This window comes from Pantoea sp. y20, assembly GCF_054903455.1.
Genome location: NZ_CM142816.1, coordinates 3,740,661 through 3,793,768, shown reverse-complemented (window position 1 = coordinate 3,793,768; position 53,108 = coordinate 3,740,661). Strand labels below are relative to the sequence as shown.

Below are 53,108 nucleotides of genomic sequence, written 5' to 3'. Positions count from 1 at the left end.
ACTGCTGCGCGACCATCAAATCGTTGTATTCCAACATCCACTTTATACCTACAGCTGCCCGGCGCTCCTGAAGGAGTGGCTGGATCGTGTGCTGTCGCGCGGCTTTGCCAGCGGACCGGATGGTAATGCGCTGGAAGGCAAATACTGGCGCAGCGTGGTCACCACCGGCGAACCGGAAGCGGCTTATCACCCTAGCGGCCTGAATCGCTATCCGATGAGTGACATTATGCGTCCGTTTGAGCTGACGGCGCAGATGTGTCGCATGCACTGGATGACGCCGATGGTGATTTATTGGGCGCGTCGACAAACGCCGGACGTGATGCGTAATTTTGCGCGCGCATACGGCGACTGGCTGGCTTCACCGCTGCCGCAGGGAGGAGTGTGATGGAAGGCGAAACGTTACTGACGGCGGGCGTGATTTATCTGGTCGCGGCGGTGCTGATTGTGCCGATTGCAGCGCGTCTTGGCATTGGCGCGGTGCTGGGCTATCTGCTGGCCGGTATCGCGATTGGTCCGTGGGGTTTGGGGTTCATCAGCGACGTCGAGGAGATTTTGCACTTCTCGGAACTCGGCGTGGTGTTCCTGATGTTCATCATCGGGCTTGAACTGAACCCCTCGAAACTGTGGGCGCTGCGCCGTTCGATATTTGGCGTTGGTGCGGCTCAGGTGCTGATTTCCGCCGCCATTCTCGGCGGATTGCTGTGGCTGACCGATTTTAGCTGGCAGGCGGCGGTGATTGGCGGCATTGGTCTGGCAATGTCATCCACGGCGATGGCGCTGCAGCTGATGCGCGATAAAGGCATGAACCGCAGTGAATCGGGACAGCTCGGCTTCTCAGTGTTGCTGTTCCAGGATCTAGCGGTGATTCCCGCGTTGGCGCTGGTGCCGCTGCTGGCGGGCGGCGACAGCGGTCATGTTGACTGGTTGAAAGTTGGGATGAAAGTGCTGGCGTTCGGCGGGATGCTGATTGGTGGTCGTTATCTGCTGCGCCCGATTCTGCGCTTCATTGCCGCATCCGGCGTGCGCGAAGTGTTTACTGCCGCCTCACTGCTGCTGGTGCTGGGTTCGGCACTATTTATGGATGCGCTCGGCCTGTCGATGGCGCTCGGTACTTTCATCGCCGGTATTCTGTTGGCGGAAAGCGAGTATCGCCACGAGCTGGAAGTGGCCATCGAACCGTTCAAAGGTTTGTTGCTGGGCTTGTTCTTTATTTCGGTTGGCATGGCGCTGAATCTCGGCGTGCTTTATACCCACATCACTGAAATTTTGTTGGGCGTGCTGATTCTGGTGACGGTGAAAACGCTGGTGCTGTATGTGCTGGGGCGCATTTATGGCCTGCGCAGTTCGGAGCGCCAGCAGTTTGCCGGTGTGTTAAGCCAGGGCGGCGAGTTTGCCTTTGTGCTGTTCTCGGCGGCGTCGTCAGCCAAAATGTTCAGCGGCGACCAAATGCCGCTGCTGCTGGTGACGGTGACGTTATCCATGATGACCACGCCGCTGCTGATGAACGGCATCGATCGTCTGCTGGCGCACCGCTTTAATGAGCCCGATGAAAATGCCGAGAAGCACTTTGTTGAGGACGATCAGCCGCAGGTGATTGTGGTGGGCTTTGGTCGTTTTGGTCAGGTTGTTGGCCGTTTGCTGATGGCGAACAACAAGCGCATTACCGTGCTGGAGCGTGATATCTCCGCGGTGAGCCTGATGCGTAAATATGGCTATAAGGTTTACTATGGCGACGCCACCGAGCTGGAGCTGCTGCGTGCGGCGGGCGCGGAGAATGCGCAATCCATCGTCATTACCTGTAACGATCCGGAAGATTCGATGACCATCGTGCAACTGTGTCAGCAGCATTTCCCGCAGCTGGAAATCCTGGCGCGTGCGCGTGGACGTGTTGAGGCGCACGAACTGTTGCAGGCGGGTGTTACGCTGTTCTCGCGTGAGACGTTCTCCAGTGCGCTGGAGCTGGGTCGTAAAACGCTGATCTCGCTGGGCATGCATCCGCATCAGGCGCAGCGCGCGCAGCAACATTTCCGTCGTCTGGATATGCGTATGCTGCGTGAGCTGGTGCCCAGCCACGATGACAGCGCGCAGGTTTCGCGTGTGCGCGAGGCGCGGCGCGAGCTGGAGGATATCTTCCAGCGCGAAATGCAGCACGAGAAACGTCAGTTTGACGGCTGGGATGACGAGTAGAACTATACTTACTTAATCCGTTCACTAACGACGGCAGGAAACAGTATGCGTAAACAATTTATTGCCGGTGCGGTTTGCCCGCACTGCCAGGAAAAAGACACGTTGGCATTGTGGCGTGAGAACAATGTTGATGTGGTGGAGTGCGTCGAGTGCGGTCATCAAATGCGGGAAGCGGATAAGCAGGTGCGCGATCAGGTTCGCAGCAATGAGCAAGTGATCGGCATTTTTCATCCTGAGTAGCGCAATGGCTCAGCTTTTTTTAAGCTTGAACTTACAGCGGGATTGAATTCCGTTACAATCGGCGCCATTAACGCTGAGCAGTATGCAACAACACATTTGTTGGCATCCTCAGTCTTGAACCTTTCTGGTTGGTTATTGCACGCAAAATTGACCAATGGGACGGGATCTTAGTTCTCAACGGTTAGGAGATATCATGAAAGTAGCAAAAGACCTGGTGGTGAGCCTGGCGTATCAGGTTCGTACCGAAGACGGTGTGTTGGTTGACGAGTCACCGGTGAGTGCGCCGTTGGACTATCTGCACGGTCATGGTTCCCTGATTTCTGGTCTGGAAAAAGCGCTGGAAAATCATGATGTAGGCGATAAGTTTGACGTGCATATTCCGGCGAACGACGCTTACGGTCAATACGATGACAACCTCGTACAGCGCGTGCCAAAAGACGTGTTTATGGGCGTTGACGAACTGCAGGTTGGCATGCGCTTCCTGGCAGAAACCGATCAGGGTCCAGTTCCGGTTGAAATCACCGAAGTTGAAGATGAGCACGTAGTGGTTGATGGTAACCACATGCTGGCGGGTCAGAACCTGAACTTCAACGTGGAAGTTGTGGCGATTCGCGCAGCGACCGAAGAAGAGCTGGCGCACGGCCACGTGCATGGCGCGGATGGTCATCATCACGATCATGACCACGACCATGGTCACGATCACGGCCAGGGCGGTTGTGGCACTGGCGGTTGCGGCTGCAGCCACTAATCAGTGTTACGCTGGCGAGGCCACCTTCGGGTGGCCTTTTCTTTTTAGTAATGTGGCGGCGGGGTTTCTTCAGATTGCGAGGCAATTATCGACGGCGCGCTATCTTTCACTTTATCGATTAACAGACGGACCTGCTCACGCAGTCTGATCATCTCCAGCTCATGCTGAACCACCGTTTGATTGAGCTGATCGATGGTGTATTCCTGAAAAGCCAGCTTGCTCTCCAGCGCCTCAAGGCGTTGTTCCCATTCTGTTGGTTGCATGATCTTTCCTCATCTTGCGGTGCTGCACGTTAGTCTGTTTCGGGCCTGATTCTACGGCCTTTCGCTTCAGAATCACCTGATATTTTACCTTTCCGCGCCATGCTGCATTGAAACGCCGCATAACGCCTATATCTCTGATGAAACTTCCTGAAGCAAAAAAGGTCGGAGGTTGGACGGGTAATTACATTGTGGGAGTGTTCGCCGCTGCCACGTAAAGTTATAGTGTGGGCCTCAGTCCGCAATGATTCCCGAGGTTAGAGGCTTCGGTTTTGGAGAAAGGATGAATTCACTGTTTAAAGTCACATTGTTAGCTACCACCATGGCCTTCGCGCTGAATGCACCGCTGGCAATGGCAGCAGAAACCGCCGCTGCTCCAGCAGACGCCGCTCAGGCTGCGCCGCAAGCACCGAAAAATGCTGCCTTCAAAAACGAAGACCAGCAATCAGCTTATGCACTTGGCGCGTCCCTGGGTCGCTACATGGACAACTCTCTGAAGGAACAAGAGAAGCTGGGCATCAAACTGGATAAAGATCAGTTGATCGCGGGTGTTCAGGACGCCTTTGGCGGCAAGAGCAAACTCTCTGATCAAGAGATCGAGCAAACCCTGCAGGCCTTTGAAGGCCGCGTAAAAGGTGCTGCTCAGGCGAAGATGGAAAAAGACGCGAAAGAGAACTCCGATAAGGGTTCCGCTTACGCTGACAAATTCGCCAAAGAAAAAGGCGTGAAGAAAACCGAATCTGGCCTGCTGTATCAGGTAGAGAAAGAAGGTACCGGTAGCGCGCCGAAAGACAGCGACACTGTGGTTGTGAACTACAAAGGGACGCTGATCGACGGTACTGAGTTCGATAACTCTTATACCCGCGGTGAGCCGCTGTCGTTCCGTCTGGACGGTGTGATTCCGGGCTGGACCGAAGGTCTGAAGCACGTGAAGAAAGGCGGTAAAATCAAGCTGGTGATCCCACCGAACCTGGCTTACGGCAAAAATGGCGTTCCGGGTATTCCGGCGAACTCCACGCTGGTGTTCGATGTTGAACTGCTCGACATCAAACCCGCGCCGAAAGCGGACGAAAAAGCGCAGGCTCCAGTCGCTGCCGATCAGAAAGCACAGTAATCTTAACTTTCTGCATCACGCCGCCCTCGGGCGGCGTTTTTATTGCGGAGAAGAGAGTAAAGGTCTGGCTAAAGACCAGCACATTTGCCAGACTAGCGCCTGCACAATTATCACAATATGAGTCTGCCCCAATGCTGTCGAGACAGGCTCCAGCCATTTAGGGTAATGTCTTCGATGTCTAATCCATTCAATCCCGGTGAACTGACTGACTTCGATTTACTGGAGCAACGTCCGTTCGAGCAAGCAGATTACGATATCCTCAAATCCTACGAAGCCGTTGTCGATGGCCTGGCGATGCTGATTGGCTCGCACTGCGAAATCGTGCTGCACTCGCTGGAAGATTTGAAGTGTTCTGCGGTGCGTATCGCCAACGGTGAACATACCGGGCGTAAAGTGGGTTCGCCGATTACCGATTTGGCGCTGCGTATGCTGCACGATATGCATGGCGCCGACAGCAATGTCTCGAGAGCCTACTTTACGCGCGCGAAAAGCGGTGTGCTGATGAAATCGGTCACGATCGCGATTCGTAATCGCCAGCAGCGCGTTATTGGCCTGCTGTGCATCAACATGAACCTCGACGTTCCGTTCTCGCAGATTATGTCGACCTTTATGCCGCCGGAGATGCAGCAGGTGGATTCCAACGTCAACTTTGCCAGCTCGGTGGAAGATCTGGTGATGCAGACGCTTGAGTTCGCGATTGAAGAAGTGAGCGCTGACCGTAACGTTTCGAATAATGCCAAGAATCGCCAGATCGTGCTCAATATGTATGAGAAGGGTATCTTCGACATTAAAGATGCGATTAACCAGGTCGCCGATCGCCTCAATATCTCCAAGCACACGGTTTACCTCTACATTCGCCAGTTTAAAAGCGGTGATTTTCAGGGGCAGGATCGCTAATGCGTTACACCTTGCTGGTCACCGGACCAGCTTACGGAACGCAACACGCCAGCAGCGCGCTGCTGTTTGCGCGCGCACTTATTAAGGCCGGGCATCAGCTGGAGAGCGTGTTCTTCTATCGTGAAGGCGTATTGAACGCCAACCAACTGAGCGCGCCGGCCAGCGATGAGGTGGATATGGTGCGTGAATGGCAGCAGTTGCGCGCTGAAAGTGGCGCCGCGCTGAATATCTGCGTGGCCGCAGCATTACGTCGTGGCGTAACCGACGCGCAGGAAGCCGCGCGCTTGCAACTGGCGGGCAGTAACTTGCAGCCGGGTTTTGAACTCAGCGGTTTGGGCGCATTGGCAGAAGCCGCGCTTAGCTGCGATCGTCTGGTGCAATTCTGATGAACCGCGTGGCTTTTCTATTTACTCAGGCACCGCACGGCAGCAGCGCGGGCAGGGAAGGGCTGGATGCTGTGCTGGCGACGGGCGCGCTAAGCGAAGATATCGGTCTGTTCTTTATCGGGGATGGCGTGCTGCAGCTCAATCGCGACCAACAACCTGAGCAAATTCTGGCGCGTAACTACATCGCGACCTTTGGCGTGCTGGAGTTGTACGATATTGACCAGTGTTTTGTCTGCGCCGATTCGCTGCTGGCGCGCGGGCAAAGTTTGACGGCCGAACGTGTGTTAAACGCTGAAGTGATGGATGCCGCATCGCTACGCGAGAAGCTGGCTTCCTATCATCGTGTTATTCGATTCTGAGAACTGATCATGCTCTACACGCTGCTGCAATCTCCCTGGCAATGCGACCTCGATAGCCTGCTGCTTTTATTGCAGGAAGGCGACGATCTGCTTTTATTGCAGGATGGCGTCAGCGCCGCTTTGGCTGGCAGCCAAATGTTAATCAAGCTCAGCGCATCGCCGGCTACGCTGTGGGTATTAGAAGAAGATGTTGCGGCGCGTGGCCTGGCTGAGCAAATTTCGACCAAAGTAGCACGTTTGGACTATACTGGTTTCGTTGCGATGACAGCGAAGCATCCACAACAAGTGGCCTGGTAAGAGCGAAAACCTGGTTATTTCTTGACACCCTTTTGACACAGCCCTAAAATTCTGCCTCCTCGTAGTAATACGAGGCGATTTATTACGTGTTTACGAAGCAAAAAGCTAAATCCCAGGAGCTATTTAATGGCAACAGTTAACCAGCTGGTTCGCAAACCACGCGTACGCAAAGTTGCAAAGAGCAACGTGCCTGCGCTGGAAGCTTGCCCGCAGAAACGTGGTGTATGTACTCGTGTGTACACCACTACCCCTAAAAAACCAAACTCAGCACTGCGTAAAGTTTGCCGTGTGCGTTTGACCAACGGTTTTGAAGTTACCTCCTACATCGGTGGTGAAGGTCATAACCTGCAGGAACACTCAGTGATCCTGATCCGTGGCGGTCGTGTTAAAGACTTGCCAGGTGTGCGTTACCACACCGTTCGTGGCGCGCTGGACTGCTCAGGTGTTAAAGACCGTAAGCAGTCACGCTCCAAGTACGGCGTGAAGAAGCCAAAGGCTTAATGGTTCTCCGTTAAGTAAGGCCAAACGTTTTAACTTAAATGTCAAACTAAACTCGTAGAGTTTTGGACAATCCTGAATTAACAACGGAGTATTTCCATGCCACGTCGTCGCGTCATTGGTCAGCGTAAAATTCTGCCGGATCCTAAGTTCGGATCAGAGCTGCTGGCTAAATTTGTAAATATCCTGATGGTAGATGGTAAAAAATCTACTGCTGAATCTATCGTCTATACCGCGCTTGATACCCTGGCTCAACGCGCTGGTAAAGATGGCCTGGAAGCGTTCGAGGTTGCTCTCGAAAACGTACGTCCGACTGTCGAAGTTAAGTCACGTCGCGTTGGTGGTTCTACCTACCAGGTTCCAGTTGAAGTCCGTCCGGTTCGTCGTAATGCCCTGGCAATGCGTTGGATCGTAGAAGCTGCTCGTAAACGCGGTGATAAATCTATGGCTCTCCGCCTGGCGAACGAACTTTCTGATGCTGCAGAGAACAAAGGTACTGCAGTTAAGAAACGTGAAGACGTTCACCGCATGGCTGAAGCCAACAAGGCGTTCGCACACTACCGCTGGTAACAGCAACGTAGTTGTTATAAACCCAGCGGGCGTCCCAGTGACTCACCTGCTGGGCTTTTTTAACTTAGAACGTCTAAGAATCAGAGGAATCAAATGGCTCGTAAAACACCCATTGAGCGCTACCGTAACATTGGTATCAGTGCGCACATCGACGCCGGTAAGACTACAACTACCGAACGTGTTCTGTTCTACACCGGTGTAAACCACAAAATCGGTGAAGTTCATGACGGCGCAGCAACCATGGACTGGATGGAGCAGGAGCAGGAACGTGGTATTACCATCACGTCTGCTGCGACTACCTGTTTCTGGTCTGGTATGGCTAAGCAGTTTGAACCACACCACGTAAACATCATCGACACCCCGGGACACGTTGACTTCACCATCGAAGTTGAGCGTTCTATGCGTGTGCTTGATGGCGCAGTAATGGTTTACTGTGCAGTTGGTGGTGTTCAGCCACAGTCTGAAACCGTATGGCGTCAGGCTAACAAATATAAAGTTCCACGCATCGCGTTCGTTAACAAAATGGACCGCATGGGTGCTAACTTCCTGAAAGTTGTTGACCAGATGAAAGTGCGTTTGGGTGCAAACCCAGTTCCACTTCAGCTGGCTATCGGCGCAGAAGAAGGTTTCACCGGTGTTGTTGACCTGGTGAAAATGAAAGCGATCAACTGGAACGATGCCGATCAGGGCGTTACCTTCGTTTACGAAGATATTCCAGCTGATATGCAGGAACTGGCTGAAGAGTGGCGTGCGAAGCTGGTTGAAGCCGCTGCTGAAGGTTCTGATGAGCTGATGGAGAAATTCTTCGGCGGTGAAGAGCTGACCGAAGAAGAGATTAAAACTTCTCTGCGTAAGCGCGTTTTGAAAAACGAAATCATCCTGGTGACCTGTGGTTCTGCATTTAAGAACAAAGGTGTTCAGGCGATGCTGGATGCGGTAGTTGAATACCTGCCAGCACCGACTGACGTTACCGCGATTAACGGTATGCTGGACGACGGTAAAGACACGCCGGCTGAGCGTCATTCCGATGACAAAGAGCCGTTTGCTGCACTGGCGTTCAAAATCGCTACCGACCCGTTTGTTGGTAACCTGACCTTCTTCCGCGTTTACTCTGGTGTTGTTAACACCGGTGACACCGTGTTCAACCCGGTTAAGTCAAACCGTGAGCGTCTGGGCCGTATCGTTCAGATGCACGCGAACAAACGCGAAGAGATCAAGGAAGTTCGTGCGGGCGATATCGCCGCTGCGATCGGTCTGAAAGACGTAACCACTGGTGACACCCTGTGTGACCCAGACAACGTCATCATTCTTGAGCGTATGGAATTCCCTGAGCCGGTAATCTCTATCGCCGTTGAGCCGAAAACCAAAGCTGACCAGGAAAAAATGGGTCTGGCTCTGGGTCGTCTGGCGAAAGAAGATCCATCATTCCGCGTATGGACTGATGAAGAAACCAACCAGACCATCATCGCAGGTATGGGTGAGCTGCACCTCGACATCATCGTTGACCGCATGAAGCGTGAATTCAACGTTGAAGCGAACGTCGGTAAACCTCAGGTTGCTTACCGTGAAGCGATTCGCGCGAAAGTTACCGATATCGAAGGTAAACACGCCAAGCAGTCTGGTGGTCGTGGTCAGTATGGTCATGTTGTTATCGACATGTACCCACTGGAGCCGGGCGTTAATCCGAAAGGTTACGAATTTGTCAACGATATCAAGGGCGGTGTGATTCCAACTGAATACATCCCTGCGGTTGATAAAGGTCTCCAGGAGCAGCTGAAATCAGGTCCACTGGCTGGTTATCCGGTAGTTGATCTGGGTGTTCGTCTGCACTTCGGTTCATACCATGATGTCGACTCCTCTGAGCTGGCGTTTAAACTGGCTGCTTCTTTAGCCTTTAAAGATGGCTTTAAGAAAGCACAACCTGTTCTGCTTGAGCCAATCATGAAGGTTGAAGTAGAGACTCCGGAAGAGAACACCGGTGACGTTATCGGTGACCTTAGCCGTCGTCGTGGTATGCTCAAAGGACAGGAATCTAACGCTACTGGCGTTCAGATCCATGCTGAAGTTCCGCTGTCTGAAATGTTCGGATATGCAACCCAGCTGCGTTCTCTGACCAAAGGCCGTGCTTCTTACTCCATGGAGTTCCTGAAGTACGATGATGCGCCGAACAACGTCGCTCAGGCCGTTATTGAAGCTCGTAGCAAATAAGCTACGGTTTAAAAATTGTGAACTGATGCCTTCATGACTCATGAAGGCACAACGTAAGGAATTATCGCCATGGCGAAAGAGCAATTTCAGCGTAACAAACTGCACGTAAACGTGGGCACCATCGGTCACGTCGACCACGGTAAAACCACCCTGACTGCAGCAATTACTACCGTACTGGCTAAAACCTACGGCGGTAAGGCAAGCAAATTCGATGAGATCGATAAAGCGCCAGAAGAGAAAGCACGTGGTATCACCATCAACACTTCTCACGTTGAATACGAAACCCCGTCTCGCCACTATGCGCACGTTGACTGCCCAGGCCACGCCGACTATGTGAAAAACATGATCACCGGTGCTGCGCAGATGGACGGCGCGATCCTGGTTGTTGCTGCGACTGATGGCCCAATGCCACAGACCCGTGAGCACATCCTGCTGGGTCGTCAGGTTGGCGTTCCTTACATCATCGTGTTCCTGAACAAGTGCGACATGGTTGATGATGAAGAGCTGCTGGAACTGGTTGAGATGGAAGTACGTGACCTGCTGTCAGCTTATGACTTCCCAGGCGACGACACTCCAATCGTACGTGGTTCTGCTCTAAAAGCGCTGGAAGGCGACGCTGAGTGGGAAGCTAAGATCATTGAGCTGGCTGAGCACCTGGATACCTATATCCCAGAGCCAGTACGTGCAATCGACAAGCCGTTCCTGCTGCCAATCGAAGACGTATTCTCAATCTCTGGCCGTGGTACCGTTGTTACCGGTCGTGTTGAGCGCGGTATTGTTAAAGTGGGCGACGAAGTTGAAGTTGTTGGCCTTAAAGACACGGTGAAATCAACCTGTACTGGCGTTGAAATGTTCCGCAAACTGCTGGACCAGGGTCAGGCAGGCGAGAACTGTGGTGTTCTGCTGCGTGGTATCAAGCGTGAAGACATCGAGCGTGGCCAGGTTCTGGCTAAGCCGGGTTCAATCAAGCCACATACCCAGTTCACTTCAGAAGTTTACGTTCTGTCTAAAGATGAAGGCGGCCGTCATACTCCGTTCTTCAAAGGCTACCGTCCTCAGTTCTACTTCCGTACCACTGACGTGACCGGTGACGTTCAACTGCCAGAAGGCGTTGAGATGGTAATGCCAGGCGACAACGTAAAAATGACCGTTACTTTGATCAAGCCAATCGCTATGGATCAGGGTCTGCGTTTTGCAATCCGTGAAGGCGGCCGTACTGTTGGTGCGGGTGTTGTTGCTGAAATTATCGCTTAATTGCGTTAATGTTGATGGCTGTTTCGGCAGTCATCGCAGCATGAAAAAGAGCACTTCGGTGCTCTTTTTTTATGTCTGAATTTTGCCGTTTCGATTAATCCTACATAAAAGCTGCGTTTGAAATAAAAACCATTCTCATTTACAATTTGATCATAAATTGTACGGGAGTCCGCAGTAAATGTACGTCTGCTTGTGTAATGCCGTGAGTGATAAAACTCTGCGCGAAGTGGTTCGCCGCTATCAACCCAAATCGATTCAACAATTGCGCCAGTTGGTTCCCATTGGAAAGCAATGTGGCAAGTGCGTGCGGTTTGCGCGTGAAATTATGGAAGATGAACTGCAAAACGTGCCGCTCTACAAAGAGATAGCTTAATAAAGTAATTCTGTACTTCCTAATACCCACAATAACTGTCGCGTTTTTTTGACTTCCTTTCATCCGCATCTACGCTCTATTTAGTTGGAAGCGGAGGAAGCAAAAATGAAGGGCGACAGTAAAATCATATTTCATCTCAACAAATTGCTGGGGAATGAACTGGTTGCGATTAATCAGTACTTCCTTCATGCGCGTATGTTCAAAAATTGGGGTCTGACCCGGCTCAATGACGTTGAGTATCATGAGTCAATCGATGAAATGAAACATGCGGACAAATACATCGAACGCATTCTTTTTCTTGAAGGAATTCCTAACCTGCAAGATCTAGGTCGATTACGCATCGGTGAAGACGTGCCGGAAATGCTGCAATCTGACCTGGCATTAGAACTGGAAGGCGCAAAGGATTTGCGTGAGGCCATAGCCTATGCCGACAAGGTTCATGACTACGTCAGCAGAGACATGATGATTGAGATTCTTACGGAAGAGGAAGGGCACATAGACTGGCTGGAAACGGAACTCGATCTGGTGAACAAACTCGGCCTGCAAAATTATCTTCAGTCTCAATTAAAAGATCAGAACGAACATTAGCCATATGCCCATTGTCACGCAAGCCCGCTCAGTCAAAACGATTGCTGCGGGTTTTTTTTCGGTCTGTTACCAGATTGATGTGGTTAAAAACACAACACGGGTTGCTTCCTGAACTGATTTACGTATAATGCGCGGGCCTACCGATATTGGTGTGGCGCGATTCGAGCAGAATCGCAGGGGATAGCTGTTTATGTATCGCCTAACAATACTCCCAATTGGGGAGTTATATGCTGAACGATTACACTCCTCCATCAATCGTAATGGATGCGGGTAGTAATTCTTTTCGTTTATAAAATGTTTGGAGCCTTGGTCTCATGTCGAACCAAAGAATCCGTATCCGTCTTAAAGCGTTTGATCATCGCCTGATCGATCAATCAACCGCGGAAATCGTTGAGACTGCCAAGCGCACTGGTGCGCAGGTACGTGGTCCGATCCCGCTGCCAACCCGCAAAGAGCGTTTTACCGTTCTGATCTCTCCGCACGTTAACAAAGACGCGCGTGATCAGTACGAAATCCGCACTCACAAGCGTCTGGTAGACATCGTTGAGCCAACTGAAAAAACCGTTGATGCTCTGATGCGTCTGGACCTGGCTGCCGGTGTTGACGTGCAGATCAGCCTGGGTTAATCAGGTCATCGAGCGATTGAGAGGTTGATACAATGATTGGTTTAGTCGGTAAAAAAGTGGGTATGACCCGCATCTTCACTGAAGATGGCGTTTCAATCCCAGTAACCGTTATCGAAGTTGAAGCAAACCGCGTTACTCAGGTCAAAGGCCTGGACAACGATGGTTACCAAGCTATTCAGGTCACCACCGGTGCTAAAAAAGCAAGCCGTGTGAGCAAGCCTGAAGCAGGTCATTTTGCTAAAGCTGGCGTTGACGCTGGCCGTGGTCTGTGGGAATTCCGCACCGAAGGTGAAGATTTCTCTGTTGGCCAGAGCATCAGTGTTGAAATTTTCGCTGACGTTAAAAAAGTAGACGTTACCGGTACCTCTAAAGGTAAAGGTTTCGCAGGTACCGTTAAGCGCTGGAACTTCCGTACCCAGGACGCTACGCACGGTAACTCCTTGTCACACCGCGTTCCGGGTTCTATCGGTCAGAACCAGACTCCGGGCAAAGTGTTCAAAGGCAAGAAAATGGCTGGTCAGCTGGGTAATGAGCGCGTAACCGTTCAGAGCCTGGAAGTAGTACGTGTTGACGCTGAGCGCAACCTGCTGCTGGTCAAAGGTGGCGTCCCGGGTGCAACTGGGTGCGATCTGATTGTTAAACCAGCTGTGAAGGCGTAAGGGGATAGCAATGGAATTAGTACTGAAAGACGCGCAGAGCGCGCTGACTGTTTCCGAAACTACCTTCGGTCGTGATTTCAACGAAGCGCTGGTTCACCAGGTTGTTGTTGCTTATGCCGCTGGTGCTCGTCAGGGTACTCGCGCGCAGAAGACTCGTGCTGAAGTTACTGGTTCAGGCAAAAAGCCTTGGCGCCAGAAAGGTACCGGCCGTGCGCGTTCAGGTTCTGTAAAGAGCCCGATCTGGCGTTCGGGTGGCGTAACCTTCGCTGCACGTCCACAGGACCACAGTCAAAAAGTTAACAAAAAGATGTACCGCGGCGCGCTGAAAAGCATCCTGTCCGAGCTGGTACGTCAGGACCGTCTGATCGTTGTCGAGACGTTCTCTGTAGAAGCGCCTAAAACTAAGCTGCTGGTACAGAAACTGAAAGACATGGCGCTGCAAGATGTGCTGATCATCACCGGTGAACTGGATGAGAATCTGTTCCTGGCTGCGCGTAACCTGTACAAGGTTGACGTGCGTGATGCAGCGGGCATCGACCCAGTTAGCCTGATCGCCTTCGACAAAGTCGTTATGACTGCGGAAGCAGTTAAGCAAGTTGAGGAGATGCTGGCATGATCCGTGAAGAACGTCTGCTGAAAGTAGTGCGTGCACCGCACGTATCAGAAAAAGCATCTACTGCGATGGAAAAAACCAATACCATCGTTCTCAAAGTTGCTAAAGACGCGACCAAAGCAGAGATCGTTGCTGCTGTTGAGAAGCTGTTCGAAGTGGAAGTTAAAGACGTAAACACCCTGGTAGTTAAAGGGAAAGTTAAGCGTCACGGACAGCGTATCGGTCGTCGTAGCGACTGGAAAAAAGCTTACGTCACCCTGAAGGAAGGCCAGAATCTGGACTTCGTCGGCGGCGCTGAGTAAGTCGGAGGAGAAAGACAATGGCAGTTGTTAAATGTAAACCGACATCTCCGGGTCGTCGTCACGTAGTTAAAGTGGTGAACCCAGAGCTGCACAAGGGCAAACCATTTGCTCCGCTGGTAGAAAAAAACAGCAAATCCGGTGGTCGTAACAACAATGGTCGTATCACTACCCGTCATATTGGTGGTGGTCACAAGCAGGCTTACCGTATTGTTGACTTCAAACGCAACAAAGATGGTATCCCAGCAGTTGTTGAGCGTCTTGAGTACGATCCGAACCGTTCTGCGAACATCGCACTGGTTCTGTACAAAGATGGCGAGCGCCGTTACATCCTGGCCCCTAAAGGCCTGAAAGCCGGCGATCAGATTCAATCTGGCGTTGATGCTGCGATTAAAGCAGGTAACACCCTGCCGATGCGTAACATCCCGGTGGGTTCTACCGTTCATAACGTAGAAATGAAACCAGGCAAAGGCGGTCAGATTGCTCGCTCAGCTGGTACTTACGTGCAGATCGTTGCGCGTGAAGGTTCCTACGTTACCCTGCGTCTGCGTTCAGGCGAAATGCGCAAAGTTGAATCCGAATGTCGTGCAACTCTTGGCGAAGTCGGCAACTCTGAGCACATGCTGCGCGTACTGGGTAAAGCTGGTGCAACCCGTTGGCGTGGTGTTCGTCCTACCGTTCGCGGTACTGCGATGAACCCAGTCGATCACCCGCACGGTGGTGGTGAAGGTCGTAACTTTGGTAAGCACCCGGTAACTCCGTGGGGCGTTCAGACCAAAGGTAAGAAGACCCGTAGCAACAAGCGTACTGATAAATTTATCGTACGTCGCCGTAGCAAATAATTTTAGAGGATAAGCCATGCCACGTTCTCTCAAGAAAGGTCCTTTTATTGACCTGCACTTGCTGAAGAAGGTAGAGAAAGCGGTGGAAAGCGGTGACAAGAAGCCCCTGCGCACTTGGTCCCGTCGTTCAACGATCTTCCCTAACATGATCGGTTTGACCATCGCTGTCCATAATGGTCGTCAGCACGTTCCTGTCTTTGTTTCCGACGAAATGGTCGGCCACAAACTGGGTGAATTTGCACCGACACGTACTTATCGCGGCCATGCTGCAGATAAGAAAGCCAAGAAGAAATAAGTAGGAGGAAGAGATGGAAACTATTGCTCAACATCGCCATGCTCGTTCTTCTGCTCAGAAGGTTCGCCTGGTGGCAGACCTGATTCGCGGTAAGAAAGTGTCGCAGGCTCTGGATATTCTGACCTACACCAACAAGAAAGCTGCTGTGTTGGTTAAGAAAGTCCTGGAATCTGCCATTGCGAACGCCGAACACAACGATGGCGCTGATATCGACGATCTGAAAGTCGCGAAAATCTTCGTAGACGAAGGCCCAAGCATGAAGCGCATTATGCCGCGTGCGAAAGGTCGTGCAGATCGCATCCTGAAGCGCACCAGCCACATTACTGTGGTTGTGTCCGATCGCTGAGACTCTGGAGACTAGCAATGGGTCAGAAAGTACATCCTAATGGTATTCGCCTGGGTATTGTAAAACCATGGAACTCTACCTGGTTTGCGAACACCAAAGAATTCGCTGACAACCTGGACAGCGATTTTAAAGTCCGTCAGTTCCTGACCAAGGAACTGTCTAAAGCGTCTGTATCTCGTATCGTTATCGAGCGTCCGGCTAAGAGCATCCGTGTGACTATTCACACTGCTCGCCCGGGTATCGTTATCGGTAAAAAAGGTGAAGACGTAGAAAAACTGCGTACGGTCGTCGCGAAAATCGCTGGCGTTCCTGCACAGATCAACATCGCCGAAGTCCGTAAGCCGGAACTGGACGCTAAATTGGTTGCTGATAGCATCACTTCACAGCTGGAGCGTCGTGTGATGTTCCGTCGTGCTATGAAGCGTGCTGTACAGAACGCAATGCGTCTGGGCGCGAAGGGTATTAAAGTCGAAGTCAGCGGCCGTTTGGGCGGTGCCGAGATCGCACGTACCGAATGGTACCGTGAAGGTCGCGTACCGTTGCACACACTGCGTGCAGACATTGACTACAACACCTCTGAAGCGCACACCACTTATGGTGTAATCGGCGTTAAGGTATGGATCTTCAAAGGCGAGATCCTGGGTGGTATGGCTGCTGTTGAACAACCGGAACCGGCTGCTCAACCTAAAAAGCAGCAGCGTAAAGGCCGTAAGTAAGGAGAGTCGCTGATGTTACAACCAAAGCGTACGAAATTCCGTAAAGTGCACAAAGGCCGCAACCGTGGTCTGGCGCAAGGTACGGATGTCAGCTTCGGTACTTTCGGTCTGAAAGCTGTTGGCCGTGGTCGTCTGACTGCACGTCAGATCGAAGCAGCACGTCGTGCTATGACCCGTGCAGTTAAGCGTCAAGGTAAAATTTGGATCCGTGTATTCCCGGACAAACCAATTACCGAGAAGCCGCTGGAAGTGCGTATGGGTAAAGGTAAGGGTAACGTGGAGTATTGGGTTGCCCTCATTCAACCGGGTAAAGTCCTGTATGAAATGGACGGAGTTTCGGAAGAATTGGCCCGTGAAGCCTTCAAGCTGGCAGCAGCAAAACTGCCTATCAAAACCACCTTTGTTACTAAGACGGTGATGTAATGAAAGCAAATGAGCTGCGTGAAAAAAGCGTTGAAGAGCTGAATACTGAGCTACTTAACCTGCTGCGTGAGCAGTTTAACCTGCGCATGCAAGCAGCATCCGGCCAACTTCAGCAAACCCATCTGCTGAAAGAAGTTCGCCGTAATGTTGCACGTGTTAAGACTTTACTGACTGAGAAGGCGGCGTAATGACCGATAAAATCCGTACTCTGCAGGGTCGTGTTATTAGTGACAAAATGCAGAAATCTGCAGTTGTTGCTATCGAACGTGTCGTGAAACACCCGATCTACGGTAAATTCATCAAGCGTACGACTAAGCTGCACATCCATGACGAGAACAACGAATGCGGTATTGGTGACGTGGTTGAAATCCGCGAAACCCGTCCGCTGTCCAAGACTAAGTCTTGGACGCTGGTTCGCGTTGTAGAGAAAGCGGTTCTGTAATAGAATCCGTTTCCTCTAAAAAATAAAACGAACGGCTCGTCTGAGCCGTTCGTTTTTTCTACCCATGTGCGAGAACCGGTGTTATAATGCCGCGCCCTCAATTATGGGGCTTTTTAACGACCTGAGGTTTGGGTCCCGAAGTAGTAGTTGACATTAGCGGAGCACTAAAATGATCCAAGAACAGACTATGCTGAACGTCGCCGACAACTCCGGTGCACGTCGCGTAATGTGTATCAAGGTTCTGGGTGGCTCGCACCGTCGCTACGCAGGCGTCGGCGATATCATCAAAGTGACCATCAAGGAAGCAATTCCTCGTGGCAAGGTGAAAAAAGGTGATGTCCTGAAAGCGGTAGTGGTGCGCACCAGGAAGGGTGTTCGTCGCCCGGACGGTTCTGTCATTCGCTTCGATGGTAATGCATGCGTTATTTTAAACAATAACAGCGAGCAACCTATCGGTACGCGTATTTTTGGGCCGGTAACTCGTGAACTTCGTACTGAAAAGTTCATGAAAATTATCTCTCTGGCACCAGAAGTACTCTAAGGAGCGAGCAATGGCAGCGAAAATCCGTCGTAACGACGAAGTTATCGTGCTTACCGGCAAAGACAAAGGTAAACGCGGTAAAGTAAAGAACGTCCTGACTTCTGGTAAAGTCATCGTTGAAGGTATCAACCTGGTTAAGAAACATCAGAAGCCGGTTCCGGCCCTGAACCAGCCAGGTGGCATCGTTGAAAAAGAAGCGGCTATTCAAGCTTCCAACGTTGCACTCTTCAATGCGGCAACCGGCAAGGCTGACCGTGTAGGCTTTAGATTCGAAGACGGCAAAAAAGTCCGTTTCTTCAAGTCTAATAGCGAAACTATCAAGTAATTTGGAGTAGTACGATGGCGAAACTGCATGATTACTACAAAGACGAAGTAGTCCAGAAACTCATGACAGAGTTCGGCTACAATTCTGTCATGCAAGTCCCTCGGGTCGAGAAGATCACCCTGAACATGGGTGTTGGTGAAGCGATCGCTGACAAGAAACTGCTGGATAACGCAGCAGCTGACCTGGCAGCAATCTCCGGTCAAAAACCGCTGATCACCAAAGCACGCAAATCAGTTGCAGGCTTCAAAATCCGTCAGGGCTATCCGATCGGCTGTAAAGTAACTCTGCGCGGTGAGCGTATGTGGGAGTTCTTTGAGCGTCTGATCACTATTGCTGTACCACGTATTCGTGACTTCCGCGGTTTATCTGCTAAGTCGTTCGACGGTCGTGGTAACTACAGCATGGGCGTTCGTGAGCAGATCATCTTCCCAGAAATCGATTATGACAAAGTCGATCGCGTTCGTGGTTTGGATATTACCATTACCACTACTGCGAAATCTGATGATGAAGGCCGTGCTCTGCTGGCTGCCTTTGAATTCCCATTCCGCAAGTAAGGTAGGGTTACTTAATGGCTAAGCAATCGATGAAAGCACGCGAAGTTAAGCGTGTGAAATTAGCAGACAAGTTCTTCGCTAAGCGCGTTGAACTGAAAGCGATCATTTCTGATGTGAACGCATCCGACGAAGATCGTTGGGATGCCGTTCTCAAGCTGCAGAGTCTGCCGCGTGATTCCAGCCCTTCCCGTCAGCGTAACCGCTGCCGTCAGACAGGTCGTCCGCACGGTTTCTTGCGGAAGTTTGGGTTGAGCCGTATCAAGGTCCGTGAAGCCGCAATGCGCGGTGAAATCCCGGGTCTTAAAAAGGCTAGCTGGTAATTGTCACCATTTGAATCACGGGAGTAACACAGATGAGCATGCAAGATCCGATCGCGGATATGCTGACCCGTATCCGTAACGGTCAGGCCGCGAACAAAGTTGCGGTCTCTATGCCTTCCTCCAAGCTGAAAGTGGCAATTGCCAACGTGCTGAAGGAAGAAGGCTATATTGAAGATTTTAAAATCGAAGGCGATATCAAGTCTGAACTGGAAGTTACTTTAAAGTATTTCCAGGGCAAGGCTGTGGTAGAGAGCATTCAGCGTGTTAGTCGTCCAGGTCTGCGCATCTATAAGAAAAAAGATGAGCTGCCAAAAGTAATGGCTGGTCTGGGCATCGCTGTAATCTCTACCTCTAAAGGTGTCATGACTGATCGTGCAGCGCGCCAAGCTGGTCTTGGTGGCGAAATTATCTGCTACGTAGCGTAATCGGAGGAATAAAATGTCTCGTGTTGCAAAAGCACCTGTCGTTGTTCCTGCGGGCGTAGAGGTAAAACTCAGCGGTCAGGAAGTTTCGATCAAAGGCAAAAACGGCGAGCTGACTCGTACTATCAACAGTGCTGTAGAAGTTAAGCATGCAGACAACGCCCTGACTTTCGCTCCACGCGAAGGTTATGCGGATGGTTGGGCACAAGCAGGTACTGCTCGTGCGCTGCTGAACGGCATGGTTATCGGTGTTACCGAAGGCTTCACCAAGAAGCTGCAACTGGTTGGTGTTGGTTATCGTGCAGCTGTTAAAGGCAACTCTGTGAGCTTGGCCCTTGGCTTCTCTCACCCTGTTGACCATGCACTGCCGGCCGGCATCACTGCTGAATGTCCAACTCAGACTGAGATCGTGCTGAAAGGCGCTGATAAACAGCTGATTGGTCAGGTTGCAGCTGATCTGCGCGCCTACCGTCGTCCTGAGCCTTATAAAGGCAAGGGTGTTCGTTACGCCGACGAAGTCGTGCGTACCAAAGAGGCTAAGAAGAAGTAAGGTAACACTATGGATAAGAAATCTGCTCGTATCCGTCGTGCGACCCGTGCACGTCGCAAGCTCAAAGAGCTGGGTGCTACTCGCCTGGTGGTACATCGTACCCCGCGTCATATCTACGCACAGGTGATCGCCCCGAACGGTTCCGAAGTTCTGGTTGCTGCTTCTACTGTAGAAAAAGCTATTGCCGAACAACTGAAGTATACCGGTAACAAAGACGCCGCTGCAGCTGTAGGTAAAGCTCTGGCTGAGCGCGCTGTTGAGAAAGGCATTACTAATGTCTCTTTCGACCGTTCCGGGTTCCAATATCATGGTCGTGTCCAGGCACTGGCAGATGCTGCCCGTGAAGCTGGCCTTCAGTTCTAAGGTAGAGGTCTAAGATGTCAAACATCGAGAAACAAGCTGGCGAACTGCAGGAAAAACTGATCGCGGTAAACCGTGTATCTAAAACTGTAAAAGGTGGTCGTATTTTCTCCTTCACCGCACTGACTGTAGTGGGTGATGGTAACGGCCGCGTTGGTTTTGGTTACGGTAAAGCGCGTGAAGTTCCAGCAGCGATCCAGAAAGCGATGGAGAAAGCCCGTCGCAATATGATTAACGTCGCGCTGACTCACGGCACCCTGCAGCACCCTGTTAAAGGTGCTCACACAGGTTCTCGTGTGTTCATGCAGCCAGCTTCTGAAGGTACCGGTATCATCGCCGGCGGTGCAATGCGCGCCGTTTTAGAAGTTGCTGGAGTACATAACGTTCTGGCTAAAGCGTATGGTTCTACCAACCCGATTAACGTGGTTCGTGCAACTATTGATGGCCTGGGCAATATGAATTCTCCGGAAATGGTCGCTGCCAAGCGTGGTAAATCCGTTGAAGAAATTCTGGGGTAATCACGATGGCTAAGACAATTAAAATTACACAAACCCGCAGTTCAATCGGCCGCCTGCCTAAGCACAAAGCGACTCTGGTTGGCTTGGGTCTGCGTCGCATCAATCACACCGTTGAGCGTGAAGATACGCCTGCTGTACGCGGTATGATTAACGCGATTTCCTACATGCTGAAAGTGGAGGAGTAAGAGATGCGTTTAAACACTCTGTCTCCGGCCGAAGGGTCTAAACACGCTTCTAAGCGTCTGGGTCGTGGTATCGGTTCTGGCCTCGGTAAAACCGGTGGTCGTGGTCACAAAGGTCAGAACTCTCGTTCTGGCGGTGGCGTACGTCGCGGTTTCGAGGGTGGTCAGATGCCTCTGTACCGTCGTCTGCCGAAATTCGGTTTCACCTCTCGCAAAGCAATGATCACGACAGAAGTTCGTCTGTCTGATCTGGCGAAAGTTGAAGGCGGTATTGTTGACCTGAATACGCTGAAAGCGGCCAATATTATCGGTGTTCAGATTGAATTCGCGAAAGTGATTCTTTCTGGTGAAGTTTCTGCACCGGTAACGGTTCGCGGTCTGCGTGTCACCAAAGGTGCTCGTGCTGCAATCGAAGCTGCTGGCGGTAAAATCGAGGAATAAGTAGCAGATGGCAAAGCAACCGGGATTAGATTTTCAAAGTGCCAAAGGTGGCTTTGGTGAACTGAAGCGCAGACTGTTGTTTGTAATCGGTGCACTCATTGTCTTCCGAATTGGCTCTTTTATTCCAATCCCCGGTATCGATGCCACTGTACTTGCCAAACTGCTTGAGCAACAGCGTGGCACCATCATTGAAATGTTCAACATGTTCTCTGGTGGTGCTCTCAGTCGTGCCTCAATCTTCGCTCTGGGTATTATGCCGTATATTTCGGCCTCCATTATTATCCAGCTGCTGACGGTGGTTCATCCAGCGTTAGCTGAGATTAAGAAAGAGGGTGAAGCTGGTCGTCGTAAGATTAGCCAGTACACTCGCTACGGTACACTGGTTCTGGCTGTATTCCAGTCGATCGGTATTGCTACCGGTTTACCGAATATGCCTGGAATGCAGGGGCTGGTAATGAATCCAGGCTTTGCATTCTACTTTACCGCTGTTGTAAGTCTGGTTACTGGGACAATGTTCCTGATGTGGCTGGGCGAACAGATTACTGAACGAGGTATCGGTAACGGTATCTCGATCATTATCTTCGCAGGTATTGTTGCGGGACTCCCGCCGGCCATTGGCCATACCATCGAGCAAGCGCGGCAAGGTGACCTGCACTTCCTTCTGTTGCTGTTGGTTGCAGTTCTAGTATTTGCAGTGACGTTCTTTGTTATTTTCGTCGAGCGTGGCCAGCGCCGCATTGTGGTCAACTACGCTAAACGTCAGCAAGGCCGTCGTGTATATGCTGCACAGAGCACACATTTACCGTTGAAAGTGAATATGGCGGGCGTAATCCCAGCTATTTTTGCTTCCAGCATTATTCTGTTCCCGGCGACCATAGCATCATGGTTCGGGGGCGGTACCGGTTGGAACTGGCTGACAACAATTTCGCTGTATTTGCAACCAGGACAGCCGCTTTATGTGCTACTCTATGCGACTGCAATCATCTTCTTCTGTTTCTTCTACACGGCGTTGGTCTTCAACCCACGTGAAACAGCAGATAACCTGAAGAAGTCTGGTGCATTCGTACCGGGAATTCGTCCGGGAGAGCAAACGGCGAAGTACATCGATAAAGTAATGACACGTCTGACCTTAATCGGCGCACTGTATATTACTTTTATCTGCCTGATCCCGGAGTTCATGCGTGATGCTATGAAAGTTCCATTCTACTTTGGCGGCACATCGCTGCTCATCGTAGTGGTCGTCATCATGGACTTTATGGCTCAAGTGCAAACTCTGATGATGTCGAGTCAGTACGAGTCTGCATTGAAGAAAGCTAACCTGAAGGGCTACGGCCGTTAATTCGGGTGCTTGAGAAGTTACGGAGAGTAAAAATGAAAGTTCGTGCTTCCGTCAAGAAATTATGTCGTAACTGCAAAATCATTCGCCGCGACGGTGTCGTACGTGTGATCTGCAGCGCCGAGCCAAAGCATAAACAGCGCCAAGGCTGATATTGTCACATATTTTTCTTGCAAAGTCGGGTTGAGCTGGCTAGATTAGCCAGCCAATCTTTTGTATGTCGATGCGTTACCATTTGAGTATCCTGAAAACGGGCTTTTCAGCATGGGACGCATTTGTTTAATTATAGGAGTGCATAGTGGCCCGTATAGCAGGCATTAACATTCCTGATCAAAAACATACCGTTATCGCATTAACTTCGATTTTCGGTATCGGTAAAACTCGTTCTAAAGCCATCTGCGCTTCAACGGGTATTGCTGAAAATGTTAAGATCAGAGAGCTGTCTGAAGAACAAATTGAACAGCTGCGTGAAGCAGTTGGTAAATTCGTTGTTGAAGGTGATCTGCGCCGTGAAATCACCCTGAGCATCAAGCGTCTGATGGACCTTGGTTGCTATCGTGGTTTACGCCATCGTCGTGGTCTGCCAGTTCGCGGTCAGCGTACTAAGACCAATGCACGTACCCGTAAGGGTCCGCGTAAACCGATCAAGAAATAATCGGGGTGAGTAAATAATGGCAAAGGCACCAGTTCGTGCACGCAAGCGTGTAAGAAAACAAGTCTCAGATGGCGTGGCTCATGTCCATGCATCTTTTAACAACACCATCGTTACAATTACTGATCGTCAGGGTAACGCACTGGGTTGGGCAACCGCCGGTGGTTCCGGTTTCCGCGGTTCACGTAAATCTACTCCGTTTGCTGCTCAGGTAGCTGCAGAGCGCTGTGCAGAAGCAGTGAAAGATTACGGTATTAAGAATCTGGAAGTTATGGTTAAGGGTCCGGGTCCAGGACGCGAATCAACAATTCGTGCTCTGAACGCTGCTGGTTTCCGCATCACTAATATTACTGATGTGACTCCAATCCCTCACAACGGTTGTCGTCCGCCGAAAAAACGTCGCGTTTAATCGCCCGTTTTTAGGTTAGTTGGAGAAAGAAAATGGCAAGATATTTGGGTCCTAAGCTCAAGCTGAGCCGTCGTGAGGGTACCGACTTATTCCTTAAGTCTGGCGTTCGCGCGATCGATACCAAGTGCAAAATTGAACAACCACCTGGTCAGCATGGTGCGCGTAAACCGCGTCTGTCTGACTACGGCGGCCAGTTGCGTGAAAAGCAGAAAGTTCGTCGTATGTACGGCGTGCTGGAGCGTCAGTTCCGCAACTACTATAAAGAAGCAGCACGTCTGAAAGGCAACACAGGTGAAAACCTGCTGGCCCTGCTGGAAGGCCGTCTGGATAACGTTGTTTACCGTATGGGCTTTGGCGCCACTCGTGCAGAAGCACGTCAGCTGGTTAGCCATAAATCTATCCTGGTGAACGGTCGCGTTGTTAACATCGCTTCTTATCAGGTATCTCCGAATGATGTCGTAAGCATCCGTGAGAAAGCCAAACAGCAATCTCGCGTGAAGGCCGCTCTGGAGCTGGCTGAGCAGCGTGAAAAGCCAACCTGGCTGGAAGTTGATGCTACTAAGATGGAAGGTGTGTTCAAGCGTATTCCTGAACGTACTGATCTGTCTGCGGACATTAACGAACACCTGATCGTCGAGCTTTACTCTAAGTAAAGCTTAGTACCAAAGAGAGGACACAATGCAGGGTTCTGTGACAGAGTTTCTAAAACCGCGCCTGGTAGATATCGAGCAAGTGAGTTCGACGCACGCCAAGGTGACCCTTGAGCCGTTAGAGCGTGGCTTTGGCCATACTCTTGGCAACGCACTGCGCCGTATTCTGCTTTCTTCCATGCCGGGTTGCGCGGTGACCGAGGTTGAGATTGATGGTGTGCTTCATGAGTACTCCACCAAAGAGGGCGTACAGGAAGATATCCTGGAAATCCTGCTTAACCTGAAAGGGTTGGCGGTAAGAGTTCAAGGTAAAGATGAAGTCATCCTTACTTTGAATAAATCTGGCATTGGCCCTGTGACTGCAGCCGACATCACCCACGACGGTGATGTTGAAATCGTCAAGCCGCAGCATGTGATCTGCCACCTGACCGATGAAAACGCATCTATTAGCATGCGTATCAAAGTTCAGCGTGGTCGTGGTTATGTGCCGGCTTCTGCCCGAATTCATTCGGAAGAAGATGAGCGCCCAATCGGCCGTCTGTTGGTTGACGCTTGCTACAGCCCTGTAGACCGTATTGCCTACAATGTTGAAGCAGCGCGTGTAGAACAGCGTACCGACCTGGACAAGCTGGTCATCGAAATGGAAACCAACGGCACAATCGATCCTGAAGAGGCGATTCGTCGTGCGGCAACCATCCTGGCAGAACAACTGGAAGCTTTCGTTGACTTACGTGATGTACGTCAGCCGGAAGTAAAAGAAGAGAAACCAGAATTCGATCCGATCCTGCTGCGCCCTGTTGACGATCTGGAATTGACTGTCCGCTCTGCTAACTGCCTCAAGGCAGAAGCTATCCACTACATCGGTGATCTGGTACAGCGTACCGAGGTTGAGCTGCTTAAAACGCCTAACCTGGGTAAAAAATCTCTTACCGAGATTAAAGATGTGCTTGCTTCACGTGGTTTGTCTCTGGGCATGCGCCTGGAAAACTGGCCACCAGCAAGCATTGCTGATGAATAACCCGATCACAGGTTAAGGTTTCACTGAGAAGGATAAGGTCATGCGCCATCGTAAGAGTGGTCGTCAACTGAACCGCAACAGCAGCCATCGTCAGGCTATGTTCCGCAACATGGCTGGTTCTCTGGTTCGTCATGAGATCATTAAGACGACTCTGCCGAAAGCCAAAGAGCTGCGCCGCGTAGTTGAGCCGCTGATTACTCTTGCCAAGACCGACAGCGTAGCTAATCGTCGTCTGGCATTCGCCCGCACTCGTGATAACGAGATCGTGGCAAAACTGTTTAACGAGCTGGGCCCGCGTTTCGCGAGCCGTGCCGGTGGTTACACTCGCATTTTGAAGTGTGGCTTCCGTGCTGGTGACAACGCTCCGATGGCTTACATCGAGCTGGTTGATCGTCCAGAAGCTCAAGCAGAAGCTACTGCAGAGTAATTTGCAGTATCGTAAAAAACCCGCTTCGGCGGGTTTTTTATTGTCCGTAATTCCTTTCCATTTACTCCCCTTTCGCTATGCTGATGGCTGATACACCTATCAGGAACTCCCTTATGTGGCTAATTGATCAACTTGTAGAGCAACACATACGTGAAGCTCAGGAAAAGGGCGAGCTGAGTAATTTGCCCGGCGAAGGTGCACCTTTACAGCTAGATGATGACAGCGGAGTGCCAGTTGAACTGCGCACGGCATATCGGCTGTTGAAAAATTCTGGTTACTTACCTCCGGAACTTGAAATGCGTCGAGAAGCATTGGCGGTAAACGATCTGCTACGCGAACTGGATCCTGACGATGGCAAGGCGCGAGAACTATCGAAACGCTTAGCTCTGCTAGAAATAAAACTCCAGCAAGCCGGAATCAGTACCGAATTTTTGCGCGGCGAGTATAGCGATAACATCCATCATCATTTGCAGCGGGAGAAATAGCATGTATCGGATTGGGCAGCTGGCAAAAATGGCGGATGTGACGCCAGACACCATCCGCTTTTATGAAAAACAGCAGATGATGAATCATGAGGTACGCACTGAGGGCGGTTTTCGTCTTTATAGCGACGATGATTTACAGCGGCTGCGTTTTATTCGTTATGGTCGCCAACTCGGCTTTAGCTTAGAGTCAATCCGTGGTTTATTGTCAATCCGCATCGATCCTGAACATCATACTTGCCAGGAATCCAAAGCCATTGTGGCGAAAAGATTGGATGAAGTGAATGGCATGATTGCCGAACTACAGACGATTCAACGTTCATTGCATCGTTTAGCTGAAACCTGCTGCGGCGAAATACATAGCAGCGCTTGCTGTTCAATACTTGAAGCTCTGGAGAGAGGTGAGGAACCGCAGCCGGAAATTTGTTGTAGTAAGGATTGAATTTTGCGCTGGAAGGAATATAGTTGCGCCGTTAATAACCGGAGGACGAGATGACTCGCTATCAGCACCAAAAAGGTAAAATCAACGATAATGCACTGGAAGCATTATTACATGATCCACTGTTTAGGCAGCGCATTGAGAAGAATCAGAAAGGAAAGGGCAGCTATCAACGTAAAGACAAACATGGCAAAGGACGTAACTGGGAGGCCAGTGATAAGCAGAAAAGTTTATCACTGGCCTTCTTCTTTAAAGACAAAAAAGCCGCCTTACGTGGGCGGCTTTTTTATTATAATTTATCGTGATTTTGTTGTTTTAACAGGTCACGGATTTCAGTGAGCAGTAACTCTTCATTCGTCGGCTTAGGTGCCGCTTTCTCAACTTCTTTTTTCTGATACAGCTTGTTCATTACTTTAATTGCCAGGAATATCGCGAAGGCAACAATAACGAAATCGAACACGGTCTGAATAAAGTTACCGTACTCCATTACCACAGCAGGAATATCACCTTCTGCCGGTTTTAATATCCATTTAAACTGTTTGAAATCGACGCCACCAATCAGCAAGCCAAGTGGCGGCATGATGATATTGGCGACCAGTGAAGAAACAATCTTACCAAAAGCGGCACCGATGATGACACCTACCGCCAGATCAACCACGTTCCCGCGCATTGCAAAATCACGAAACTCTTTGAATAAACTCATTGTTATCTCCTTGCCTTGGCCAATGGCTAAAGTCTAACAAACCTTTGTGCAATTGCCATTAGAACAATGGATTAAGCGAAATTTTCACGGCGGGCTTTCGCCCGCAGCTTTTACAGGAAGAATGGACTTGGCTGGAACAGGCGCTCAACATCGGGCACAAACTTCTTATCCGTCAGGAACATAATTACGTGATCGCCCTGTTCGACGCGCACGTTATCATTGGCGATGATCACCTCATCACCGCGCACCACAGCACCGATAATGGTTCCCGGCGGCAACTTAATATCTTCTATCAAACGCCCAACCACGCGTGAGGTGGTTTCATCGCCGTGTGCGATCGCTTCGATTGCTTCTGCAATACCGCGACGCAGTGAGGACACGCCCACGATATCGGCTTTACGTACGTGACTTAGCAGCGCCGAGATCGTGGCTTGTTGCGGCGAGATCGCAATGTCGATCACGCTACCTTGAACAAGATCGACGTAGGCGCGGCGCTGGATCAGCACCATTACTTTTTTCGCACCCATTTTCTTAGCCAGCATGGCCGACATAATATTGGCTTCATCGTCGTTAGTGACCGCGATGAAGAGATCCACCTGATCGACATGCTCTTCGGCCAGCAATTCCTGATCCGAGGCATCACCGTAAAACACGATAGTATCGTGCAAACGTTCTGCCAGTTCTGCCGCGCGTTGTTGATTACGTTCGATCAACTTCACGCTGTACTGTTTTTCCAGCCGCTGCGCCAATCCAAAGCCGATATTTCCGCCGCCAACTAACATGATGCGCTTATACGGTTTTTCCAGACGCTGCATTTCACTCATCACCGCGCGGATGTGTTGGCTCGCGGCAATAAAGAACACTTCATCGCCGGCTTCCACAATCGTAGAACCCTGGGGACGAATGGGACGATCCTGACGAAAAATCGCCGCGACTCGCGTATCAATATGCGGCATATGTTCACGCATGATCGACAAAGGATTCCCGACCAGCGGTCCGCCATAATAGGCTTTAACCACAGCGAGGCTCACTTTGCCTTCGGCAAAATTCACTACCTGAAGTGCGCCAGGATACTGAATCAGGCGGTAGATATTGTCGATCACCAACTGCTCAGGAGAGATCAGATGATCAATTGGTACGGCTTCAGGTACAAACAGCTTCTCAGCATCGCGTAAGTATTCAGCGGCGCGAATACGCGCGATACGATTGGGCGTATTGAAAAGGGAATACGCAATCTGACAAGCCACCATGTTAGTTTCATCGGAGTTGGTTACCGCCACCAGCATATCTGCATCTTCAGCACCGGCTTCACGCAAAATACGCGGATGTGATCCGTGACCATGCACGACGCGCAGATCAAATTTGTCCTGCAATACGCGTAAACGCGTCGCATCGCTATCGACGACGGTGATATCGTTATTTTCCCCGACCAGATTTTCTGCCAGGGTTCCGCCGACCTGGCCGGCGCCGAGGATAATGATTTTCATGGCTTAGATGCTCTTGTCAGTATGCGCAGCACTATTTTTTCATCAGCTTAGCGTAGAAGAAGCCGTCGCCGCCATCGATGGTCGGGAAAACCTGCCAGCCATTATCCTGGCCCTGTGGCAACTTCTCGGCCACGGCGTCGCTGTGCGCTGCCAAAAAGGCACTGATTTGATTGTGATTCTCTTCCGGCAATATTGAGCAGGTGGCATATATCATCGTGCCGCCAGATTTTAGACGCGGCCAGACGGCCTCAAGTATTTCGCACTGTAGATTCGCCAGCTCAGGAATATCACGATCGCGACGTAGCCACTTGATGTCTGGATGGCGGCGAATAACGCCTGTGGCAGAGCAGGGCGCATCGAGCAGGATACGATCAAACAGCATATCGCCACACCATTCTGCCGGTGTACGACCATCGCCCTGACGCACTTCGGCCTGCATGCCCAGGCGCTGTAAGTTCTCATGCACACGGAGCAGGCGTTGCGGGTCAACATCGACGGCTAAGACTTTGGCCTGCGGCGCGATTTCGAGGATATGCGTGGTTTTACCACCCGGAGCAGCACAGAGATCGAGAATAGTTTCCCCATCTTTTGGCTCAAGCAGCAGTGCGCAACGTTGTGCAGAAAGATCCTGCACCGTCACCCAACCTTGATCGAAACCCGGCAGCTGGCTGACTGGAGCGGGTGATTCCAGTCGCAATGCATCTTGTGCATCGCCAGGAAAAGCAACTTTCTCTTCTGCCTGCAATAGCGCCAGCCAGGCATCGCGACTGTAATGCTGGCGATTGACGCGCAGCCACATCGGCGGTCGCTGATTGTTAGCTTCAACAATCTGTTGCCACTGTTCTGGCCATGCCGCTTGCAGACGTTTCAGCAACCAGCCTGGATGCCAGTAACGTTGCGAGCCCTGATCGACTTCGGCTAACAGCGCTTCTTGCTGGCGCAGGAACTGGCGCAACACGCCATTTAACAGGCCTTTTAAAGCCGTGCGCTTCAGCACTTCAGCACCCGCCACGGTTTCTGCCAGTGCCGCATGGGCCGGCACGCGGGTATATAGCAGCTGATAGAGGCCAACCATCAACAGATAATGCAACACTCGCTGCTTACCGGTTAAGGTGCGCTCCATCAGTTTGCCGATTAAGGCTTCTAGCTGCGGCAGCGTGCGCATCACGCCAAAACAGAGTTCTTGCAGCAGCGCGCCATCTTTATCGGATAGGTTCTTTTGCGCGCCCGGCAAAATGGCACTCAGCGATTCGCCTTTGTCCACAACGCGTTCAATGAGTTGCGCGGCCAGGCTGCGCAAGTTGGTAGCTTTTTTCATGTTATTTCATCAAACAAAAAGCCCGGTCAAACCGGGCTTGGAGGATCAGGCCAGAACGGTTCCAGGTACGAACCATTCGCGGCGCGAATTGAGCAGGTCCTGAGCGGACATGGCTTTTTTACCGGCAGGTTGCAGCGATACCAGATTCAGCACACCATCGGCCGTTGCGATCTGAATGCCTTGTTTATCAGCATGGACGATTTCACCGGGTTGCTTGTTCTGATGCGGCAAAACCGTTGCCTGCCAGACTTTTACCGGTTGCTCTTCAATCATGAAATAGCTCATTGGCCATGGATTGAAGGCACGAATACAACGTTCCAACTGCGCTGCTGAAAGTGACCAATCAAGACGCGCTTCTTCTTTACTCAGTTTCTCAGCATAAGAGACCAGCGCTTCATCCTGAACTTCTGGCCTGGCATTACCGCTTGCTAGCAGATCCAGCGTTAACAGCATGCCTTGCGGGCCGAGTTGCGCCAGCTTCTCATACAGCGACGCGCTGGTGTCTTCAGCCGTAATTGGGCAGGAGAGTTTATGCAGCATGTCGCCGGTATCGAGGCCAACATCCATCTGCATAATGGTGACACCGGTTTCGGTATCGCCAGCCCAGAGAGAGCGTTGGATGGGTGCAGCACCGCGCCAGCGTGGCAGCAGCGAACCATGCACATTAATACAACCCAGGCGCGGCATCGCCAGCACGGCTTTTGGCAGGATCAAGCCATAAGCGACCACCACCATGATATCGGCCTGCAGATCGTCAACCAGATGCTGGTTCTCTTCAGGCTTCAGGGATTTCGGCTGAAATACCGGAATATCGTGCGTCTGTGCCAGGACTTTGACCGGGCTTGACGTAAGCTTATTGCCGCGTCCGGCTGGACGATCGGGCTGGGTAAAGACGCCAACAACCTGATGCTCAGAAGCAAGTAGCGCGTCTAAATGACGCGCTGCAAAGTCAGGTGTACCGGCAAAGATAATTTTGAGCGGTGCAGACACAGTTTAACCTTCAATGAGCACTTAATCTTCGCGTGCGTTTAGGCGGGCCAATTTTTCCAGTTTCTGTTTGATACGCTGACGTTTCAGTGGCGACAGATAATCAATGAAAAGTTTGCCATCGAGATGATCGATTTCATGCTGGATGCAAATCGCCAGCAGACCGTCGGTTTCCAGCTCAAAGCTTTTGCCGTCACGATCCTGCGCACGCACCTTGACCCACTCTGCGCGCGGCACAAAAGCACGTTGCTCAGGAATAGAAAGGCAGCCTTCTTCAATACCGGTTTCACCGCTTTTTTCCAGCAGTTCCGGATTAATCAGCACCAAACGCTCGTCACGGTTTTCAGAAACATCAATAACAATGATGCGCTGATGAATATCGACTTGGGTCGCCGCTAAGCCAATACCTTCTTCGGCGTACATGGTTTCAAACATGTCGTCGACAATACGCTGCACGTCTGCGTTTACGGTTGCCACCGGCGCAGCGATTTTGCGAAGGCGATCATCAGGGAAATGTAATACCTGCAAAACTGACATAAATATCCAGATCTGTATGCGTTGAAGAAAAGATTACTGCCTCATATTGTAGACTTTTTGATGTCTGATTGACAGCATTGCACCGCATGATAGCGCGGCTGACAGGGAGTGCAGCATGGAGAGAATTGAATGGATGCTCAGGCTGGCAAATGTAAAAGGCTTAAGCTCTGGAGTTGTCAGACATTTAGCGGAGGCATTGCAGGATGATGCTCAGGTTGATGACGATCTGTTACTGGATCAGGGATTAAACGAAACCCAGCGACAACAGTTTAAAGAGCTTTGTCCACGCCAGTTAGCACGAACGCATCTATGGCTGGAGGATGAGCAGCATCATGTAGTTACCTGTATCGACGAACATTATCCCTCGTCGTTAGCGGAAATCAGTCGACGTCCCTCATTGCTGTATGTCGCGGGAAATATGGACATCTTGCAGACGCCCCAACTCGGTGTCGTGGGCAGCCGTCACTGCACGCATTATGGTAAGCAATGGGGAAGCTGGTTTACGCAGCAATTAGCGCTAAGTGGATTGACCATCACCAGCGGCCTTGCACGCGGAATCGATGGCGTGGCGCATCGGGCCGCGTTAGAAGTGCAGGGCAAGACCGTTGCAGTATTAGGCAGCGGTCTGCAGCATATCTACCCTAAAAGTCATCAAGCGTTAGCACGTGAGATCATCGCTGGCGGTGGGGCACTGATCTCGGAATTCCCCCTTGATACGGCACCGCATGCGGTTAACTTTCCGCGGCGTAATCGCATCATCAGTGGTTTAAGTCTTGGCGTACTGGTAGTTGAAGCCACGTTAAAAAGCGGTTCGCTGGTGACGGCACGCTACGCTTTGGAACAAAATCGTAACGTTTATGCATTACCCGGCGCGCTAGGCAATCCGGGTAGTGAAGGTACGCACTGGCTTATCCAGCAAGGCGCGCTGCTGGTGGCGCATCCTAACAATATCCTTGAAGATTTACATTCAACGCTGCAATGGTTGCCTGATAGCAGTTCAGAAACAATATATTCACAACACAGTGACGATGTGCCATTGCCATTTGCAACTGTGTTGGCTAACGTAGGTGATGAGGTTACACCTGTTGACGTCGTCGCTGAACGTGCCGGCCAACCTGTGCCAGTTATCGCAGCTCACCTGCTGGAGCTGGAGTTAGCAGGATGGATCGCAGCTGTACCCGGCGGCTATGTCCGATTGAGGAGGGCATGCCATGTTCGACGTACTTATGTACTTGTTTGAGACGTATATCCACAACGAAGCTGAAATGCGCGTTGATCAGGATAAATTGACCGATGATTTAACCGATGCCGGTTTTCATCGTGAAGATATCTACAATGCGTTGAATTGGCTTGAGCGGTTAGCGGATTATCAGGAAGGCTTGGTTGCGCCAGTACTCATGGCAAACGATCCGCTCTCAATGCGAATCTATACCGAAGAGGAAAACCAGCGTTTAGATGCAGAATGTCGCGGTTTTATTTTGTTCCTGGAACAGGTCCAGGTGCTGAATATGGAAACGCGCGAGATGGTCATCGAACGTGTAATGGCCCTTGATACCCTCGAATTCGATCTTGAAGATCTCAAATGGGTGGTGTTGATGGTGCTGTTTAACATTCCAGGATGTGAAAACGCCTATCAGCAAATGGAAGAACTGTTATTCGACGTCAATGAAGGTATGCTGCATTAATAATTTGCGATTGATGCAACCGGTAATATGAGTAAATCAGCACTATTCTCCGTGCCTAAACACGAACCCTGCCCCGCTTGCGGGGCAGAATTAGTCATACGTTCCGGCAAACACGGCCCTTTTCTGGGGTGTGTAAATTATCCAACCTGCGATTACATTCGCCCGCTGAAAAGTCAGGGAGATGGGCACGTTGTTAAAGTGCTGGAAGGCCATGCATGCCCTCAGTGTGGCGCAGACAAAGTTCTGCGTCAGGGGCGATTTGGCATGTTCGTGGGTTGCAGTCACTACCCGGAATGTGATTACACCGAAACCATCGACAAGCCTGATGAAACAGCTATCGCCTGTCCGCAATGTCAGAGCGGTAAACTGGTACAGCGGCGCTCGCGCTATGGCAAAACCTTCTACTCTTGCGATCGCTATCCAGATTGCCAGTTTGTCCTTAACGCAGCGCCGGTCGAAGGCGTTTGCCCGCATTGCCAGTTCCCTTTATTAATAGAGAAGAAAACCGCAGAAGGCATGAAGCGCTTCTGCGCCAGCAAACGCTGCGGTAAGCCCATTGTCCAGGACGCATCATCATCATGAAGCCAAGCCAGTATTCAGCGGGTAGTCTCGATTTTTGCATTGAGAGGCTACAGCAACAGGAAGTTATCGCCTATCCAACCGAAGCCGTATTTGGATTGGGCTGCGATCCCGACAGCGAGAATGCCGTAATGGCGCTTTTGGCGCTCAAGCAGCGTCCAGTCGAGAAGGGACTCATTTTGATTGCAGCCGATTACGCGCAGCTGGAACCTTATATCGCCGACCGTGAACTCTCTGTGCTGCAGCGCGAGCGTATGTTTGCCAGTTGGCCTGGCCCGGTAACCTATGTAGTGCCAGCTTCGCCACATACGCCGCGTTGGTTAACGGGGCGTTTTGACTCACTGGCCATTCGCGTTAGCGATCATCCGGACGTACAGGCTTTGTGTCGCGGTTTTGGTAAACCTCTGGTTTCGACCAGCGCCAATCTTTCCGGCGAACCACCTTGTCGTAATGTGGAAGAGGTTGCTGAGCAATTTGGTCCGCAGTTCCCAGTCTTACATGCTGAAACGGGTGGGCGACTGAATCCTTCTGAAATCCGCGACGTTATTAGCGGTGAACTTATTCGTCAGGGCTAACGCATGGAAAATTTTGCCGTTTTTGGTCACCCAATTGCGCATAGCAAATCTCCTTTCATTCATAGCTTGTTCGCTGAGCAAACCGGCATTGAGCATCAATATGGCAAGGAGTGCGCGCCACTTGAGGGTTTTCCTCAGTCGATCGCCGATTTTTTTGCGCATGGCGGCAAAGGTGCCAATGTCACGCTGCCTTTTAAACAGCAGGCGTGGGAATTTGCCGATGAGCTTAGCGAGCGTGCGGCATTGTCTGGTGCGGTTAATACGTTAAAGAAAGATGCGCAGGGCAAGATCTTCGGCGATAACACCGATGGCATCGGCTTGCTCAGCGATCTGGAACGACTGCAGATGATCCATCCAGGCGATCGAATTCTGCTGGTGGGCGCCGGTGGTGCTGCGCGTGGCGTAATCCTGCCGCTGCTTTCATTCGGATGTTCGCTGGTGGTAGTGAATCGCACCGTGGCACGCGCCGAGCAGCTGGCAGAGATTTTCCAGCATAGCGGGGATATCAAAGCGGCCAGCTTTGAGCAATTAGTGGATCAGCAATTTAATCTGATCATTAATGCGACCTCGAGCGGTGTTGATGGCAAAGTTCCGGCGTTAGCCACATCGCTAATTAATGCGCAAACGCGTTGTTATGACATGTTTTATCAACAAGGTTTGACGCCATTCTTACTGTGGTGCCAGCAGCAGGGCGCGCAGCAGCTGGCGGATGGTGTTGGCATGTTAGTAGGGCAAGCCGCTCACGCTTTCCATTTATGGCATGGCGTGATGCCAGAGATCACGCCAGTGATAGCCAAACTAAAGCAGTCGATGCAGCAGGAATAAAATTGGCGATCAGGAATGAGATTGGCTTTCCTGAGAGAGATATTCATTCTTCCAACCGACATAGTTATTGGATGAGTAAAGCAGCCCGGCGATTTCCGCTTCACTGAGTGGGCGGACCTGCTTAACCGGGCTGCCTAAATACAGGTAGCCACTTTCCAGTCGTTTACCTGGCGGCACCAAACTGCCAGCGCCAATCATCACATCATCTTCAACGATCACGCCGTCCAGCAGAATGGATCCCATTCCAACCAGTACGCGATTGCCGATAGTACAGCCGTGCAGCATCGCTTTATGCCCTACCGTGACATCTTCGCCAACAATCAGCGGATAACCTTCCGGATTGCTGCTGGACTTGTGAGTGACGTGCAGTACGCTGCCATCCTGAATATTGCTTCTTTTGCCTATCACCACTTTATTGACGTCACCACGAATCGCAACCAGCGGCCAGATGCTAACGTCATCGTCGAGTTGTACTTCACCCACCACCACGCTGCTGTTATCGATCATCACGCGATCGCCTTGTTGCGGGAAATGGTTCTTATAAGGTCGTAGGGCTGTGGACATGATCTTCTCCTTTTACGTTTTTACCCAAGCCTGCGGCTTAAAAGGCGGATAAACAAGATGATTTTTGAGCGGATCGCTCGCGATCGCAGCGAAAAGAGTGAAAACTCGCCAGTCGATTAAAAAGATCGAAAAAAGGGGTTGTGCAAAAAATTCGGATCCCTATAATGCGCCACCACTGAGACGGCAAAGCGGCAACGCAGACGGCTTGGCAGGGAGTGAAGAAATTCATCCCGCCGGATAAAAACGCTGAAAAAAGTGTTTGACTCCGAAGGAGAGTAGCGTAGTATACGCCACCTCGCGACAGACGGTTCAGCCGCTGTTCGCAACGCTCTTTAACAATTTATCAGACAATCTGTGTGGGCACTCGCAGGATTGATATCCGCGTCTCCGGACGCAAAAAAATATCAAAGCCTCACGAGTGAACACATAATGAAATTCATTATGACGTTTTACAGATGAGCATCGCTGAACTGGTTTCAGCAAATCAAACTTAAATTGAAGAGTTTGATCATGGCTCAGATTGAACGCTGGCGGCAGGCCTAACACATGCAAGTCGAACGGTAGCACAGAGAGCTTGCTCTCGGGTGACGAGTGGCGGACGGGTGAGTAATGTCTGGGAAACTGCCCGATGGAGGGGGATAACTACTGGAAACGGTAGCTAATACCGCATAACGTCGCAAGACCAAAGTGGGGGACCTTCGGGCCTCACACCATCGGATGTGCCCAGATGGGATTAGCTAGTAGGTGGGGTAATGGCTCACCTAGGCGACGATCCCTAGCTGGTCTGAGAGGATGACCAGCCACACTGGAACTGAGACACGGTCCAGACTCCTACGGGAGGCAGCAGTGGGGAATATTGCACAATGGGCGCAAGCCTGATGCAGCCATGCCGCGTGTATGAAGAAGGCCTTCGGGTTGTAAAGTACTTTCAGCGGGGAGGAAGGCGGTGGAGTTAATAACTTCACCGATTGACGTTACCCGCAGAAGAAGCACCGGCTAACTCCGTGCCAGCAGCCGCGGTAATACGGAGGGTGCAAGCGTTAATCGGAATTACTGGGCGTAAAGCGCACGCAGGCGGTCTGTCAAGTCGGATGTGAAATCCCCGGGCTTAACCTGGGAACTGCATTCGAAACTGGCAGGCTGGAGTCTTGTAGAGGGGGGTAGAATTCCAGGTGTAGCGGTGAAATGCGTAGAGATCTGGAGGAATACCGGTGGCGAAGGCGGCCCCCTGGACAAAGACTGACGCTCAGGTGCGAAAGCGTGGGGAGCAAACAGGATTAGATACCCTGGTAGTCCACGCCGTAAACGATGTCGACTTGGAGGTTGTTCCCTTGAGGAGTGGCTTCCGGAGCTAACGCGTTAAGTCGACCGCCTGGGGAGTACGGCCGCAAGGTTAAAACTCAAATGAATTGACGGGGGCCCGCACAAGCGGTGGAGCATGTGGTTTAATTCGATGCAACGCGAAGAACCTTACCTACTCTTGACATCCAGAGAACTTAGCAGAGATGCTTTGGTGCCTTCGGGAACTCTGAGACAGGTGCTGCATGGCTGTCGTCAGCTCGTGTTGTGAAATGTTGGGTTAAGTCCCGCAACGAGCGCAACCCTTATCCTTTGTTGCCAGCGGTTCGGCCGGGAACTCAAAGGAGACTGCCAGTGATAAACTGGAGGAAGGTGGGGATGACGTCAAGTCATCATGGCCCTTACGAGTAGGGCTACACACGTGCTACAATGGCGCATACAAAGAGAAGCGACCTCGCGAGAGCAAGCGGACCTCATAAAGTGCGTCGTAGTCCGGATCGGAGTCTGCAACTCGACTCCGTGAAGTCGGAATCGCTAGTAATCGTAGATCAGAATGCTACGGTGAATACGTTCCCGGGCCTTGTACACACCGCCCGTCACACCATGGGAGTGGGTTGCAAAAGAAGTAGGTAGCTTAACCTTCGGGAGGGCGCTTACCACTTTGTGATTCATGACTGGGGTGAAGTCGTAACAAGGTAACCGTAGGGGAACCTGCGGTTGGATCACCTCCTTACCTGAAGATACTTTCCCGCGAAGTGCTCACACAGATTGTCTGATAGAAAGTAACGAGCAGAAAAAACCTCTACAGGCTTGTAGCTCAGGTGGTTAGAGCGCACCCCTGATAAGGGTGAGGTCGGTGGTTCAAGTCCACTCAGGCCTACCAAATTTCTTCTCATGCTGCGTTAAAGCGCCGCTCGTATAGTGAACTATACGTCGCGCCACTTTGCCTTGCCTGAAAAGAAATTACCGTTTGTCAAAAACGGAACTCCTGGTGAGTGGTAGTAGTGGTCTCTGCAGTAACTGTATGGGGCTATAGCTCAGCTGGGAGAGCGCCTGCCTTGCACGCAGGAGGTCAGCGGTTCGATCCCGCTTAGCTCCACCATTACAGTGACTCAAAACAATACTTCAGAGCAAACCGGAAACGGTGTGCTGCGAAGTATTATGCTCTTTAACAATCCGGAACAAGCTGAAAATTGAAACGACGTATCGTCTTCATTCTCCGTAATAAGAATGAAGCGGCGATATGTTCGAGTCTCTCAAATGCTTGCAGTCTGCGCGCGTTGCAAAACGCCTGTGGGTTGTGAGGTTAAGCGACTAAGCGTACACGGTGGATGCCCTGGCAGTCAGAGGCGATGAAGGACGTGCTAATCTGCGTAAAGCGTCGGTAAGGTGATATGAACCGCTACAGCCGACGATGTCCGAATGGGGAAACCCGGTGCACCCAGTGCATCATCGCAACATGAATACATAGTGTTGCGAGGCGAACCCGGGGAACTGAAACATCTAAGTACCCGGAGGAAAAGAAATCAACCGAGATTCCCCCAGTAGCGGCGAGCGAACGGGGAACAGCCCAGAACCTGAATCAGTTTGTGCGTTAGTGGAAGCGTCTGGAAAGTCGCACGATACCGGGTGATAGTCCCGTACACGAAAGTGCACAGATTGTGAGTTCGAAGAGTAGGGCGGGACACGTGGTATCCTGTCTGAATATGGGGGGACCATCCTCCAAGGCTAAATACTCCTGACTGACCGATAGTGAACCAGTACCGTGAGGGAAAGGCGAAAAGAACCCCGGCGAGGGGAGTGAAACAGAACCTGAAACCGTGTACGTACAAGCAGTGGGAGCCTCTTTAATGGGGTGACTGCGTACCTTTTGTATAATGGGTCAGCGACTTATATTCTGTAGCAAGGTTAACCGTATAGGGGAGCCGCAGGGAAACCGAGTCTTAACTGGGCGTTAAGTTGCAGGGTATAGACCCGAAACCCGGTGATCTAGCCATGGGCAGGTTGAAGGTTGGGTAACACTAACTGGAGGACCGAACCGACTAATGTTGAAAAATTAGCGGATGACTTGTGGCTGGGGGTGAAAGGCCAATCAAACCGGGAGATAGCTGGTTCTCCCCGAAAGCTATTTAGGTAGCGCCTCGTGAACTCATCTCCGGGGGTAGAGCACTGTTTCGGCTAGGGGGCCATCCCGGCTTACCAACCCGATGCAAACTGCGAATACCGGAGAATGTTATCACGGGAGACACACGGCGGGTGCTAACGTCCGTCGTGAAGAGGGAAACAACCCAGACCGCCAGCTAAGGTCCCAAAGTCATGGTTAAGTGGGAAACGATGTGGGAAGGCACAGACAGCCAGGATGTTGGCTTAGAAGCAGCCATCATTTAAAGAAAGCGTAATAGCTCACTGGTCGAGTCGGCCTGCGCGGAAGATGTAACGGGGCTAAACCATGCACCGAAGCTGCGGCAGCGACACTATGTGTTGTTGGGTAGGGGAGCGTTCTGTAAGCCGTTGAAGGTGTGCTGTGAGGCATGCTGGAGGTATCAGAAGTGCGAATGCTGACATAAGTAACGATAAAGCGGGTGAAAAGCCCGCTCGCCGGAAGACCAAGGGTTCCTGTTCAACGTTAATCGGAGCAGGGTGAGTCGACCCCTAAGGCGAGGCTGAAAAGCGTAGTCGATGGGAAGCAGGTTAATATTCCTGCACTTGGTGTTACTGCGAAGGGGGGACGGAGAAGGCTAGGTTATCCGGGCGACGGTTGTCCCGGTTTAAGCGTGTAGGCTGATACCTTTGGTAAATCCGGGGTATCTTAAGGCTGAGGCGTGACGACGAGCCACCACGGTGGTGAAGTAACTGATGCCCTGCTTCCAGGAAAAGCCTCTAAGCTCCAGGTAACACGAAATCGTACCCCAAACCGACACAGGTGGTCAGGTAGAGAATACCAAGGCGCTTGAGAGAACTCGGGTGAAGGAACTAGGCAAAATGGTGCCGTAACTTCGGGAGAAGGCACGCTGTCATCAGGTGAAGTCCCTCGCGGATGGAGCTGAAGGCAGTCGAAGATACCAGCTGGCTGCAACTGTTTATTAAAAACACAGCACTGTGCAAACACGAAAGTGGACGTATACGGTGTGACGCCTGCCCGGTGCCGGAAGGTTAATTGATGGGGTTATCCGCAAGGAGAAGCTCTTGATCGAAGCCCCGGTAAACGGCGGCCGTAACTATAACGGTCCTAAGGTAGCGAAATTCCTTGTCGGGTAAGTTCCGACCTGCACGAATGGCGTAATGATGGCCAGGCTGTCTCCACCCGAGACTCAGTGAAATTGAAATCGCTGTGAAGATGCAGTGTACCCGCGGCAAGACGGAAAGACCCCGTGAACCTTTACTATAGCTTGACACTGAACATTGAGCCTTGATGTGTAGGATAGGTGGGAGGCTTTGAAGCGTGGACGCCAGTCTGCGTGGAGCCAACCTTGAAATACCACCCTTTAATGTTTGATGTTCTAACGTAGGCCCGTAATCCGGGCTGCGGACAGTGTCTGGTGGGTAGTTTGACTGGGGCGGTCTCCTCCCAAAGAGTAACGGAGGAGCACGAAGGTTGGCTAATCCTGGTCGGACATCAGGAGGTTAGTGCAATGGCATAAGCCAGCTTGACTGCGAGAGTGACGGCTCGAGCAGGTGCGAAAGCAGGTCATAGTGATCCGGTGGTTCTGAATGGAAGGGCCATCGCTCAACGGATAAAAGGTACTCCGGGGATAACAGGCTGATACCGCCCAAGAGTTCATATCGACGGCGGTGTTTGGCACCTCGATGTCGGCTCATCACATCCTGGGGCTGAAGTAGGTCCCAAGGGTACGGCTGTTCGCCGTTTAAAGTGGTACGCGAGCTGGGTTTAGAACGTCGTGAGACAGTTCGGTCCCTATCTGCCGTGGGCGCTGGAGAATTGAGGGGGGTTGCTCCTAGTACGAGAGGACCGGAGTGAACGCACCACTGGTGTTCGGGTTGTCATGCCAATGGCACTGCCCGGTAGCTAAGTGCGGAAAAGATAAGTGCTGAAAGCATCTAAGCACGAAACTTGCCCCGAGATGAGTTCTCCCTGACTCCTTGAGAGTCCTGAAGGGACGTTGAAGACTACGACGTTGATAGGCCGGATGTGTAAGCGCAGCGATGCGTTGAGCTAACCGGTACTAATGACCCGTGAGGCTTAACCTTACAACGCCAGAGGCGTTTTGGTCTGAGAGACCGGATATTTTCAGCTTGTTTACGGATTAAAGAATCAGCGGAAGCGAATGTCATTCGTTTTTGCACAAAGAATTTGCCTGGCGGCTTTAGCGCGGTGGTCCCACCTGACCCCATGCCGAACTCAGAAGTGAAACGCCGTAGCGCCGATGGTAGTGTGGGGCCTCCCCATGCGAGAGTAGGGAACTGCCAGGCATCAAATTAAAGTGTGCTGATATGGCTCAGTTGGTAGAGCGCACCCTTGGTAAGGGTGAGGTCCCCAGTTCGACTCTGGGTATCAGCACCAGTTTTAAAGCGTGAGTTCGGTAAATTACAGAATTTGCCTGGCGGCTTTAGCGCGGTGGTCCCACCTGACCCCATGCCGAACTCAGAAGTGAAACGCCGTAGCGCCGATGGTAGTGTGGGGTCTCCCCATGCGAGAGTAGGGAACTGCCAGGCATCAAACACAGAAGCCCTGAACGAAAGTTCAGGGCTTTTTTGTATGCATTGGAAACCTTCCGCTGCCGCTCACAAACCTAATCCAATTCAAATTGCAGTTATAAAAAAGCCCCTGCTTTTCAGCAGAGGCGTTTCTTAATCTAACTCACTGGATATCAATGAATAACCTGTGACAGAAACGCACGTGTACGTTCTGATTTCGGATTGGCAAAGAACTCCTGAGGTGGGGCTTCTTCCACAATTTCACCCCGATCCATGAAGATCACACGATCCGCCACCGTACGCGCAAATCCCATCTCATGGGTAACGCACAGCATGGTCATGCCATCTTCTGCCAGGCCAATCATCGTATCGAGTACTTCTTTAACCATCTCTGGATCGAGCGCGGAGGTTGGCTCATCAAACAGCATAATTTTCGGCTTCATACAGAGTGAACGGGCGATCGCCACACGCTGTTGCTGACCACCTGAAAGCTGGCCAGGAAATTTATGCGCATGCTCAGCAATGCGTACACGCTGAAGGTAATGCATGGCCAGCTCTTCTGCTTCTTTCTTTGGCATTTTGCGTACCCAAATCGGTGCCAGCGTACAGTTTTGCAAAACGGTAAGATGCGGGAAAAGATTAAAGTGCTGGAAAACCATGCCGACTTCGGTTCTAACTCGTTCAATATTACGCACATCGTGATTGAGATGGATGCCATCCACCACGATGCGTCCTTGCTGATGTTCTTCGAGGTGATTGATACAACGAATAGTGGTCGATTTACCCGAACCGGACGGTCCGCACAGTACGATACGTTCGCGTGGTTTTACTTTTAAATTGATGTCTTTCAATACATGGAACTGACCGTACCATTTGTTAACGTTTTCGAGTGTAATCATCATGGCATCAGCCGCATTAGTCATAGTTTGTGTCATGTTAAGCCTCAGTGCGATGCACGCCCGGTGTGAAAACGCTTCTCCAGATACTGGCTATAGCGCGACATGCTAAAACAGAAAATCCAGTAAACCATGGCAGCAAATACATAGCCTTCCGTCGACATACCCAACCAGGTTGGGTCAACGGTGGCTTGCTGCACGCTACTGAAGAGATCGAATAAGCCGATGATGATCACCAGGCTGGTATCTTTAAACAGCGCAATGATGGTATTCACCAGGCCGGGAATGGTCATCTTGAGCGCCTGCGGTAAAATCACCAGCATCTGGGTTTTCCAGTAGCCCAGCGACAGAGATTCAGCGGCTTCATATTGGCCTTTTGGTAGCGCCTGCAAACCGCCGCGCACCACTTCCGCGACATACGCAGACTGGAACAAAATCACGCCAACCAACGCACGCACCAGTTTGTCGATGGTAGTACCTTCCGCCATAAACAGCGGCAGCATCACCGACGACATAAACAGCACGGTGATCAGCGGTACACCACGCCAGAACTCAATGAAGATGATCGAAAGTGTACGCACCACCGGCATTTCAGAGCGGCGTCCCAGCGCCAGTAAAATCCCCAACGGCAGCGCGCCGGCAATCCCCACTGAAGCGATGATCAGCGTTAATGTCAGGCCGCCCCACTGGCGAGTCTCTACGCGCTCTAAACCGAAATAACCACCGTACATCAGGAACCAAACCACAATCGGATAGACCACCGCCCAACAAGCGATGTAGCGACCGCGACGCGGCATTGATTTGATGAACATCGGAATAATCGAGAGCAAGCCGATGACCAGCGACAGGTTGATGCGCCAGCGCAGTTCATGCGGATAGAGTCCATACATAAACTGGCCAAAGCGTGCATGGATAAACACCCAACATGCGCCTTCTTTGGTACAGTCTGCGCGCGTCTCACCAATCCAGTTAGCCTGAAATACCAGCCAGTTCAGTGCCGGAGGAATCACGTTCCAGATAAGCCAGATGCTGAACAACGTCAGCAATGTATTCAGCCAGCTGGAGAACAGATTTTTGCGTGCCCAGAGCCAAGCCTTGCTAAGTGGATTGGTCGGAATCGGCGGTGTTTCATGTGTAGTAACAGACATAATGATCCCGTTCTCTTAACGCTCAACCAGCGCAATTTTGCGATTGTAGAGGTTCATCAGCAGTGAAATGATCAGGCTGATAATCAGGTAAACCGCCATGGTAATCGCGATGGTTTCTATCGCCTGACCGGTTTGGTTCAGCACGGTACCGGCAAACAGCGAAACCATATCTGGATAGCCGATAGCGGCCGCCAGCGATGAGTTTTTCACGATGTTGAGGTACTGGCTGGTGAGTGGCGGGATAATCACACGCATTGCCTGCGGAATGATCACCTGTCGCATGGTCACTGGATTAGGTAAACCGAGCGAACGTGCGGCTTCGCTTTGACCATGTGGCACCGACTGAATACCGGAACGAATCACTTCGGCGATGAACGACGAGGTATAAACCGACAGCGCGAGAGTCAACGCGGCGAGCTCAGGGATCATCACGAAACCGCCGCGGAAGTTAAATCCACGCAGTTCCGGCACATCCCAATGCATGGCAACGCCAAACAAGGTATGAGCAATCAGCGGCAGCAGAATCAGCAACCCAACCGCAGCCGGCCAGGTGCGACGCAGTTGGCCGGTTTTTAACTGATGCTTACGGTTGTAGCGGAACAGCGCCACGCAACCCAGCACCGCTAACGCCAGCGCGATCAGGAATGGCCATGTGCCAGGTGCGTACTCGGGCCACGGAATATACAAACCGCGATTGCTGACGAATGCCAAATCAAAAGCGTTGAGTGCCTGACGTGGGCCGGGCAGGTTACGCAGTACCGCGAAGTACCAGAAAAAGATCTGCAGCAGCGGCGGGATATTACGGAAGGTCTCGATATAAATGGTTGAAAGCTTGCGCAGCAGCCAGTTCTCAGACAAGCGAGCCAGGCCCACGGCAAAGCCAAGGATCGAAGCGAAAACAATACAGAGCGCGGAAACCAGCAGGGTGTTGGTCAACCCCACCATAAACACGCGCGCGTAGGTGTCGCCTTCGGTGTAATCGATCAGGTGCTGGACAATGCCGAAGCCGGCACTGCGATCCAGAAACCCGAATCCGGAAGTGATGCCACGATTGGCCAGATTGATTACGGTGTTGTGGATTAAATATCCCACCACAGCAAGCACGGCAACAATCGCGACGATCTGGTAAAGCCAGGCGCGAACCGTAGGATTACCGAACGAAAAATCCCTTTTTACGGTTGGGCGTTGCGACATGTTAAAACCTCAGTGAAGATTACGCGTGGGCACCGCAGGATGCGGTGCCCGACTGGCAGAATGGAATTAACGAACTGGCGGAGCGTACTGGATGCCGCCCGCATTCCACAGCGCATTCTGGCCGCGCTTAATTTTCAGTGCGCTGTCTTTACCGACGTTACGGTCGAACACTTCCTGATAGTTACCCACTTGTTTGATGATGTTGTAAGCCCACTTGTTATCGAGCTTCAGGTCTTTACCGAAGTCACCTTCCGCGCCCAGCAGATGTGCCATATCCGGCGTAGTCGGTTTCGCTACCATGTCATCGACATTTTTAGAGCTGATACCCATCTCTTCCGCGTTCAGCATGGCATACAGCGACCATTTGACGATGGTGAACCAATCGTCATCACCGCGACGTACCACGGGCCCCAGCGGCTCTTTCGAGATCACTTCTGGCAGTACAATGAACTCGTCTGGCTTGCCAAGTTTGATACGCAGCGCATACAGCTGAGATTGGTCAGAAGCGAGGGTGTCGCAACGGCCGCTGTCGAGCGCTTTAGCGGATTCGTCAGAGCGGTCGAAGGTCACGGGGGTGTACTGCATTTTATGGGTTTTGAAGTAGTCAGCCACGTTCAGCTCGGTATCAGTACCGGCCTGAATACACACGGTGGCGCCATCCAACTCTTTAGCACTTTTCAGACCGGCTTTCTGGTGCGTCAGGAAGCCGATACCGTCGTAATAGTTCACGCCTGCAAACAGGAAGCCCATGCCGCCATCGCGTGATGAGGTCCATGTGGTGTTACGAGATAAGATGTCTACTTCGCCAGACTGCAGCGCGGTGAAGCGTTCTTTCGCGGTCAGCGGGGTGTATTTCACTTTAGTTGCGTCGCCAAATACTGCGGCAGCGGCTGCACGGCATACATCCACGTCAATACCGGTGAATTTGCCGTTAGAGTCAGCATAAGAGAACCCAGGCAGGCCGTCACTGATGCCGCACTGTATAAAACCTTTCTTCTTAATGGCATCCAGCGTGGTGCCAGCGTGCGCTTGTTGAGCAACGGCTAACAGCGAGGCTGCAGCGACCAGAGTGGAAAGCATCATCTTTTTCATAAAGCATCCTGTGTGGCGATATCGTGTGTTGTTATGTTTGCGCGCACTTTAATGTGCGCTGTTTTCTGTCTGTGGTGGTTAGCCATCCACAACTCTGCAAACCTGATGCCAGGTTTGCAGAATCCTGAATTCTCTGGAAAGATCTTTTAATAAACTGAAGCACTCAGAAGATTCTGGCTAATATGGCGCACCAAAAGGCAGCATGACGAGACGACACGATCACAAATAGTGCAAAAAGTTTCACTATATGGAAGCAGTGTGAGCTAACGCTCAGGAGTGGATGTATGAGTTTGCACGCTTACGGCCGAAGCGGTTGAGGATCACAGAGAAAGCGGGCTGAAGGGTGATGAAAGGATAAGTGAGCGCGTAATAAAGTGAGGGGGAATGCGTTGCTAAGAGGGATAGGATATCACTGCTGCAATTGCAACTATCGTTACCATTATCGCGCCAATTGTTTCATGCGTTTTTAACCTCAGGAAATTACCGGCAGCAGAAACAAAAACGCCAGCCGCAAGGCTGGCGTTATCGCAGCAACGAACAGATTAGTTCATGCCGTATTTTTTCAGCTTCTTACGCAGGGTACCGCGGTTGATACCCATCATCAGAGCTGCACGGGTCTGGTTGCCACGGGTGTACTGCATCACCATGTCCAACAGAGGCTGCTCGACTTCTGCCAATACCAGCTCATACAGGTCACTCACATCCTGACCGTTCAGTTGAGCAAAATAGTTCTTCAGTGACTGTTTAACCGAATCACGCAGTGGCTTTTGGGTCACCTGATCCTGAGAGTTAACGGTAGAAACGGTGAGTACGTCAGAATTTACGCGTTGTTCGAACATAGTTCTTTCAGCTCTTTATTTCGTTTACGCAAGATTTTCGAAGTATGCCTCCAACGCCTCCAGCTGTTCGCTGGCATCCTCTATGGCGTTGAATGTGCGCCGAAACTGGTCATCAGGAGCACTTTCCTGCAAATACCAGGAAACGTGTTTTCGGGCAATACGGTATCCTTTGCGCTGACCGTAAAAGTCGTGCAGCTCCCGTATATGTCCAATCAGCATTTGCTTCACTTCAGCCAGCGGCTTCGGTGCCAGCAGCTCCCCTGTGTCCAGATAATGCTGGATTTCCCGGAAGATCCACGGTCTTCCCTGAGCGGCACGGCCAACCATAAGAGCATCGGCTCCGGTATAGTCGAGCACCGCTCTGGCTTTATGCGGGTCAGTAATGTCGCCATTCGCAATAATCGGAATGGAAACGCTCTGCTTAACTGTCCGAATGCTGTCGTATTCAGCAAATCCCTCAAACAAACAGGCGCGCGTGCGGCCATGAATGGTGAGAGCCTGAATGCCACAGCGTTCAGCCAATTGGGCAATCTCTACACAATTACGATTTTCTTTGTCCCAGCCGGTACGAATTTTCAGCGTAACCGGTACATCCACTGCATTAACCACCGCGGTGAGAATCGACTCCACCAGTTGCGGATGTTGTAGCAGCGCTGAACCTGCCATCTTACGATTCACTTTTTTGGCCGGGCAGCCCATGTTGATATCGATAATCTGCGCGCCAGACGCCACATTAATGCGCGCGGCAGCAGCCATCTCATCAGGATCGCAACCGGCAATTTGCACGGCGCGGATACCAGGCTCGTCACTATGCACCATGCGCAAACGGGATTTGTCACTGGCCCAAACTTCCGGGTTCGACGACAGCATCTCGGAGACAGTCATACCGGCGCCGTTCTCGTAACACAGGGTGCGAAATGGCTTATCGGATACTCCGGCCATAGGCGCAGCAATGAGTCGATTACGTAGCTGATGTTGTCCAATGCGCATGAAAAAAGAAGTGACCCTAACTGTTCGCAAGGCGGCGTATATTACGCATTTTTTAAAGAAGATGAAAGGCCAAACTTTGAACAATTCGCTCTCACAGAGCACGGAAATAGCGTTATCCAGTAAGGGATGAGTTATTAATCTTTATAATTCATGAGATTAAAAAAATATGCTGAAATTGTGTACAAAAATTTTTCTCAAAACATGACCGAAATCACAACATAAAAACCGCTTCTTCCAGTAATTAGCGAAAGAAATGACGCCATTATGATTATTAATTGAACTACTTAGTCACGTAGGGTTAGCGTCACTCCCCAGAAACCTACGTCGTGGAGGAGTGACAGATATAACCTCAGACATCAGGCTACTATTCAATAACCACGCGACCATTCAGCGGCTGTACTGGGCGACTGTTGCCATGCTCACCTAACCGTTTGGCGAACGTTTTAAGCTGTTCAGTTGATGCCGAAACAGTTTGCTTCATCACTAACCAGCGCACACCTTCAGTACAAGGTGGCGTCGTCAACGAACCGCTAAAGCGATAGTAGTTCTTTTGACCCGGAATCAAAGCGCTGAGATTGAGTGGCTGTTGCAGCGCCGCCTCTTTGTTAACTTCAGGTGGCAGCTCACGCAGGATCTCCGCCAGCGCAGGGTTTTCTGCCCCGGCTTCAAACATCACGCCAACCACCGCCAGATGTCCCTCTTCGCTGGCATGGACGAAATGCGCGGCCAGCGGAAAGCGTTTGCCATCAATCAGATTTTCGCTCGGCGTATGGAAGTGGAACTGACGCAGCGTATAAGCTTCGCCATCCAGCGCGAGCGCATCGCCATCTTTGACGTTGATCTGGATGGTGTGACCGTTATTGATGATGGATTTTTGTTTGGCTTGATAGCTCAACGTTAGCGGCGGCAATTGTCCATTCACCACCTTGCGGATATCGACAGGCGACTGGTTCACACCGCTTTTACAGGTGTGATAATCGGCGTGCAGATTGCCCCATTCATCCGGCGCTTCATAAGACCAGTTTGAGCTGTGAGCGTGCGCATACGATGCCATGCTTGTCAGCAGAGCGAATAAACAAAGTTTCTTTTTCATCATCCATTACTTTCAGCGATTTATCGAAGTGAAATGCCATCAAAGGCATTGCCAGCAGGGATAGCGCTATCGCCTGGAGCAGGATTGTAATGACTGAAATGTAAAGAAACGGCAACGGATGAGAAGGGCTGGCGCTTTGAGACGGGTCTCAGAAAAATAGTACGGCTTGCCAGTCAGTTAGCCCGACTGGCAAGCGGGCAGGTTAGCGGCGTACGCCGGTGATGCGGCACCACTCTTCTTTCTCTGCAACCGCGTCGAGCTCAAAACGCTCAGCGTAGGCTTCACACACGCTTTCAGCCTGGCTCGCTAACACGCCGGACAATCCAAGATGACCGCTGGCTTTCGGCAGCACGCTAATCAGCGGTGCCAGCTCACGCAGCGGACCCGCGAGGATGTTGGCGACCACCACGTCAGCCTGCAAGTTTTCCGGCTGCTGGTGGGGCAGATAGAGCGCCAGACGCTCAGAGACGCCATTACGCTCGGCGTTATCACGGCTGGCCTGAATCGCCTGCGGATCGATATCAATGCCGATCGCCTGCGCCGCGCCCAATTTCAGTGCAGCGATAGCGAGAATGCCGGAGCCACAGCCAAAGTCGATCACCGTTTTGCCCTGCAGATCCAGGCCATCAAGCCAGGTCAAACACATCGATGTGGTAGGATGCGTGCCGGTACCAAAGGCGAGGCCCGGATCCAGCATCACATTGACGGCATTTGGATCCGGCACATCGCGCCAGCTTGGGCAGATCCACAGACGCTCACCGAAACGCATCGGGTGGAAGTTATCCATCCATTCGCGCTCCCAGTCTTTATCTTCGATCTGCTCGATCTTATGGCGAAACGCGGATCCCAGCAGCGGATGCTGGCTTAACTCGGCCACCACATCGCTCATCTCGGTTTCAGCGTCGAACAGGCCGATGACATCGGTATCGCCCCACAGCAGCGTTTCGCCCGGCAGCGGCTCGTACACTGGATTGTCGTGCGTGTCCTGAAAAGTGACCGACACCGCGCCAACCTCCATCAGCGCATCGCTCAGGGTTTCGGCGTTTTCGCCGGTGCTGTTAATTTTGATTTGAATCCAAGGCATAGCGTTTCTCTTTATTCCAGTGCCGCGGCATGCTTTGCAGGCGTGCGGCCAAACAGATTGCCCACCAGGAAGGCCAGCAGGCTTAAGGTCAATGACGGAACGATCGGGTGGAAGCCCCACCACTCAATATTCAGGCTGGCAAGCAGCGTATAGCATCCCGCGCCGACCAGCATGCCGCTGATCGCACCGGTGGAGTTGGCGCGCTCCCAGTACAAACCCAGCACCAGCGGCCATAGAAATACCGCTTCAAGGCCACCAAATGCCAGCAGATTCAGCCAGATAATCATATCGGGCGGATTCCACGCTGCCAGCAATAGCAGCACACCGAGCACAAAAGTGATGGTGCCTGACAGCATGCGCAGGCGCGCTTCATTTTCACTGTGCTGCGGGGCAATACGCAGGTAGAGATCTTTGATCAGCGTAGCGGAGGATTGCAGCAACTGCGCGTTGATGGTCGACATAATGGCCGCCATCGGCGCCGCAAGAAATACGCCCGCCGCCATGGGCGGTAATACGGTAATCATCAGCGTAGGAATCACGCGATCGGGGATGGTGAGATCGGGCAAAATTACGCGCCCCAGCGCGCCGGCCAGATGCATACCAAGCATCAGGATCACCACTACAATGGTGCCGAGTACAATGCCACGATGCATGGCTTTGCTGTCTTTATACGAAATACAGCGCACCGCGGTGTGGGGCAGACCAATCACCCCGAAACACACCAGCACGGCAAACGAGCTGAGGAAAGTTGGGTTGATGACATTGCCCACGCCTTCCGGTGAGGTCAGCTGCGGATCGATATCATGCAGTTTGGTCACTGCGGAGGCTAATCCGCCAGCGTGGTGAATCACTGCAAACAGCAGCAGGAAGGTGCCGATCAGCATTACCAAACCTTGCATCGCATCGTTCAGCACGCTGGCGCGGAAGCCACCGAAAGCGGTGTAGAGCGCGATGGTGCCGCCGAAGATCAGCAGGCCGGTGTCATAAGGAATGCCGGCCGCTGTTTCCAGCAGGCGCGCACCGCCGATGAACTGCACGGTCATTGCGCCGATAAACGCCACCAACAAACTGATGCTGGAGAGCCAAATCAGCAGCGTGCTGCCGTAGCGGCCATACAACATGTCGTTGAGCGTCACGGCGTTGTAGCGACGCGCCAGAATGGCGAATTTCTTGCCTAACACGCCAAGCGAAAGCCAGACGGCAGGCACCTGAATCATCGCCAGCAGCACCCAGCCAAGGCCATATTTATAGGCTGCGCCGGGGCCGCCAATGAACGAGCTGGCGCTGATATATGTGGTGGTGATGGTCATGGCCAGCACAAAGCCGCCCATCGAACGGCTGCCGAGGAAGTATTCGCTCAGGAAGTTGCCCTGACGCTGCTTGCGCATGGCAAACACCGACAGCGCGGCGATCAGCACCAGATAGGCCAACAGCGGAAGAATGATTTCAGAGTCCATCGTTATCCTCCAGCGACATGTCGCGGAACAGCACTCGAACCATCAGCCAGCACAACACAATAAATAGCAGCGGGGCGAACAGACACGAAAGCTCGAACCACCTTGGTAAGCCAAAGACGCCGATCTCATTGCCGCCCAGCCAGGCAGAAAGTCCCCAAACGGCAAGGTAGGCCAGCGTCAGATAAAGTGACCAGCGCGCCTCTTTGTTCGCTTGTAAAAAACGCCAATCCATTATGTAACCTCAAAGGCGACAAAAATGAAAAAGGCCGGAGTTAACCGGCCTCTGCTTTGCTCTGCGCTGCAATTACTTCTCTTGCAGGCCGAGTTTTTTCTCCAGATAGTGGATGTTGGTGCCACCCTGCTGGAAGTTTTCGTCGGACATGATTTTCATCTGCAGCTCAATGTTGGTCTTGATGCCGTCGATGATCAGTTCCGCCAGCGCATTCTTCATGCGCGAAATTGCCACGTCACGGTTTTCACCGTAGGTAATCAGCTTACCAATCATGGAATCGTAGTAGGGTGGCACGCTGTAACCGGCATAGATATGCGATTCCCAACGTACACCAAAGCCGCCCGGCGCGTGGAAACGGGTGATCTTGCCTGGGCTTGGCAGGAAGGTGTTGGGATCTTCGGCGTTGATACGGCATTCAACCGCATGACCGCGAATCACCACGTCTTCCTGTTTGATCGATAGCGGCTGACCAGCAGCAATACGCAGCTGCTCTTTGATCAGATCGACGCCGGTGATCATCTCAGTCACCGGATGCTCCACCTGAATACGGGTGTTCATCTCGATGAAGTAGAACTCACCGTTTTCGTACAGGAACTCGAAGGTACCTGCACCGCGATAGCCGATATCGATACAGGCTTTAGAGCAGCGCTCACCGATGTAGCGACGCAGTTCCGGCGTGATGCCTGGCGCTGGCGCTTCTTCGACGACTTTCTGGTGACGACGCTGCATTGAGCAGTCACGTTCCGCCAGATAGATCGCGTTACCCTGGCCATCGGCCAGCACCTGAATCTCAATGTGGCGTGGATTCTCGAGGTACTTCTCCATGTACACCATGTCGTTGTTGAAAGCCGCTTTGGCTTCCGCTTTCGTCATGTTGATGGATTGCTCAAGATCCTTGTCGCTGCGCACTACGCGCATACCGCGACCGCCGCCACCGCCGGAGGCTTTGATGATCACCGGATAACCGATGCGCTTAGCGAAGGCACGGTTTTTTTCCATGTC

The 53,108-nt window shown here is 51.7% G+C and carries 68 protein-coding genes, 3 tRNA genes, 4 rRNA genes and 1 pseudogene (2 of these 76 cut by a window edge); 58 read left to right on the top strand and 18 right to left on the bottom strand.

Annotated features, from left to right (window positions below; genetic code table 11):
- From kefG to slyD, 4 genes are all read left to right on the top strand, one after another.
- Positions 1-385 carry the 3' portion of a glutathione-regulated potassium-efflux system ancillary protein KefG gene (gene kefG / locus ACYAC5_RS17660; RefSeq protein WP_101762639.1) on the top strand. Its footprint begins 167 nt before the window's first position, so 385 of the gene's 552 nt are visible here — the last part of the coding sequence; the start codon falls outside the window, past its left edge; it ends in the stop codon at positions 383-385.
- Positions 385-2,187 carry a glutathione-regulated potassium-efflux system protein KefB gene (gene kefB, locus ACYAC5_RS17655; RefSeq protein ID WP_008101837.1) on the top strand — a complete coding sequence of 601 codons (1,803 nt, stop codon included), beginning with the start codon at positions 385-387 and terminating at the stop codon, positions 2,185-2,187. Before kefG ends, kefB begins: the two co-directional genes overlap by 1 nt.
- Positions 2,188-2,232: 45 nt before the next feature.
- Complete coding sequence (locus ACYAC5_RS17650) at positions 2,233-2,427, top strand: YheV family putative zinc ribbon protein (RefSeq protein WP_007892203.1); 195 nt, start codon at positions 2,233-2,235, stop codon at positions 2,425-2,427.
- A gap of 193 nt (positions 2,428-2,620) precedes the next feature.
- Complete coding sequence (gene slyD, locus ACYAC5_RS17645) at positions 2,621-3,175, top strand: peptidylprolyl isomerase (protein ID WP_049851962.1); 555 nt, start codon at positions 2,621-2,623, stop codon at positions 3,173-3,175.
- Between the two features lie 44 nt (positions 3,176-3,219).
- Here the strand turns inward: slyD and ACYAC5_RS17640 are convergent, their stop codons facing one another.
- On the bottom strand, positions 3,220-3,438 hold the full coding sequence (locus ACYAC5_RS17640) for a protein SlyX (RefSeq protein ID WP_137386638.1): 219 nt from the start codon (positions 3,436-3,438) through the stop codon (positions 3,220-3,222).
- Positions 3,439-3,718: 280 nt separating this feature from the next.
- On the opposite strand from ACYAC5_RS17640, the gene fkpA reads away from it, so the two are divergent.
- The 42 genes and pseudogenes from fkpA to ACYAC5_RS17430 all read left to right on the top strand — a co-directional run.
- Positions 3,719-4,549: an FKBP-type peptidyl-prolyl cis-trans isomerase gene (fkpA, locus tag ACYAC5_RS17635; protein WP_101762637.1), complete on the top strand. Its 831-nt coding sequence runs from the start codon at positions 3,719-3,721 to the stop codon at positions 4,547-4,549.
- Between the two features lie 174 nt (positions 4,550-4,723).
- The gene (locus ACYAC5_RS17630; protein ID WP_007886240.1) at positions 4,724-5,446 is read left to right on the top strand and encodes a helix-turn-helix transcriptional regulator; all 723 of its coding nucleotides are present in this window, start codon (positions 4,724-4,726) and stop codon (positions 5,444-5,446) included.
- Entirely contained in the window at positions 5,446-5,832 is a 387-nt protein-coding gene (tusD, locus tag ACYAC5_RS17625) for a sulfurtransferase complex subunit TusD (RefSeq protein WP_110867598.1), read from the top strand. The genes ACYAC5_RS17630 and tusD overlap by 1 nt, the downstream gene beginning before the upstream one ends.
- Positions 5,832-6,191 (top strand): sulfurtransferase complex subunit TusC, encoded by a 360-nt coding sequence (tusC, locus tag ACYAC5_RS17620; protein WP_137386635.1) that lies wholly within the window; start codon positions 5,832-5,834, stop codon positions 6,189-6,191. Before tusD ends, tusC begins: the two co-directional genes overlap by 1 nt.
- Before the next feature lie 9 nt (positions 6,192-6,200).
- The gene (gene tusB, locus ACYAC5_RS17615; protein ID WP_192414886.1) at positions 6,201-6,488 is read left to right on the top strand and encodes a sulfurtransferase complex subunit TusB; all 288 of its coding nucleotides are present in this window, start codon (positions 6,201-6,203) and stop codon (positions 6,486-6,488) included.
- Positions 6,489-6,614: 126 nt separating this feature from the next.
- Complete coding sequence (rpsL, locus tag ACYAC5_RS17610) at positions 6,615-6,989, top strand: 30S ribosomal protein S12 (protein ID WP_006120575.1); 375 nt, start codon at positions 6,615-6,617, stop codon at positions 6,987-6,989.
- Positions 6,990-7,085: 96 nt separating this feature from the next.
- The gene (gene rpsG / locus ACYAC5_RS17605; protein WP_007886246.1) at positions 7,086-7,556 is read left to right on the top strand and encodes a 30S ribosomal protein S7; all 471 of its coding nucleotides are present in this window, start codon (positions 7,086-7,088) and stop codon (positions 7,554-7,556) included.
- Positions 7,557-7,649: 93 nt separating this feature from the next.
- The gene (gene fusA / locus ACYAC5_RS17600; RefSeq protein ID WP_101762633.1) at positions 7,650-9,764 is read left to right on the top strand and encodes an elongation factor G; all 2,115 of its coding nucleotides are present in this window, start codon (positions 7,650-7,652) and stop codon (positions 9,762-9,764) included.
- Between the two features lie 69 nt (positions 9,765-9,833).
- A complete protein-coding gene (tuf, locus tag ACYAC5_RS17595; protein WP_110867595.1) occupies positions 9,834-11,018 on the top strand; it encodes an elongation factor Tu in 1,185 nt (394 codons plus the stop codon).
- A 178-nt stretch (positions 11,019-11,196) separates the two neighbouring features.
- A complete protein-coding gene (bfd, locus tag ACYAC5_RS17590; RefSeq protein ID WP_008104746.1) occupies positions 11,197-11,391 on the top strand; it encodes a bacterioferritin-associated ferredoxin in 195 nt (64 codons plus the stop codon).
- A gap of 105 nt (positions 11,392-11,496) precedes the next feature.
- The gene (bfr, locus tag ACYAC5_RS17585) at positions 11,497-11,979 is read left to right on the top strand and encodes a bacterioferritin (RefSeq protein WP_101762566.1); all 483 of its coding nucleotides are present in this window, start codon (positions 11,497-11,499) and stop codon (positions 11,977-11,979) included.
- A gap of 314 nt (positions 11,980-12,293) precedes the next feature.
- Positions 12,294-12,605 (top strand): 30S ribosomal protein S10, encoded by a 312-nt coding sequence (gene rpsJ, locus ACYAC5_RS17580; protein WP_006120582.1) that lies wholly within the window; start codon positions 12,294-12,296, stop codon positions 12,603-12,605.
- Positions 12,606-12,637: 32 nt separating this feature from the next.
- Positions 12,638-13,264, top strand: a complete 627-nt coding sequence (gene rplC / locus ACYAC5_RS17575) for a 50S ribosomal protein L3 (RefSeq protein WP_008104741.1) — start codon at positions 12,638-12,640, stop codon at positions 13,262-13,264.
- 10 nt (positions 13,265-13,274) lie between these two features.
- On the top strand, positions 13,275-13,880 hold the full coding sequence (rplD, locus tag ACYAC5_RS17570; RefSeq protein ID WP_007891650.1) for a 50S ribosomal protein L4: 606 nt from the start codon (positions 13,275-13,277) through the stop codon (positions 13,878-13,880).
- On the top strand, positions 13,877-14,179 hold the full coding sequence (rplW, locus tag ACYAC5_RS17565) for a 50S ribosomal protein L23 (RefSeq protein WP_007891652.1): 303 nt from the start codon (positions 13,877-13,879) through the stop codon (positions 14,177-14,179). Before rplD ends, rplW begins: the two co-directional genes overlap by 4 nt.
- 17 nt (positions 14,180-14,196) lie before the next feature.
- A complete protein-coding gene (rplB, locus tag ACYAC5_RS17560; RefSeq protein WP_007891654.1) occupies positions 14,197-15,018 on the top strand; it encodes a 50S ribosomal protein L2 in 822 nt (273 codons plus the stop codon).
- Between the two features lie 16 nt (positions 15,019-15,034).
- Positions 15,035-15,313: a 30S ribosomal protein S19 gene (rpsS, locus tag ACYAC5_RS17555; RefSeq protein WP_001138115.1), complete on the top strand. Its 279-nt coding sequence runs from the start codon at positions 15,035-15,037 to the stop codon at positions 15,311-15,313.
- A 13-nt stretch (positions 15,314-15,326) separates the two neighbouring features.
- Complete coding sequence (gene rplV / locus ACYAC5_RS17550; protein ID WP_007891659.1) at positions 15,327-15,659, top strand: 50S ribosomal protein L22; 333 nt, start codon at positions 15,327-15,329, stop codon at positions 15,657-15,659.
- Between the two features lie 17 nt (positions 15,660-15,676).
- Complete coding sequence (gene rpsC / locus ACYAC5_RS17545; RefSeq protein WP_007891660.1) at positions 15,677-16,375, top strand: 30S ribosomal protein S3; 699 nt, start codon at positions 15,677-15,679, stop codon at positions 16,373-16,375.
- A 12-nt stretch (positions 16,376-16,387) separates the two neighbouring features.
- Positions 16,388-16,798, top strand: coding sequence for a 50S ribosomal protein L16 (gene rplP / locus ACYAC5_RS17540; protein WP_015962145.1), 411 nt, complete (start codon positions 16,388-16,390; stop codon positions 16,796-16,798).
- On the top strand, positions 16,798-16,986 hold the full coding sequence (rpmC, locus tag ACYAC5_RS17535; RefSeq protein WP_007891662.1) for a 50S ribosomal protein L29: 189 nt from the start codon (positions 16,798-16,800) through the stop codon (positions 16,984-16,986). The genes rplP and rpmC overlap by 1 nt, the downstream gene beginning before the upstream one ends.
- Positions 16,986-17,240, top strand: a complete 255-nt coding sequence (rpsQ, locus tag ACYAC5_RS17530) for a 30S ribosomal protein S17 (protein ID WP_007891663.1) — start codon at positions 16,986-16,988, stop codon at positions 17,238-17,240. Before rpmC ends, rpsQ begins: the two co-directional genes overlap by 1 nt.
- 169 nt (positions 17,241-17,409) lie before the next feature.
- Positions 17,410-17,781, top strand: coding sequence for a 50S ribosomal protein L14 (rplN, locus tag ACYAC5_RS17525; protein WP_006120590.1), 372 nt, complete (start codon positions 17,410-17,412; stop codon positions 17,779-17,781).
- A 10-nt stretch (positions 17,782-17,791) separates the two neighbouring features.
- A complete protein-coding gene (gene rplX, locus ACYAC5_RS17520; protein WP_007891664.1) occupies positions 17,792-18,106 on the top strand; it encodes a 50S ribosomal protein L24 in 315 nt (104 codons plus the stop codon).
- A 14-nt stretch (positions 18,107-18,120) separates the two neighbouring features.
- Positions 18,121-18,660 (top strand): 50S ribosomal protein L5, encoded by a 540-nt coding sequence (gene rplE, locus ACYAC5_RS17515; protein WP_007891665.1) that lies wholly within the window; start codon positions 18,121-18,123, stop codon positions 18,658-18,660.
- Between the two features lie 14 nt (positions 18,661-18,674).
- The gene (gene rpsN, locus ACYAC5_RS17510; protein WP_007891666.1) at positions 18,675-18,980 is read left to right on the top strand and encodes a 30S ribosomal protein S14; all 306 of its coding nucleotides are present in this window, start codon (positions 18,675-18,677) and stop codon (positions 18,978-18,980) included.
- A gap of 32 nt (positions 18,981-19,012) precedes the next feature.
- Positions 19,013-19,405 carry a 30S ribosomal protein S8 gene (gene rpsH, locus ACYAC5_RS17505; protein WP_007891668.1) on the top strand — a complete coding sequence of 131 codons (393 nt, stop codon included), beginning with the start codon at positions 19,013-19,015 and terminating at the stop codon, positions 19,403-19,405.
- 13 nt (positions 19,406-19,418) lie between these two features.
- Positions 19,419-19,952: a 50S ribosomal protein L6 gene (rplF, locus tag ACYAC5_RS17500; RefSeq protein ID WP_008104735.1), complete on the top strand. Its 534-nt coding sequence runs from the start codon at positions 19,419-19,421 to the stop codon at positions 19,950-19,952.
- A 9-nt stretch (positions 19,953-19,961) separates the two neighbouring features.
- Positions 19,962-20,315, top strand: a complete 354-nt coding sequence (gene rplR / locus ACYAC5_RS17495) for a 50S ribosomal protein L18 (RefSeq protein ID WP_008104733.1) — start codon at positions 19,962-19,964, stop codon at positions 20,313-20,315.
- 14 nt (positions 20,316-20,329) lie between these two features.
- Positions 20,330-20,830, top strand: a complete 501-nt coding sequence (gene rpsE, locus ACYAC5_RS17490; protein WP_007891679.1) for a 30S ribosomal protein S5 — start codon at positions 20,330-20,332, stop codon at positions 20,828-20,830.
- Positions 20,831-20,835: 5 nt separating this feature from the next.
- On the top strand, positions 20,836-21,015 hold the full coding sequence (rpmD, locus tag ACYAC5_RS17485; RefSeq protein WP_007891681.1) for a 50S ribosomal protein L30: 180 nt from the start codon (positions 20,836-20,838) through the stop codon (positions 21,013-21,015).
- 3 nt (positions 21,016-21,018) lie between these two features.
- The gene (gene rplO / locus ACYAC5_RS17480) at positions 21,019-21,453 is read left to right on the top strand and encodes a 50S ribosomal protein L15 (protein ID WP_007891684.1); all 435 of its coding nucleotides are present in this window, start codon (positions 21,019-21,021) and stop codon (positions 21,451-21,453) included.
- Positions 21,454-21,460: 7 nt separating this feature from the next.
- A complete protein-coding gene (gene secY, locus ACYAC5_RS17475; RefSeq protein ID WP_007891686.1) occupies positions 21,461-22,792 on the top strand; it encodes a preprotein translocase subunit SecY in 1,332 nt (443 codons plus the stop codon).
- Positions 22,793-22,824: 32 nt separating this feature from the next.
- Positions 22,825-22,941, top strand: coding sequence for a 50S ribosomal protein L36 (rpmJ, locus tag ACYAC5_RS17470; protein ID WP_004160566.1), 117 nt, complete (start codon positions 22,825-22,827; stop codon positions 22,939-22,941).
- A gap of 146 nt (positions 22,942-23,087) precedes the next feature.
- Positions 23,088-23,444, top strand: a complete 357-nt coding sequence (gene rpsM, locus ACYAC5_RS17465) for a 30S ribosomal protein S13 (RefSeq protein ID WP_034830736.1) — start codon at positions 23,088-23,090, stop codon at positions 23,442-23,444.
- Positions 23,445-23,460: 16 nt separating this feature from the next.
- Positions 23,461-23,850, top strand: coding sequence for a 30S ribosomal protein S11 (gene rpsK / locus ACYAC5_RS17460; RefSeq protein ID WP_004160563.1), 390 nt, complete (start codon positions 23,461-23,463; stop codon positions 23,848-23,850).
- A 32-nt stretch (positions 23,851-23,882) separates the two neighbouring features.
- Positions 23,883-24,503: a 30S ribosomal protein S4 gene (gene rpsD / locus ACYAC5_RS17455; RefSeq protein ID WP_007891687.1), complete on the top strand. Its 621-nt coding sequence runs from the start codon at positions 23,883-23,885 to the stop codon at positions 24,501-24,503.
- Between the two features lie 25 nt (positions 24,504-24,528).
- On the top strand, positions 24,529-25,518 hold the full coding sequence (locus ACYAC5_RS17450; RefSeq protein WP_007891688.1) for a DNA-directed RNA polymerase subunit alpha: 990 nt from the start codon (positions 24,529-24,531) through the stop codon (positions 25,516-25,518).
- 40 nt (positions 25,519-25,558) lie between these two features.
- Positions 25,559-25,945 (top strand): 50S ribosomal protein L17, encoded by a 387-nt coding sequence (rplQ, locus tag ACYAC5_RS17445; protein WP_008104728.1) that lies wholly within the window; start codon positions 25,559-25,561, stop codon positions 25,943-25,945.
- A gap of 113 nt (positions 25,946-26,058) precedes the next feature.
- Positions 26,059-26,430, top strand: coding sequence for a DnaJ family domain-containing protein (locus ACYAC5_RS17440; RefSeq protein ID WP_101762567.1), 372 nt, complete (start codon positions 26,059-26,061; stop codon positions 26,428-26,430).
- A gap of 1 nt (position 26,431) precedes the next feature.
- Positions 26,432-26,869 (top strand): Zn(2+)-responsive transcriptional regulator, encoded by a 438-nt coding sequence (gene zntR / locus ACYAC5_RS17435; RefSeq protein ID WP_309832912.1) that lies wholly within the window; start codon positions 26,432-26,434, stop codon positions 26,867-26,869.
- 50 nt (positions 26,870-26,919) lie between these two features.
- Positions 26,920-27,111, top strand: a pseudogene (locus ACYAC5_RS17430) (alternative ribosome-rescue factor A); the annotation flags it as partial.
- Between the two features lie 44 nt (positions 27,112-27,155).
- On the opposite strand, the gene mscL reads toward ACYAC5_RS17430, so the two are convergent.
- The 5 genes from mscL to def all read right to left on the bottom strand — a co-directional run bounded on the left by mscL (position 27,156) and on the right by def (position 31,898).
- Positions 27,156-27,569, bottom strand: coding sequence for a large-conductance mechanosensitive channel protein MscL (mscL, locus tag ACYAC5_RS17425; protein WP_007891693.1), 414 nt, complete (start codon positions 27,567-27,569; stop codon positions 27,156-27,158).
- A gap of 110 nt (positions 27,570-27,679) precedes the next feature.
- Positions 27,680-29,056: a Trk system potassium transporter TrkA gene (trkA, locus tag ACYAC5_RS17420; protein WP_007891694.1), complete on the bottom strand. Its 1,377-nt coding sequence runs from the start codon at positions 29,054-29,056 to the stop codon at positions 27,680-27,682.
- A 31-nt stretch (positions 29,057-29,087) separates the two neighbouring features.
- Positions 29,088-30,374: a 16S rRNA (cytosine(967)-C(5))-methyltransferase RsmB gene (gene rsmB, locus ACYAC5_RS17415; RefSeq protein WP_309832917.1), complete on the bottom strand. Its 1,287-nt coding sequence runs from the start codon at positions 30,372-30,374 to the stop codon at positions 29,088-29,090.
- Between the two features lie 45 nt (positions 30,375-30,419).
- Positions 30,420-31,364: a methionyl-tRNA formyltransferase gene (gene fmt, locus ACYAC5_RS17410; protein ID WP_101762571.1), complete on the bottom strand. Its 945-nt coding sequence runs from the start codon at positions 31,362-31,364 to the stop codon at positions 30,420-30,422.
- A 21-nt stretch (positions 31,365-31,385) separates the two neighbouring features.
- Positions 31,386-31,898 carry a peptide deformylase gene (gene def / locus ACYAC5_RS17405; protein ID WP_008104717.1) on the bottom strand — a complete coding sequence of 171 codons (513 nt, stop codon included), beginning with the start codon at positions 31,896-31,898 and terminating at the stop codon, positions 31,386-31,388.
- 115 nt (positions 31,899-32,013) lie between these two features.
- On the opposite strand from def, the gene dprA reads away from it, so the two are divergent.
- Genes dprA through aroE form a run of 5 tightly spaced genes read left to right on the top strand, consistent with a single transcriptional unit; the run spans position 32,014 to position 35,562 of the window.
- Positions 32,014-33,138: a DNA-protecting protein DprA gene (gene dprA / locus ACYAC5_RS17400; protein WP_309832920.1), complete on the top strand. Its 1,125-nt coding sequence runs from the start codon at positions 32,014-32,016 to the stop codon at positions 33,136-33,138.
- Positions 33,110-33,583: a DUF494 family protein Smg gene (gene smg, locus ACYAC5_RS17395; protein WP_007891699.1), complete on the top strand. Its 474-nt coding sequence runs from the start codon at positions 33,110-33,112 to the stop codon at positions 33,581-33,583. The genes dprA and smg overlap by 29 nt, the downstream gene beginning before the upstream one ends.
- 27 nt (positions 33,584-33,610) lie before the next feature.
- Positions 33,611-34,165 (top strand): DNA topoisomerase family protein, encoded by a 555-nt coding sequence (locus tag ACYAC5_RS17390; RefSeq protein WP_309832922.1) that lies wholly within the window; start codon positions 33,611-33,613, stop codon positions 34,163-34,165.
- Positions 34,162-34,737, top strand: a complete 576-nt coding sequence (tsaC, locus tag ACYAC5_RS17385) for an L-threonylcarbamoyladenylate synthase type 1 TsaC (protein WP_192414906.1) — start codon at positions 34,162-34,164, stop codon at positions 34,735-34,737. The genes ACYAC5_RS17390 and tsaC overlap by 4 nt, the downstream gene beginning before the upstream one ends.
- 3 nt (positions 34,738-34,740) lie before the next feature.
- A complete protein-coding gene (gene aroE / locus ACYAC5_RS17380) occupies positions 34,741-35,562 on the top strand; it encodes a shikimate dehydrogenase (protein WP_309832925.1) in 822 nt (273 codons plus the stop codon).
- Positions 35,563-35,571: 9 nt separating this feature from the next.
- On the opposite strand, the gene ACYAC5_RS17375 is transcribed toward aroE, so the two are convergent.
- A complete protein-coding gene (locus ACYAC5_RS17375; RefSeq protein ID WP_137386627.1) occupies positions 35,572-36,126 on the bottom strand; it encodes a gamma carbonic anhydrase family protein in 555 nt (184 codons plus the stop codon).
- A gap of 492 nt (positions 36,127-36,618) precedes the next feature.
- On the opposite strand from ACYAC5_RS17375, the gene ACYAC5_RS17370 reads away from it, so the two are divergent.
- The 7 genes from ACYAC5_RS17370 (at position 36,619) to rrf (ACYAC5_RS17340) (ending at position 42,099) form a co-directional block, all read left to right on the top strand.
- Positions 36,619-38,158, top strand: a 16S ribosomal RNA gene (locus ACYAC5_RS17370).
- A 73-nt stretch (positions 38,159-38,231) separates the two neighbouring features.
- Positions 38,232-38,308, top strand: a tRNA-Ile gene (locus ACYAC5_RS17365).
- Between the two features lie 143 nt (positions 38,309-38,451).
- Positions 38,452-38,527, top strand: a tRNA-Ala gene (locus ACYAC5_RS17360).
- Between the two features lie 202 nt (positions 38,528-38,729).
- Positions 38,730-41,634: ribosomal RNA gene (locus tag ACYAC5_RS17355) — 23S ribosomal RNA — on the top strand.
- 106 nt (positions 41,635-41,740) lie between these two features.
- Positions 41,741-41,856, top strand: a 5S ribosomal RNA gene (gene rrf, locus ACYAC5_RS17350).
- 15 nt (positions 41,857-41,871) lie between these two features.
- Positions 41,872-41,947 (top strand) — tRNA-Thr (locus ACYAC5_RS17345).
- 36 nt (positions 41,948-41,983) lie between these two features.
- Positions 41,984-42,099 (top strand): 5S ribosomal RNA (rrf, locus tag ACYAC5_RS17340).
- Together the 16S, 23S and 5S rRNA genes with 3 tRNA genes alongside form the textbook arrangement of a ribosomal RNA operon.
- 155 nt (positions 42,100-42,254) lie before the next feature.
- Here the strand turns inward: rrf (ACYAC5_RS17340) and ACYAC5_RS17335 are convergent.
- The 11 genes from ACYAC5_RS17335 to accC all read right to left on the bottom strand — a co-directional run.
- Positions 42,255-43,016: an amino acid ABC transporter ATP-binding protein gene (locus tag ACYAC5_RS17335; RefSeq protein ID WP_061720213.1), complete on the bottom strand. Its 762-nt coding sequence runs from the start codon at positions 43,014-43,016 to the stop codon at positions 42,255-42,257.
- 8 nt (positions 43,017-43,024) lie between these two features.
- A complete protein-coding gene (locus ACYAC5_RS17330) occupies positions 43,025-44,125 on the bottom strand; it encodes an amino acid ABC transporter permease (protein ID WP_061720212.1) in 1,101 nt (366 codons plus the stop codon).
- A gap of 15 nt (positions 44,126-44,140) precedes the next feature.
- Positions 44,141-45,319: an amino acid ABC transporter permease gene (locus ACYAC5_RS17325; protein WP_101762827.1), complete on the bottom strand. Its 1,179-nt coding sequence runs from the start codon at positions 45,317-45,319 to the stop codon at positions 44,141-44,143.
- A gap of 66 nt (positions 45,320-45,385) precedes the next feature.
- Positions 45,386-46,411: an amino acid ABC transporter substrate-binding protein gene (locus ACYAC5_RS17320; RefSeq protein WP_101762828.1), complete on the bottom strand. Its 1,026-nt coding sequence runs from the start codon at positions 46,409-46,411 to the stop codon at positions 45,386-45,388.
- Positions 46,412-46,953: 542 nt separating this feature from the next.
- The gene (gene fis / locus ACYAC5_RS17315) at positions 46,954-47,250 is read right to left on the bottom strand and encodes a DNA-binding transcriptional regulator Fis (RefSeq protein ID WP_007891954.1); all 297 of its coding nucleotides are present in this window, start codon (positions 47,248-47,250) and stop codon (positions 46,954-46,956) included.
- Positions 47,251-47,274: 24 nt separating this feature from the next.
- Positions 47,275-48,240: a tRNA dihydrouridine synthase DusB gene (gene dusB, locus ACYAC5_RS17310; RefSeq protein ID WP_101762829.1), complete on the bottom strand. Its 966-nt coding sequence runs from the start codon at positions 48,238-48,240 to the stop codon at positions 47,275-47,277.
- Positions 48,241-48,604: 364 nt separating this feature from the next.
- Entirely contained in the window at positions 48,605-49,294 is a 690-nt protein-coding gene (locus ACYAC5_RS17305; protein ID WP_192236094.1) for a carbonic anhydrase, read from the bottom strand.
- Positions 49,295-49,535: 241 nt separating this feature from the next.
- Positions 49,536-50,417: a 50S ribosomal protein L11 methyltransferase gene (prmA, locus tag ACYAC5_RS17300; protein ID WP_309832935.1), complete on the bottom strand. Its 882-nt coding sequence runs from the start codon at positions 50,415-50,417 to the stop codon at positions 49,536-49,538.
- A gap of 11 nt (positions 50,418-50,428) precedes the next feature.
- Positions 50,429-51,874, bottom strand: coding sequence for a sodium/pantothenate symporter (gene panF, locus ACYAC5_RS17295; protein ID WP_192236096.1), 1,446 nt, complete (start codon positions 51,872-51,874; stop codon positions 50,429-50,431).
- Positions 51,864-52,106 carry a YhdT family protein gene (locus ACYAC5_RS17290; protein WP_192412303.1) on the bottom strand — a complete coding sequence of 81 codons (243 nt, stop codon included), beginning with the start codon at positions 52,104-52,106 and terminating at the stop codon, positions 51,864-51,866. The genes panF and ACYAC5_RS17290 overlap by 11 nt, the downstream gene beginning before the upstream one ends.
- Before the next feature lie 72 nt (positions 52,107-52,178).
- A protein-coding gene (gene accC / locus ACYAC5_RS17285) for an acetyl-CoA carboxylase biotin carboxylase subunit (RefSeq protein WP_008101999.1) crosses the window boundary here: on the bottom strand, positions 52,179-53,108 show its 3' portion. It continues 420 nt past the right edge of the window; only the last 930 of its 1,350 coding nucleotides appear in the window; its start codon lies off the right edge, out of view; its stop codon occupies positions 52,179-52,181.

Excerpts from the sequence above, each read along its gene's own strand:
- ACYAC5_RS17650 (WP_007892203.1), top strand. The coding sequence starts at position 2,233 with ATGCGTAAACAATTTATTGCCGGTGCGGTTTGCCCGCACTGCCAGGAA.
- tsaC (WP_192414906.1), top strand. The coding sequence starts at position 34,162 with ATGAAGCCAAGCCAGTATTCAGCGGGTAGTCTCGATTTTTGCATTGAG.
- rplP (WP_015962145.1), top strand. The coding sequence starts at position 16,388 with ATGTTACAACCAAAGCGTACGAAATTCCGTAAAGTGCACAAAGGCCGC.
- rpsC (WP_007891660.1), top strand. The coding sequence starts at position 15,677 with ATGGGTCAGAAAGTACATCCTAATGGTATTCGCCTGGGTATTGTAAAA.
- rplR (WP_008104733.1), top strand. The coding sequence starts at position 19,962 with ATGGATAAGAAATCTGCTCGTATCCGTCGTGCGACCCGTGCACGTCGC.
- rpsJ (WP_006120582.1), top strand. The coding sequence starts at position 12,294 with ATGTCGAACCAAAGAATCCGTATCCGTCTTAAAGCGTTTGATCATCGC.
- ACYAC5_RS17375 (WP_137386627.1), bottom strand. The coding sequence starts at position 36,126 with ATGTCCACAGCCCTACGACCTTATAAGAACCATTTCCCGCAACAAGGC.
- prmA (WP_309832935.1), bottom strand. The coding sequence starts at position 50,417 with ATGCCTTGGATTCAAATCAAAATTAACAGCACCGGCGAAAACGCCGAA.
- secY (WP_007891686.1), top strand. The coding sequence starts at position 21,461 with ATGGCAAAGCAACCGGGATTAGATTTTCAAAGTGCCAAAGGTGGCTTT.
- ACYAC5_RS17630 (WP_007886240.1), top strand. The coding sequence starts at position 4,724 with ATGTCTAATCCATTCAATCCCGGTGAACTGACTGACTTCGATTTACTG.
- tusD (WP_110867598.1), top strand. The coding sequence starts at position 5,446 with ATGCGTTACACCTTGCTGGTCACCGGACCAGCTTACGGAACGCAACAC.
- rplF (WP_008104735.1), top strand. The coding sequence starts at position 19,419 with ATGTCTCGTGTTGCAAAAGCACCTGTCGTTGTTCCTGCGGGCGTAGAG.
- rplQ (WP_008104728.1), top strand. The coding sequence starts at position 25,559 with ATGCGCCATCGTAAGAGTGGTCGTCAACTGAACCGCAACAGCAGCCAT.
- rpsN (WP_007891666.1), top strand. The coding sequence starts at position 18,675 with ATGGCTAAGCAATCGATGAAAGCACGCGAAGTTAAGCGTGTGAAATTA.
- rplE (WP_007891665.1), top strand. The coding sequence starts at position 18,121 with ATGGCGAAACTGCATGATTACTACAAAGACGAAGTAGTCCAGAAACTC.
- kefB (WP_008101837.1), top strand. The coding sequence starts at position 385 with ATGGAAGGCGAAACGTTACTGACGGCGGGCGTGATTTATCTGGTCGCG.
- rpsG (WP_007886246.1), top strand. The coding sequence starts at position 7,086 with ATGCCACGTCGTCGCGTCATTGGTCAGCGTAAAATTCTGCCGGATCCT.
- rplO (WP_007891684.1), top strand. The coding sequence starts at position 21,019 with ATGCGTTTAAACACTCTGTCTCCGGCCGAAGGGTCTAAACACGCTTCT.
- rplB (WP_007891654.1), top strand. The coding sequence starts at position 14,197 with ATGGCAGTTGTTAAATGTAAACCGACATCTCCGGGTCGTCGTCACGTA.
- rpsD (WP_007891687.1), top strand. The coding sequence starts at position 23,883 with ATGGCAAGATATTTGGGTCCTAAGCTCAAGCTGAGCCGTCGTGAGGGT.
- ACYAC5_RS17640 (WP_137386638.1), bottom strand. The coding sequence starts at position 3,438 with ATGCAACCAACAGAATGGGAACAACGCCTTGAGGCGCTGGAGAGCAAG.
- ACYAC5_RS17390 (WP_309832922.1), top strand. The coding sequence starts at position 33,611 with ATGAGTAAATCAGCACTATTCTCCGTGCCTAAACACGAACCCTGCCCC.
- rplC (WP_008104741.1), top strand. The coding sequence starts at position 12,638 with ATGATTGGTTTAGTCGGTAAAAAAGTGGGTATGACCCGCATCTTCACT.
- rplW (WP_007891652.1), top strand. The coding sequence starts at position 13,877 with ATGATCCGTGAAGAACGTCTGCTGAAAGTAGTGCGTGCACCGCACGTA.
- ACYAC5_RS17290 (WP_192412303.1), bottom strand. The coding sequence starts at position 52,106 with ATGGATTGGCGTTTTTTACAAGCGAACAAAGAGGCGCGCTGGTCACTT.
- rsmB (WP_309832917.1), bottom strand. The coding sequence starts at position 30,374 with ATGAAAAAAGCTACCAACTTGCGCAGCCTGGCCGCGCAACTCATTGAA.
- ACYAC5_RS17335 (WP_061720213.1), bottom strand. The coding sequence starts at position 43,016 with ATGACACAAACTATGACTAATGCGGCTGATGCCATGATGATTACACTC.
- dprA (WP_309832920.1), top strand. The coding sequence starts at position 32,014 with ATGGAGAGAATTGAATGGATGCTCAGGCTGGCAAATGTAAAAGGCTTA.
- ACYAC5_RS17450 (WP_007891688.1), top strand. The coding sequence starts at position 24,529 with ATGCAGGGTTCTGTGACAGAGTTTCTAAAACCGCGCCTGGTAGATATC.
- rplX (WP_007891664.1), top strand. The coding sequence starts at position 17,792 with ATGGCAGCGAAAATCCGTCGTAACGACGAAGTTATCGTGCTTACCGGC.
- dusB (WP_101762829.1), bottom strand. The coding sequence starts at position 48,240 with ATGCGCATTGGACAACATCAGCTACGTAATCGACTCATTGCTGCGCCT.
- rplD (WP_007891650.1), top strand. The coding sequence starts at position 13,275 with ATGGAATTAGTACTGAAAGACGCGCAGAGCGCGCTGACTGTTTCCGAA.
- rpmD (WP_007891681.1), top strand. The coding sequence starts at position 20,836 with ATGGCTAAGACAATTAAAATTACACAAACCCGCAGTTCAATCGGCCGC.
- tuf (WP_110867595.1), top strand. The coding sequence starts at position 9,834 with ATGGCGAAAGAGCAATTTCAGCGTAACAAACTGCACGTAAACGTGGGC.
- trkA (WP_007891694.1), bottom strand. The coding sequence starts at position 29,056 with ATGAAAATCATTATCCTCGGCGCCGGCCAGGTCGGCGGAACCCTGGCA.
- rpmJ (WP_004160566.1), top strand. The coding sequence starts at position 22,825 with ATGAAAGTTCGTGCTTCCGTCAAGAAATTATGTCGTAACTGCAAAATC.
- tusC (WP_137386635.1), top strand. The coding sequence starts at position 5,832 with ATGAACCGCGTGGCTTTTCTATTTACTCAGGCACCGCACGGCAGCAGC.
- tusB (WP_192414886.1), top strand. The coding sequence starts at position 6,201 with ATGCTCTACACGCTGCTGCAATCTCCCTGGCAATGCGACCTCGATAGC.
- fusA (WP_101762633.1), top strand. The coding sequence starts at position 7,650 with ATGGCTCGTAAAACACCCATTGAGCGCTACCGTAACATTGGTATCAGT.
- rpsL (WP_006120575.1), top strand. The coding sequence starts at position 6,615 with ATGGCAACAGTTAACCAGCTGGTTCGCAAACCACGCGTACGCAAAGTT.
- ACYAC5_RS17305 (WP_192236094.1), bottom strand. The coding sequence starts at position 49,294 with ATGGCATCGTATGCGCACGCTCACAGCTCAAACTGGTCTTATGAAGCG.
- fkpA (WP_101762637.1), top strand. The coding sequence starts at position 3,719 with ATGAATTCACTGTTTAAAGTCACATTGTTAGCTACCACCATGGCCTTC.
- rpsH (WP_007891668.1), top strand. The coding sequence starts at position 19,013 with ATGAGCATGCAAGATCCGATCGCGGATATGCTGACCCGTATCCGTAAC.
- rplV (WP_007891659.1), top strand. The coding sequence starts at position 15,327 with ATGGAAACTATTGCTCAACATCGCCATGCTCGTTCTTCTGCTCAGAAG.
- mscL (WP_007891693.1), bottom strand. The coding sequence starts at position 27,569 with ATGAGTTTATTCAAAGAGTTTCGTGATTTTGCAATGCGCGGGAACGTG.
- ACYAC5_RS17440 (WP_101762567.1), top strand. The coding sequence starts at position 26,059 with ATGTGGCTAATTGATCAACTTGTAGAGCAACACATACGTGAAGCTCAG.
- slyD (WP_049851962.1), top strand. The coding sequence starts at position 2,621 with ATGAAAGTAGCAAAAGACCTGGTGGTGAGCCTGGCGTATCAGGTTCGT.
- def (WP_008104717.1), bottom strand. The coding sequence starts at position 31,898 with ATGTCAGTTTTGCAGGTATTACATTTCCCTGATGATCGCCTTCGCAAA.
- rpmC (WP_007891662.1), top strand. The coding sequence starts at position 16,798 with ATGAAAGCAAATGAGCTGCGTGAAAAAAGCGTTGAAGAGCTGAATACT.
- smg (WP_007891699.1), top strand. The coding sequence starts at position 33,110 with ATGTTCGACGTACTTATGTACTTGTTTGAGACGTATATCCACAACGAA.
- bfr (WP_101762566.1), top strand. The coding sequence starts at position 11,497 with ATGAAGGGCGACAGTAAAATCATATTTCATCTCAACAAATTGCTGGGG.
- panF (WP_192236096.1), bottom strand. The coding sequence starts at position 51,874 with ATGGACTCTGAAATCATTCTTCCGCTGTTGGCCTATCTGGTGCTGATC.
- fis (WP_007891954.1), bottom strand. The coding sequence starts at position 47,250 with ATGTTCGAACAACGCGTAAATTCTGACGTACTCACCGTTTCTACCGTT.
- rplN (WP_006120590.1), top strand. The coding sequence starts at position 17,410 with ATGATCCAAGAACAGACTATGCTGAACGTCGCCGACAACTCCGGTGCA.
- rpsQ (WP_007891663.1), top strand. The coding sequence starts at position 16,986 with ATGACCGATAAAATCCGTACTCTGCAGGGTCGTGTTATTAGTGACAAA.
- ACYAC5_RS17330 (WP_061720212.1), bottom strand. The coding sequence starts at position 44,125 with ATGTCTGTTACTACACATGAAACACCGCCGATTCCGACCAATCCACTT.
- ACYAC5_RS17320 (WP_101762828.1), bottom strand. The coding sequence starts at position 46,411 with ATGAAAAAGATGATGCTTTCCACTCTGGTCGCTGCAGCCTCGCTGTTA.
- rpsE (WP_007891679.1), top strand. The coding sequence starts at position 20,330 with ATGTCAAACATCGAGAAACAAGCTGGCGAACTGCAGGAAAAACTGATC.
- ACYAC5_RS17325 (WP_101762827.1), bottom strand. The coding sequence starts at position 45,319 with ATGTCGCAACGCCCAACCGTAAAAAGGGATTTTTCGTTCGGTAATCCT.
- rpsS (WP_001138115.1), top strand. The coding sequence starts at position 15,035 with ATGCCACGTTCTCTCAAGAAAGGTCCTTTTATTGACCTGCACTTGCTG.
- bfd (WP_008104746.1), top strand. The coding sequence starts at position 11,197 with ATGTACGTCTGCTTGTGTAATGCCGTGAGTGATAAAACTCTGCGCGAA.
- aroE (WP_309832925.1), top strand. The coding sequence starts at position 34,741 with ATGGAAAATTTTGCCGTTTTTGGTCACCCAATTGCGCATAGCAAATCT.
- rpsK (WP_004160563.1), top strand. The coding sequence starts at position 23,461 with ATGGCAAAGGCACCAGTTCGTGCACGCAAGCGTGTAAGAAAACAAGTC.
- zntR (WP_309832912.1), top strand. The coding sequence starts at position 26,432 with ATGTATCGGATTGGGCAGCTGGCAAAAATGGCGGATGTGACGCCAGAC.